Here is a 57,671-nt window from a genome sequence, read left to right on the forward strand (position 1 = left end):
TTGCCCGAAAAGAATCATCTCAAAGCCAGGGAATCATAACCGACTCAGATTACGCAACTTCTTTCCGGACCGACACTCAGGTTACAAAGATTTATAGTGACGGCAATATAAATTCGAACTCAGAATCGTAAGATCAGTCTTCGTGAAGATCGAATCCACGAATGAAATGACGAAAAGAAACGAAGGTGGCAAACATTGGATAATGAGATTCTGGCGCGCCCCTATCCGTTAAGACGGAACTATAACCTGTTCGTACTACCGATTTTCTTCCTGACGATTTCCGGCCTACTTATTGCCGTCTCAAACGCTCTGTCTGTTAGTGTCGAACGTGCCTATAGTGCACAAACGGCTTCGCTCCATGCCGCGCTGTTCGCGCCGATCTTGGGGAAAGCCAGACACTCGGAGATCGGAAGTGGAGGAAAAGTCAGCGACGCTGACCAGACAAGACAGGCTATCGAAACGGAAGCGAAGGAGCTTGACTTGCTCTGCGCAGTTGCTTTTACCGAAGACGGCAAGGTACTGGCGGCAACCAACGACACATCGTGCATGGCCTCAACGATAAGTCGCATCCCCGAAATATCTGACGGACAGACAGTCTTTCTCGAAGAAGATGGGCCCCCTGTGCATTGGACCGTGCTCAGCAGGGCGCCAGGTATGACAGGGTCTATGTCGGTCTACATCGCCACTTCCGAAAAGGCATCCGCCCGCGAAAAACTTCTCGACAACGATACGATTATTTGGATCGTTATCCTTGGCGTGCCTCTAATAGGAGCACTTTGCCTCTCCACGTATTTCGTCTCACGGGCACAAAATGAAATCGACACACGCACAAACGCCCTGAATGAGGCGCGAAAGTCGCTCGCACATTTTGTTTCCGACAGCACTGAGAAGCGCGTTAGTTCCGGGCGCTCGAGCGCCGAGCGCCTGGCTGCGTCCATCCTGGTCCTCGATATCAGAGACTTCTCCAGTTTTGTCGAACAGGCGAGCGCCGAAGAAGCCGCTGCCCTTGTGTCTGAGGTTGCAAGCCACAGCTTCGCGGCCATCCTCGAACACGGCGGCGATATTGATCGCCTCGTGGGTGACGGGCTTGTCGCCTGGTTCGAAGGATCAGAAAGAAAGACAAACGCCCTCAGGGCGTCGGAGGCAATTCTGACAAGTGTCTCACGGGCGAATTTGCCCAGAGGGATCGGCATAGGACTGCACGACGGCACTGTGATAGAGGCCGTGATCGGAACCGAAATTCGCAAGGATGCAACGATCCTCGGTTCGCCCGTCAACGTTACCGCGCGACTGTGTGCTGCGGCACTACCAGGTGAAATCGTGGCCTCCAGTGAATTTTTCGAGGTGGCGGCAGGGCACGAGTTCAACGTTTCGGCTAGAGGCTCACTTCTGCTGAAGGGTATCGCCAATCCTATCGAGACGATTCGGCTTTCGCTGATGAACCGACGCGTGCTTGTCTAACCCGGCAGTGGCTCAAGTTCGGTTCCGTCATCTTCAACGCCCAGTTTTTCCCGCAGTTCAGGCGTTTCATTCGGGCCTATTTGCTCCTCGCTATTCGAGTCGCTGACGAATGTTAGGGGGAGCATCGCATGCTTGCCTTGTCAACGGCGACCGTATTGACCACCAACGTCCTCAGACGCTCGCAATCGCCTGTTCAAGCAAAGACCGCACGTGCGCCGCGACCGTCTTCAGTTGCTGGTTTTCGATAGCCTGCATCGAGGCCACGGGGTCGATGGCGCTGACCATGATGGCGCCCCCCTCCAGCGATCGTACGATCACGTTGCAAGGCAGCATCGCGCCGACCTTCGGCTCGATCTTCATCGCCTCGAGGGCCATCTTCGGGTTGCACGCACCCAGGATGAGATAGTCCGGTATATCGACGTCGAGTTTCTTATTCATGGTCGCTCGTACGTCGATTTCAGTGAGGACACCGAACCCGTTGCTCGCGAGAGCCGCCTTCGTGGCTGCGACCACCTGATCAAATGGTATTCCGTTGGTCGTCTTATCGAGAGTGTAGGTCATGTTCTTCCTCCATATAAATCGGCTCCTGCCGATTAATCCGCCGGTGTGAGGACCACACAGTAACACTTGATCAATATTCCGCACACCTAGACGGCTGTTCCCACCAAGGCGCCTATGCCTGCTGTCAGCGCCATCGCAAAGGCGCCCCAGAAGGTTACGCGTACCGTGGCCCTCAGCACATTTGCACCGCCTGCCTTGGCACCAATCGCGCCGAGCAGGGCGAGGAACATAAGCGAGGCTACAGAGACCAGCATCACCAGTTGGTTCGGTGGCGCCACCCATACCATTGCGAGTGGCATTATCGCGCCAACCGCGAACGTCAGAGCCGACGTCAGCGCGGCAACGATCGGTCGGGCGGTAGTGATTTCGGAGATGCCAAGTTCTTCGCGGGCATGCGCCTCAAGCGCATCCTTCTGCATTAGTTGCACTGCTACCTGTCGGGCCAGATCAATCTCGACGCCGCGCCTGGTGTAAAGCTGTGCGAGTTCCTCGCGCTCAAGATCGGGCTGGCCGTCAAGCTCAAGCCGTTCGCGGGCGAGATCAGCCTGTTCGGTATCCGCCTGCGAGCTGACCGAGACATATTCTCCAGCCGCCATCGACATCGCACCAGCCACGAGGCCGGCGACGCCGGCGATCAAGATCTCCGAGCTGCCCGCCGCGGAGGCTGCAACGCCGACGATTAAGCTCGCAGTGGATACGATACCGTCATTTGCACCGAGAACGGCGGCTCGCAGCCACCCGATCCGGGAAACGAGATGCGTTTCGCGATGAAGGCCCCTCATGACTTCCTCCAGATTACACCATCTAAGCGGGCTGCAAGAGGGACGGTGTTGGAGATTGTGCCGTATTTGCGGACATTCTTGTGTAAAAGTTCAAGCCGTTGGTCAGTCTCATCGGTATCGACCACGAGTTGGTACTTGACCGAAACGATAAGCGGCGGATCATCCTGTCGAACGGCGTGAAGGACCACCTCGACACCATCAATAGAGAAAGCGAGGGGAGGAATGACGCGCTCAATGCCCTTGATCATACAGGCAGCGATGGACGCGAGCAGAAGTTCGGCCGGATTGAAGGCATCGGCAGCGCCGGACAGTCCCGTGGCAAGCCTGACCTCGGCAGTCTCGGTGCGTGCCACACTCTCCCTAGGATCTATCCGTTGAGCCGAGACCTTGTATCCGAGCATCACTCGTCCTCCATGGCGCAGCCATGTTTAGGAGACCACAAGCCCCACACTATGCTTTGATCACAAACAAAAATTGATCGACATCAATCGAAAAGATCAATGATGGACGTCCGCGTTCGGCTGGTTTGCGCAATAACCGGCCTTTGTTAGTTGTAAAATTCTACAAGCAAGCGGATGCGGTCGCAGCGCCGTCCTCGCCATCCTTTAATCGCTTCATGCGGCGTTTCAATTCAGTCGACAAATTTGTCCGGTGATAGGGCGACATTTTGCGCCACGCCTTGATTTCATCCGCCGTCCGGCCGCAGCCCAAGCACCATTTATTGCGCGGATCGAAGCGGCACAGATCGGTGCAAGGCGACTTATTATTCATCATGAACCTTATTTGAGATAAGCGCGAATGACATCGATCAGTTCGGCCGCGCCTTCTTCACGCTCTTTCTGACTCAGACTTTCGGCGGCCAAGTGCATGCGGATATGATCTTCGATGACTTCGCCCATTAGACCGTTGATGGCACCACGCGCACCCGCGATCGTTTGCATGACTTCGACGCAACCCTTTTCCTCCTCAAGCATCCGCTCGACACCTTCCATCTGCCCGCGAATACGACGTACGCGGTTGATCAGCTTTTGCTTTTCGCGGATGGTATGGCTCATAGGAATGCTCCTTCGGTATAGACGTTTTTGTCAAGCCGCGCGGGTTTCGACCTCCACCGTCACATGCGACAGATCGTGAATGGCCGCAAGCTTTGCGCGGTAGTAGGACGGCGCATGCGGATCATTGACGACGATAGAAACGATGGCTCCGTGGTGGCCGGGCCCGAGTTGCCAGATGTGGAGATCGACGATTTCCGCGCCTTCCTTGACGAGGATTTCCTGTATTTCCTCGGGGAGGTCTTCGCCTTCAGGAACGTAGTCGAGCAGGACGCCGCCCGTATCTCGGATTAATCCCCAGGACCAGCGAGCGATCACAATAGCGCCGACGATACCAATAGCTGGATCAAGCCAGAGCCAGTCATAGAGGCTTCCGAGAACCAGCGCGCCGATCGCCAGAACGGAGGTCAGCGCATCAGCCAGTACGTGGATGTAGGCGGCGCGAAGGTTCTGATCCTGGCCTGCATTGTGCCCGTGTCCGTGAGCATGGCCATGATCGTTTCCGTGATGGTGATCATCCTTGAGGAGCCATGCGCAGACAAGGTTTACGATCAATCCGACCACCGCCACGATGATGGCTTCCCTGAAATTGATCGCTACAGGCGACTGGAAGCGCAGAAAACTTTCCCAGCCGATAAGCACCGCGATTAGCGCCAGGATCACGGCGCTGGCGAATCCTGCAAGGTCGCCGAGCTTGCCAGTGCCGAATGAGAAGCGGCGGTTGCTGGCGTGCTTGCGAGCATAGAGATAGGCCAATGCCGCGATGAGCATGGCCGCAGCGTGCGTGGACATATGCCAGCCATCTGCCGTCAAAGCCATAGACCCGAACATGTTTCCGGCGACGATCTCCACCACCATCATGGTGGCGGTGATACCAATCACTAGCCACGTGCGGCGTTCGTTCCGCAGGTGGTTGTCGCCAAGGAAGAAATGTTCATGGGCGGCGTTGAGCGCACGACCATGGCTGTGATCGTGCGGATGGGGATGGTCGTGCGCATGCCCTTGAGATGAACTCATAGCCTAAACTCCATTTCATATATTATAGGGGGGTATACTATTTGTAAGACGAATACAAACGTTCTGAAATCGGCGGAGTGTTTGTTCTTACAAAGTAGATGACGTCATCAATGACTGCATGGGCGGAATCCAGACACCGCCGATTCGGCGTTGGGAAGACGCTTGACGCCAACACGCAATTTAGAGAACCGCCGGCAAAAATCCGGAAACCGCGACCGATAGCATCCAGCGCGCGAGTCCGCACTTAAACCATTGATCGCCACACTGCCGCCTTGGGCCGTTAGATTTAAACGCCTTGAAGGGATACGAACCATCGCCCCTATTATCACCAGAGCCTACCGACCATCTCGTCCAAACACTTGGACAAGTCTCGCACCAAATCGGAAGGAGTGCGGGCCTATTGTGGCCGGCCGCCAATTAATCAAAGGAATCCTACACCTGTGCGACGATCTCTGTCTTCAGAATCGTCTCGACCGCCGCATAAAGATCAACCGCGGCACCAGGCGCGCGAATGGTCACGATCAGCGAATAGCGCGCCTTCTCGTTGTATCGGTCCAGATACGGCTTTTCCTTCCACCAACCGCCAACTGGATAAATACCGATGGCGTCACGCTCGGCAAGATCAGCCGCCGTTCCCCGCCAGAAATCCGAATGCAGCGATCCGCTGTCGCGGAATGTACCCAATAACCAGCTTTCGCCGACGTTGACGGGTGTACCTTCTTCCTCGTTTCGGGCAGCCTGGTTGATGCGGGCACGGAACTCGTCGACGGATTCCGTGGCTGTTTTCATCTGGAAGCGCAATCCGTGAGAAGCGTATCTGTGACGCCTAGTCCAGCCTCGCTCGCCGGGGTTCGGCTCGATGAAATAGGACAGCGTGACCCGGACCTCGACAGGCTCAGCGCCCAAGGCCAGCAGATTGTCCTTCGGCCAAGGAAGCAGATGAAGCTTCATATCTCTCATTTTGACTGATCCGCTCCCTTCTCGCTGGAAGGGTCGAATGTCGTCCTCGATCATCAAAGTCAGATCGTTATTGGCGGAAAGCAGCGCTCTGCCGAGATTTGGCACGCCGTAACCGTAGCGGCGCAAAATCGATTGCAATTGCGTTTTGTTGCCGTGGCAGGCCGTGACGCGGGCGGCCATCGCAGGTGTCCATTCGGCAGAATGAACCAATAAAGCACGGACAGTCTCGGGCCAGAGCCCCGGCCGGCTGACCATGATCTCTGCCGCGAGCTTGGCAGCTTGCGCGGTTGCGGAACTGGTGTCGCCAATCGTAGAGAAGTAGCGGTTTTCGGGCCGGAAGTGCGTCGTCAGAATGCGCAGGTCATCAATCGGCTCACCAGGATTGACGCCGTCATGCGCCAGGTTCCCGCCCTCCATGACGATGTCCGGCTTGACCGGCCACTGACGATCCCAGGTGACGGAGGTCCTGCTCGCCGGAGACAGTTCTCCAGCGGGCGCGATCGGGGCGTAGCCGGCAAAAGGCGCATCGATAACGTCAACTTTGTTGGTGAAAGCCCCGACGGTGATTGCGTTCCAAGCTTGCGCTGGATCATCTAGCGGTTCGATATCGTTGCGAACCAGGTGATCCGCAGGGCTTAAGTCAACCCGTATGTTTCCAGCAGCTATCAGGATCAACCGCTGCGCATCCGTCTCGAAGCAGAGTTGGTCGATCGAAGCAGACCAGGATGAGGCTCGCCCCCGCGAAGGAGCCGTGCTTGTTATAGCAGTCGCTACGACCCGACTTCTGTGCGGCGCCTGAATCTCGGCTCGAGCAATCGCCTCACCGGTAATCGCGCCGTAGAGATCAGGTCGGTTTTCATCCGCGTCGCCAGGTGGCAGAATTCTAACACTTTCCAGCCGATATTGCAGTTCGACAGCGTCCTCAGAAGCAAGCGGATCAATCAGATCGTTATAAAGTGCTACTCCGGCCATTCGCGTGCCGTGACCCTGCCAAGCTGGCGTGTCGTCGGCGCCCCAAGCCGGATTGATCGTATGCCAATCATCGATCGACAACACCGGCTCGATCAAAGGATGAGTGCGGCGGACCCCGCTGTCCAAAAGGCATATAGCAACGTCACCGGCAGTCTGCGAGACCTGAACGCGACCAGCGAGATCGTCTGTCCAAGCTCTTTGTTCTGCACCTCCAAGACCTGTGAAAAACGCTGGCGTATCTTTTGCCCGGCGCAACTCAGCGATGGTATCGCTGCGAGCAACGACGCGATCCATGGTCACGGTGCTTGCCAACGCCAAGACGACTTCGCGCTCGGGGAACCGGATGGCGTGCTGGCGCAGCTCTATTTCCAAAGCGGCCGCTATGGCTTCAAACTTCTCACGCCTGCCTTCGCGCAACCAGATTTCCCACCACACCGCGAGTTGCTGGTCGGGTGGAAACAGCGCTGCGTCATCCGTGAAGAGAGAACGCGCGGATGCCAGCTGTGCGGTTTCGATCCTTGAAATTAGAGGCTCATTTCGAGGACGCCCTTTGTCGGTGTCCGTCGATCGATACTGCTCAATCTTGTTTAGGAAGTAGTTTTTTGCACGCTCGGGCACAAATACCGAGGCCTTGACGATACCGCCGTCGCCTTCCGGCTCGCGGACTGCGACAACCTCCATTTTTTGTTGTCTGTTCGCGAGCTGGTCGATTGCGGCCCCCTCGGAGGCAGGAAGATCGAACTCGAGATAGAAACCGCGCGTCTCAAAGGCTGTTACCCCGGTTTCGGCAAGCTGCTGCTCTGCCGCCGCGACAGCTCCTCCGACTGCCAACGCCAGCGCCTGGGCATGAGCCTGCCTATTGCGTTGAGGTAGCGCCGGTGGGTCAATTTTCCGGTTTGGGCGCCGGTATGGCTCTGCCGCGCCGTTATCTCTCAGCAGGAAATGCGGGCGATCGCGTGGTCCGGTTGCCATTATGGCCTGTTGCTCGCATCCATAGCTTGGGCAGCCAAGCGGCGCTCGGCAAGCGCGTCAAATATGCTTGCAGCAGTGACCGTGCCCGAATTATCCAGAATGACGGACTTGGCGGCGTCGTCAGCCACACGAGTAATATCTGCCGGCGAAAGGCCGTGTGCCGCGTTCGCGACATCTACCCACGACAGTTCGGGTGTTGCGAAGCGATCAAGCCTGTTACGAAGGATCGCTTCGATGAGTGACACATCCGGAAGCGTGTATTCGATAACGTCGTCGAAACGACGCAAAAGCGCCCGGTCCAGTAGTTCGGGATGGTTCGTCGCAGCGACGATTAAGGCCTGGCTTTCATCCTGTTCTACGAATTGAAGGAAGGAATTGAGCACACGCCGGATTTCTCCGACGTCCTGCCGGTCTCCCCTCTTCGCTCCGATCGCATCAAACTCATCAAAGAGATACACGCCGCGGGTCGCGGTCATGGCATCGAAAACCAAGCGCAACTTCGACGCGGTCTCGCCCATAAACTTTGTGATGAGGCCGTCCAAGAGAATGGTGAACAAGGGAAGATGCAGTTCTCCCGCCAAGGCGCTCGCCGTCATCGTCTTGCCGGCGCCCGGCGGACCGACGAGCAAGATCTTGCGGCGCGGCTGAAGTCCGTGGCTTTGGAGGCTCGCCTGCTGCCGCTGCTCGGCTAAAATACGATCGAGACGTTGGCGAAGGGGTTGTGCCAGAACCATGTCTGTTAGGCGGATGTCGGGGTAACGGGCACTCAGCAGACCGGCGAGTTCACCCTTCGGCTGCACAAGTACGATCGCCCCGCCCGCCCGGCGCATGCTCGGCTGGCGCGTCTTTGCTGTATCAACGAGATCTTTAACCTCCTGCGCCAGCTTACCATGCCCCTGCCGCGCCTCATGGGCGGCCAACTGGAGAGCCGTCGACAGGAAACGGTCCTCATCGCCGGCGATGTGGCTTTTCAGAAGAGTCACAATGTGGCGAGCGGTGGTCATCGTAATCTGCCGTTTCGTTCTGCTTTTGGACTATCAGCTGCAGCGCAATTTGCAACGCAATTCCCCCAAGGTTAACAACCAATCCCTTACTATACCGTTCCGCGGAACTAAGTGACGGTCTAGCGGCCCCGCCCCGAAGTTAGCATAACCTTTTTATGTCTGCCGGTCAGAACTCATAAAATCCCCCACGCCCGAAACCTTCCCCTGCCCGTCATCTCGCGAAGACCGAGCTCCTGCACGATGCGCCTCGCTCCTTGAGGCGTGACCTCAAGCGTCTTCGCCACCATCCCGGCCGAGATCAACGGCCGCGCCATGACCAACTCGACCAGCTCCGGCAGCCTGGACGACGTTCGCCGTCCCTCCAGCTTGCGCATCATCATCTGCCGCGCCAGCACCAACCGGTCATGCTCCTTGAGCCCCGTCTCGGCGGAGATTGTCAGCGCCCTTGCTATCGCCAGCAACCGCGTCTCACGGTCACGATGCCGGCGCCGCTCGACCGGAATGGCCTTGAGCCCGAGATTGATCGCTGCGTGATGACCGCCAGTGGTAACGCCGCCCTCGCGCAGGACCGAGGCGGCGAGCAAACGCCCGAGCCAAGGCGCATGCTGGAGGACAGCGATCTGGTTCCAGGCATCCAGCGCCACGATTGCCTGCAGGACCGGCGGCAAGTCCTGGGCACGCGCGAGCACGGCCCGCCACTCCTCCAGCCGCTCGTCCTCATCCCAGTCGAGGTCATAAACGAACGGATCCTTTTCCGGAGCGTTTTTGGCGCTCCCCGGCTTCTTCGCCTCTTCGATCGCGACCCCGGATCGGGCGAGTACTGCATCGATCGCTGCAAACGCATCACCCAGACCATCAATCTCGGGATCTTCCGCATCCCCTATCTCGGCCGGAGCGTCGCTCACCTCAACACTGCCATCCCGCACCCCCTCCCTGTCTCCACCCAATGATGCTCCGGCCCACGACCGGCCGCGGAGGGAGGCGAGGCCTTGATCAGAGAGGGCCCAGGCGGGGGGATGGGCGGCGATGCGACGGCGAGTTTTCAGGATGTCGCGGGCAATGGTGAGTTCATGGGTGGGAGCACGGATATCCCGGAGCGCGTCATGCAGGACGAGGTCTTCGAGATGAACGAGTTCACCGTCGACCCAGAGCGAGGCATGCGCGTCGAGGAAATGCGACCGCTCGAGAAAGCCCTCGCCGACGGGGGAGCGGGCAATGCGCTCGTCGAGACGGGCAAGAGCAACAGCGGCCTCGGAGATCGGCCGCAGCAGGCTGTGGATGGGCAATTTGGCGAGATCGTAAGACATTGAATTTATGGTAAATGATTTGTTAAGCGAAAGCTATATCCGCAATAGCGTTCTGTACTCCTCACAGCTATGCCGATGGTCTATGACCTCCGATAAGTAACCCTTATCGATGATAGATTGATCTGACGCCGCAAATCACCAAAAGTGGCCTCCGTCACGGGCCTGAAACACGCCAGAACCGCCCGTTTTTGGAGCCAAAATGCCGCCTGTGCAAAAATCCGCCATCGAACGCCGCACCGAGGAACTCGACACGATTGCAGCCGTCCTGCCGATCGAGCGCCGCGACGAGCTCGCCGAGCTGTTGAGCGATCAGGATGTCGAGACGCTGCGCCATCTCGTCAACCAGGGCATGGGCGACAATACCCTTCGGGCACTGACGTCTGATCTGGCTTATCTCCAAGCCTGGGCGCTGACGGCGACGGGAAAATCGCTGCCCTGGCCGGCGCCCGAAGCCCTCCTCCTGAAATTCGTTGCCCATCACCTGTGGGATCCGCAACGGCGCGAAACCGATCCCGATCACGGCATGCCGGCCGACATCGACGAGGCGTCACGACACGAAAGTGTTGGATCTGTCCGACTTTTGAGAACGTATGGTGATCACGCTGCGAGGATAGATGTTTCGCGCCGCAATGGCCTGAGATCAACGCCGTCTGTTGGGGTCCAGATGTAATCGCCGGTGAGACTGATGTGCTGCCAGCCGAGTGGGGTAATGTGTTTGATGATGTCAAGCGGCGTGGGAATGCCCTCGCGGTTGAGCTCGGCGAACGCCGGTTCGAGATAGAGTGTGTTCCAGTAGACGATGGCGTTGATTAGCAGGTTCAGTCCAGATGCTCGGTAGAACTGGCTCTCGAAAGTCCGGTCGCGCAATTCTCCGAGGCGATTGAAGAACAGTGCGCGGGCCAAGGTGTTCTGGGATTCGCTCTTGTTGAGGCCGGCCGTCGCGTTCCTGCGCATTTCGGGGTTCTGCCACCACTGGGGCAGAAAGATGGACCGATTGATGCGACCGAGATCGCGTAGCGCCAACGCCAGTCCGTTCTGGCGTGGGAATGCGGACAGCTTTGCCAACAGGGTCGAAGGCCGAACCTGCCCGGAACGGATCGTCGTGACCAGCCGCAGGATGTCGTTCCAGTTTGCCTTGATCCGCTCGACGTTGATGTGCTCGCCAACGAGCGGCGCCAGGTTTTCGGGAGGCGCGTCGCCCGGGAAGAGATAGAGCTTGCGATCCTTGAGACCGCGCAGCCGAGGCACAATCTGGAAACCAACGAGATGGCAAAGGGCGAAGCTCATATCGCTTACCCCGCCGGTATCGACATAGTGGGTTTCGATGGCGAGATCGCTGCCATGATAGAGCAGTCCATCGAGGACATAGATGGCTTCGCTCGCATTGGCATTCATGGCGATGATGTAGAAAGCGCCGTACTGGTCAGAGGTGAACCGGTAGAATTTGGCGCCGGGGTTGGGACCATAGCGGCCGTTGAGGTCGCCGATCGCCTCGGCGTGTCCGCCCGCCGGAAAATACTGGCCATCGGAGGATGACGTTGTTCCATCGCCCCACAAGCTTGCCAGAGGCAATTGCCTCTGGGCGTTGACGAGAATGGCGTGCGCGGCCGTGTAACCTTCCTCGCGAATATGCCAGTCGTGCGCCCAGGCGAGTTGGCGCATCGTAATGCCGGGGGAAACGTCCGCCATTCTCGTGAGACCGAGATTGATGCCGTCCGCCAGGATGGCGGTGAGGAGCGCAAGCTTGTTGTCGGCCGTCCGACCGCTGCGCAAATGGGTAAAGGCGTTCGAAAATTCCGTTCGGGCGTCAACCTCGAGCAAAAGGTCAGTGATGCGGATCGCAGGCAGACGGCTTTCCACCTTTAGCTTCAGCGACTTGGCGATATCCGGAAACATAGCCTTGTGCGGCGTGACGCTAAACCCCGCCCCGGTCAGTTCTACATCGTCGAGCTCGCCGGCTGCGGCCAGACGCGAGAGGTCAGCCAGTCCATCGTTCAGCAGCTGGCGCTGTTGGCGAAGATAAGTCTCGACATCGGTATCAACGGCGATTGGAAGCGCTCCTTCCTCACGCATCAGCTCGAATGTCGGCGTGGGAATGAGAAAGCTTTCGAAAGACTGGAAGCGTTTGGCTCCTTCCACCCAGATATCGCCCGCATCGAGCCGGCGCTTCAATTCGCTGAAAAGGCAAAGCTCATAAGCCCTGCGATCAATCTTTCCATCTTTGAGTATGAGAGGCATCCAGCCCTTCGGCGCAAAGGAGATCGGTGCCTTGTCGGGTATGGTCCTTTTGCCCGTACGATATAGACCCGCGACCACGGATAGCGCCCGCAAGAGGTTCGCCGCCACTGCGTGACCGCGGAACACGAGAGTGGAGAGAAACTGTGGCGCCAGTTTCCTGATCGTCGGATAGCGCTGGAGCATTTCGATTTTACCGTCGATAACATCCGGCGCGATCAGCGTATCAACCGCCTGGACACTGGTTGCAAAAGCTGGCCATTGGATGACCAGATCAAGCGCTTTGGCCATGTCCTCACCCTTCTCTCTGGCCTTGATGATCGCATGGCAGACTTTTGAAACGTCCTTCAACGGCGTCTGCACTTCCCGAACGGATCGGGTGACGCGAGCAGCCGCCTGGTTATTGGCTCGCCGCGTCAGGATGCCCATGAGTTTCTTGAACATGTCGATCGCGCAATCGGTGAGATGGCGGGAAAGGTGGAGCACTGTTGCAGCCAGGACAGCATGTCGGCGTTCGGTGTTAAGGTCGCGCAGATGCTGCGCGCTCATTCGCGTCCCCTCTGCAGCAAATTCGTCAAAGACCTTGGCCGGAATTCGATCCATCAACGTCGTCGGCAGGTTCAGAGACCGGAGAAAACGAATGCGCTCGGCAATTCTGTCGAGGTTGACGGCGGCTGGCGACAATGCCGGCGTTCTCGCCCAGGCAAGAATGGTCACGCTTGTCCCCTCACGCGGATCGAGAAGCTTGTCCAGATCGAGCTTTTGGCCTTCTGAGATCCCGCCGGCCAAGGCCCGATGAGCAATACGAATGCCGCGCCTGATTGCCACATGAATGATGGCTTCGAGCGCTGGCCGCGCTGGCAAAAGAATTCTCCTGCGTCGCAGTTCTTCCACGACCATATCCGCCAATACATCGGCCTGGCGCAGGGTTTGCGCGGCAGGTGTCAGCCAGCCTGTGAGTGCCCGCACGTCCGAAGGCACAAACGGACGCATCTGCATTCTGTAGAAAAGCAGGGCCAGATGCTCGCGCCGCGTCTGTGGGCGCTCGAAATAACGTTCGATCTCATGGTGATCGACGCCGATCTGCCGCGCCAGAAATCGTAAGACGCCAGCCGGCAGGACCTCGCCATCCGCAAGCGGTCGGCCAGGGTATCGTAGCGTGGCCAGAACACAGGCGAGGCCCAGTCTGTTCGCGGCCTTGTTCTGTCGCATGATCAGGTCGAGATCCGATCGATCCAGCGTATAATGTTTGGCGATCTCCCTTTCGTTATCCGGGATGATCGTCGCCTGTTGCCACCATGCCTCGCTCAGTAATGCTCTTCGCGCCATTCACTGATCTTCCCGTTTCGCCGCGGAGAGTGCAGCGAAACGGAAAATGCGTGTCCGACAAACGAACGTTTCGCGGCATCCACAGTTCTTGTCCGCAAACCTTGTCATGAAACGGCAAATCGGACAATGTCCGAATTCAACGGAAAAACGGACAAACCACGTCTCATGACCTCTATCGGCTATGCAAGGGTCTCCACCGGCGAGCAGGACACCGCCCTGCAACTCGACGCTTTGCGCAAAGCAGGTTGTGAAAGGCTGTTCGAGGATAAGGCATCCGGCGTGAAGACTGACCGCCCCGGATTGGCTGAGGCGATCCGCTACGTTCGCGACGGCGACACGCTCACAGTCTGGAAGCTCGACCGCCTCGGCCGGTCGATGAAGCACCTCATCGAGATCATCACCGAACTGGAGGCCAAAGGCGTCGGCTTCCGATCCATCACCGAAAACATCGACACCACGACATCCGGCGGTCGCCTGGTCTTCCACCTGTTCGGCGCGCTGGCACAGTTCGAGCGCGATCTGATCCGGGAACGAACACGTGCCGGTCTGCAAGCCGCAGAGGAACGCGGCCGACGCGGTGGCCGACAAGTCGTCGTAACCCCGGACAAACTTGCCAAAGCCCGCCAGCATCTGGCGGCCGGTTTGAACGTCCGGGAAGCCGCGGCCCGCGTGAAAATAGGGAAAACCGCCCTCTACGAAGCTCTCAAGGCCGAAAAAGCAACGACAACCACGGTCAAACCAACCTGAGTTCCGGATACGTTCTTAAAAGTCGGACAGATTCGCCACTTTCGTGTCGTGACGCCTCTTTGGAGGGATTAGCTCCCGCCTCCGAGAGCAACGGACTGCACCCAACCGACGAAGATGCCGACAATGCCGATCACGCCAGCGATACACGCTGCCATGAACGATCCGCCAGCACTGTGACGGCTCTGCTCGTTGTTGACGGCATCCCACCACTTGTAGAGCGAATAGAGCGCAAACATGATGGAGAGCGCACTGCCAGCGTACAGGAACGTCGAGCCAACATTGTTCAAGCCCGATTGGGCATCGTCCGGGTTCAGACGAGAACTGGCTGCGGCCGACTGCGCCTGTTTCTGGAAATCGAGCGGCGCTTTGGGGTCTGCCCCCTGTGCGAACGCCCATGTCGTCAACGCAAAGTAGGATACACTCGCAGTAGCAAGTGCCCCATAATATTTGTCCTTCACAGCCGTCATGGCCGAACTGACTCCGCTCATTCCCATCTCCTTTTCATCCCTGTTTCGGGGGCGAACAATCGATTTCGGTAATACTACAACCCACTGGCATTCACAACATATCAGATAACGTTTTCGTTGTGAAATGCAAAGCTGACATTCTTATTCCGCTGCTTGCTGGTACGAGTATTGTGCATCGTACTGCATGACCTCATCCGCCAGCACCTTTGCGAGTGAACCATTGTTCCGCTTTTTCGAACGTGCGATCTCATTCCATCGCGAAATTGCGGTTCCCTCTGGAAAGCGCCGGGCGAGGATATCGAGTGCCCGATCCAGCGGGACACGACGATAGATTTCATCACGAACGGCTCGATCCTCCGCTTTCGTGGAAAGTGCCCAAAGCATCCGCACTCCGAGAGCATTCTTGAAGATCACCCAACGCTTCTCGTCGTTTCGCAGCTTATACATCACCAGCACGTTCGCGCCCTTCGAAGGGTCCGAAGGATCAGGACCGTTCACATATGTCGTCAACGCCTTATCGATGGCTTCTGTACCGCCAAGCTCTTCAATGATCTTTCTGCGGGCTTCCTGCGAATCCGAGTTCAAAATCATGATTGTGGTGGCCTGCGACGTGAGGCCACGGAAATCGCCTAGCTCCTGACTGACCAAGCAAACTTCAAGATTCCACTTACGACCTGTACGGCAATCATGCCAGACCACCTCGTTAATGGTGTCGATAGTGCCGGTTAGATGGTATTCGTCCATCATCAGGCGCTTCGGGGTCTCGGCGATTGTCTGGAACTGCCGTGTCCAATAATCCTCATAGAGCGTCCGAATGGCCTCATCTTGTGGGAAGGTCATGGCGCGGATGTCATCTTTGTCGCCAGCGATCTTTGCCATGAACAACTGTCGCGTCATGAGGAACATCAGGGTGTTTTTCCGGCTCAACTCATCATTGAGCGAGCCGACCGTCAGAAGGTCTTGAAGATCGACGGCCATGACTCGAGCAGCGCCGGTTTCCATCGTGGTATGGCTGGCGAACATCGGATAGGCGGCTTCCAGCGCTTCCAGATAGCGTTGCAGCTTTTCGAGCATCGCATCGCCGAAGTCTTTCTTCATTTGCGGCTCTGCAATGATGGTCGCAATATCCTTGAAGCGGGGCGCTGCGTAGCGTTGCGCCCTCGAAGCCATCTCAGGCATTCCACGCCGCATAAACTCGTCCACGAGCGTCCAGTAGCGCGTTTTGTCGCTCAAAACGATACCAGCGGCAGTGGCGGCATCATTCAGAACCGGATCAAGGTTCGCCTGCCAACGGTTAGGACGTGAATCGATGCTGAGATCGCTCTTCACCTCGTAAACGCGGGAAATAATGCGCGTCATCAGCTCGGGAAGCAGATCCTCCTTCATCGGGATCGCTGTCAAAAGGAAGTTCTTCAGGTAAACCCTCTCGCGGTCGAGGGGGCTACGTGACCCAAGCGAAATGTCGAAGGGATTAACCGCCCACTCGGCCGTGTTTTTCGGCCGAACATACAAAACCTCATTCTGCCGCTCAGGCGGAAGCAGCTCCTTCAGCAAGTTCATGCAGCCGCTCGATGACACACCCACGTCTGCGATCATCATGAAAGGCAATTCACTGCCTGACCTATAGGCCATCAGATCAAAATTCATCCGGTTGAAAAGGACCGACTTACCCGAACCTGTACCGGCGCTGCCAAGCGTGAGCCATGCTGGCTGCTCAGGGGCGAAAGCCCTGTGAGGCAGAAGGGACCCATCCAAGCCCGTGAAAAGGCTATCCCCGGCTTGGAAAACCGGCGCTGTGCGGTGCAGAGGCATGATGACCGACAAGTCGGAAACCGGCGCAAGCACTCCGCGCCATCCTTTCGATGTGGCATTCATACCGGCGACAGTCTCGGCGAGCACCCGCACCGGATTTGCGGGACTGTCCGAAACCGAACAATCTCCCCAAGACTGGATATCCACCAGAAGACGCGAGGCGCGCGTGGGAAGCAGCTCTTGCCGCTCATGCGGCTCGATCCATGTCGCAGCTTCCAGATTGGCCTTCACAACGGCTTCTGTATCCGAACCTAGCGCCTGCGTTACGAGCTGAAGATTCTGGCCGAGAAGTTTTGTCGTGGAATTGAAGATGCCCAAGAGCTGCGCAGCAACCTGCCGCAGCCCGATAGAGCGCCGATCCGCGTGATTAAGCGATTCCAGATGCAGAGTGACCCGGTACGGCATTTTTTCCGACCGCAGGCGCGAAACAAGTATGTTGAACGGCCGGAGATTCTTCGGGAAGCGATGAACCTGACAAACCGAAAAGGTGCGCGGCCCCCACTTAATTTGACGCATATCTTGGGAAACGACAGGAGCTGACGAGAGAATCTGCTTTGCCAGCGGCTGCGCGAAGAAGTCTGACACATCGCTATCAAACGTTTTTTTGATCGGCGGATATTTCACAGCGCCGGGTTCGTGAGGCAACCAGTCATCTGGCGTCTCATGATAAAAGATGCCCTGCCTGATTGCCGCTATGTCCGGTCGCGATCCATCTTCCTTCGGTCGCATGATCTCGGCCATGACGCCACACCGTCTTAAGGCCGAAAGGACGCTCTGGACATAGGCCATGTGCGGGCCTTCCAGCCCTTTTAGCTCAATGAAGGGGTCCATTGCCGACCGCATCGCCGGCAGCTCGCTACGGGCCTCATCGTTGGCCTTTTTTTGCATCATCATTTCACGCTGCGGCCCTGCTACCGGCCGTGACGTGAGGGCCATTATAACCCGCTCATTGACCGCCCTTTTCAGGATAACATCGCGCGTTTCCCGCAGGATCGTATCGATCCGCAACTGTTTCAGCTCGGCATTATGTCGGGCGCGGTCAAGATGCTCATCAACCACCTTCTCGGCATTGTAGGAGCATTCATATGAAATCGACATGTTATGGCCGGGCGTCTTCATTACCTGCGCCAACTCGGCCGAAAAAATGTCGACCATACGATCCGCAAATTCGACTTCCGATGTGATCGAGCGAATCCCCTTGATCTCGATCAGAGTGATGTCGGAGCCATCATGTGCAAATATGACGGGACGCGGGGTGTCTGGATCGAAGCCGCTCAAATCACAAAACTGGTCAGCATTCCGGTTGAACATGCTCATGTGCGGTCCCTCGGGGTAAAGCGATACAGGAAGCCGCCTAAATCGGCGTCATCAGGTAAATTCTCAAAATCTGTGTTGAACGTGCTGGAAGCGAAACCTTCGGCGATCCGAACTCGATGTTCCAAAGATTCATCAATCGCACTGAGAGCATTAGGAAACTGGTTGCTTGCCGCCAGCCCGCGCACCCGGTCTATCAGTGCTGTCATAGCCTCACTGCCCTGCAACTCGGGCAGAAAGGCAATCTTGGACGGCTCTTTGTTCGTCGCCATGGTCCGTTACTCCATCGATGGCGTTGGCCTCTGGCCAAACGACTGGCGAACCGAATTCTGCTGTCCGAAATCGACCTGGCTACGGTTGGCGCGCTGTAGTTTCTCCTGTGCGTCTTCAATCTGGTTTGCCGCCTGCAGAACCTCTTTTGGAGGCGAGGCGAGGCGCGATCTAACAGCCGCCAGATGCCCTCCCGCGTGCGGTCCACACCGTTCAAGACGTTCAGATAACCCTTTGACAACTTGCGGGCCGGTCTCGTTCTGCAACTTGGCCCATGCGGTTTTCATTGCCTCGCCATAAGCGCCAGCATCGCCCATTGCCCGCATTCGGGCTTCCATGGGTCGAGACGGATCGGAGGCTGCGGCAGCAGCAGCAGACGCCTTATTTCCAAGCTGGATGATCTCATCCATCTGTTTCGTAAGGGCCGTATTGGCCTCACCAGCGGCACGGCGGGCTTCAACCATCGCCTCACCCGGAGCAAGTGCGCGACGGGAATTGGGTCCATGCTCTCGGAGCCGAATTTCATTGTCGATGATGCCATTCACCGCCAGATTACTCTTCATCCGGAGGGACGGCGAAAGCTCTTCCATGCGGCTATAGGCTTTAAGCGTGCGCTCCATCACATCTTTCGCGGCAGCGCGTTCCTCCAAGCCTTTGATTTTCAGGACCGTAGGCTCTGGCACCTTCCGATAAGGCTGGCCGTGCTGATCTACGATCCTCTGCGAGAGTGCTTGCCGCTCGATGAGCGTGAAATTGCGTTCGACCTTTTCGAGCGCTCGCGCATGAGCGGCGGCATAACCCGGCTGCACGATATCTTCCAGCGCTTCCTCTGCCGTCAGCTTGCCGCTCGAAACGGCATTTGCAGCGTTGACGAAGGCTGTCTTCATGCCACCGTCTTCCACCCACTGATCGGCGACGTTCGCAAGACGATGAATGCGGTCTGTGGGAGCAAAAATGTTTTTATCGACCCATATGCGATCAAGATCGACAGTCAGATGATCCGTCAGTCGGCGAAGAGAGCCATCAGAAGCTTGAATCGATAGATCGGCCGGGAGCCTGTGCGCGGCCGGATATGCCTTACTGGCGCGTTTGTCTTGCACCTTTGCGCCGGTCGCAACGAATTTCGAATTCTCTGGTATGATACCAGCAGCCCTTGCGTTCTCGATCAGCACCAGTGCGGCATAGGTCTGCTGCAATCGGCCCTCTGCATGGCGCTCAAGCGCTCCAATTGGAAAACTATCGCCCGTCCGAACCACATCCTGATAAAGCTCGCGGAACATCTCGACTGAATCGGGCTTGGCGTCGTGAATTACCCGGCGTTCCCGCGAAGGTTCGAGGCTTTTGCTGGCCGCATAGGTCTGCTGTAGCTCGATGCTATGGCCGATCTGGATCGGGTTTTCCCAACTGCCCGGAACGGGTTCTGGATTTTTCATGGCATCTCCTTCGACGGTAGATTGGGGTCGGGCCTCGCCGCTCGCCGCGTACCTCAGTTGCTGCTCGATGCTGTGGCCGATCTGGATCGGATTTTCCCAACTGCCGGGCACATTCTGCCGCGCATCTTCCATCGCAGCCTTCCGTTCAACCATGCGAGCGAAAAGCTCCGCATTGCTCTGAGCGGCCTGCTCGACATATCCGTTACCGTCATCGTGAAGTGCCATCAGCCGCTGCCAAGCCGCATCAACTCTACGCTCGATGTCAGCGCGAGCACTCTCCCGCCATCCCTGATCTTCCCCATCAGCATTGTACATGTACGAGCCTGTCTCAGCGTCGTAAGACGGTTCAGGACGCTCGATGTCGGTAGACGACTGATAAAGGGAATCGATTTCTTCCAGAATGCCGTTGACCACGGCTACATTCTGTTCGCCAAAAGCCTCAACGGCCCGCTCATACGCGCGAACCTCACTTTCCTCGTCAAATCCATCGTCAAGGAAACCGTATTCCGTGGGATATCGCTTCGCATGATCGAGCACATAGCGATTGCCGGATCTCGCCTCCGCCTTCGCGGCGACAACGGCGTCGTGAAGCTTAATGACCGCTTCATCCCTCGTGGTTGCGTTGAGCGCCGGTTCTGTGACATGCGACCTTGCCGATGCTAGTTCGGCAAGAACATGCTTTCCTCGTTCGACCTCTTCCCGGTTTTCTGGCTCTAACGCCATGGGCAGACCTCCAAAACGCACAAGTTACCGATAGCCGGAAAGGCTATCCCCACATGCTGGAAAGCGCGTAGGTGACGACAGCAGAAATCCCAAGCAGGGCACCAAAGACAAAGGCAATCACTTGGCCGTACACGGTTTGCTCACCGTGGCCGGTGAAACCGTCATTTTCGCTCTGAACCATCAGCCAGATATTGACGCCGGTTTTCAGGCAAATGACCAAGCTCAGAAGGGCAAAGATCACGGGGATCAAGTTTCCGGCTGATGCCAGAAACTCATAAAACGATTGCCCCATGGTCTCTAGGTTCTGGTTATTTGGGTTCATCTCGGCCCTCCCACGGGTTTATCGCACCCCTTGCGGGATCACCACTGGCGCCAAGAAGACGACGCCCAAGCCCATCCCGGCCGGAGCCGACATCGTAGGGGGGCGGCTGAAATTGCTGGCTGCGGCTTGTGAAAGGTTCTGGCCAAGCGGCTGCAATGCGGCGAGAGCTGCCTGTCCATAGTTCACAGGCTCCCGGCCAGATACGATGACACCATCGCTAACCGCAACGGTCCTGTTATTCTGGACGAGCTGCTGGCCGACCTGACCGACGCCTTGCAGGATAGAAGACAGAAACAGCCCGCTGTATCGCTGCAACGTGTGTTTATCTACGTCTGCTGCAATTCCGGTGCGGGCCTGCGTTTCCGACACGGCAATTGCCGTCACCGGAAATTGAGCACCTGTGTTGGTGACGATCTGATTGAAGGAGATCGCCGCCTGATTGTCGGAGTAGCTGATCTGGCCCACGAGGCGCATGCCCGTCAACGGCCCATTACGCGTGCCTCTAGCCGGGTCGTAGATCACGTCATCGAGCGACACGATAATCGGAGCGCCCGGATCGTCGGAATTGAAAGCCCGATCCAGACGCGCGAAAATAACATCGCCAGTGCGGGCCAGCATCACCATTTTGGGCTGCGGCTTTGCTACTGGCCCTGCCTGTTTCTCTTCCTTGACTTCCGGTGCTTTGTATTTTTGCGTTGCCATCTGAACGCGGGGCGCATTCCCCCCATTCCCGTTGCCACCACGAGCAAGCGCATCGATCTGTGCCTGAATGGCTGCTCTAGCGGCCTGATCCGATACGGGCTGCTGCACCGGAACCTGCGTCACATAGACGGTTCTTTCCGTGGTCTCCTTGATGACGCGCTCTTCCGGCTCGGCCTTCTTCTCTGGCGGAACAACAGGTTCTTCGCCCTTGTCAGCCGGGCCTACCCCGGTAATCACGGTAGGAGCTTGATAATCCCTTCCGCCTTGGCGAGCTTGCTGCGCGTCCTCATTGTTGACGGTAGCGCGCCTGTTGGCCTCGTTTGTATCAACCGGCGTCATTTGATCGTTTCGCGGCACATTTTGGCCATTCGGAAGATTGCTGGCTGTGCCAGCGCCACGGTCAGGTGCCGTTTGCCCCGAAAGCATGAAGGCCCCGGCTCCGATAGCAACGACCAATGCCCCTGCTGCGCCAATAACGAGCTTATTCATGGTCAACCCCTCTTAGTATCGAACCGTTGCGGGGCGCTCCACGCCCGATCTGTCGGAGAAAAGCACGCGATAAGGTAGCCCATTGAACCTATAGGCCGTCTCCCCATCCGGTGTGGGGACCTTTTGCGCGAACTGCGGAGTGAGCATTTCAACATGACCGACGACGACCAGATCACCGTTAGGCGTGGTATAGCCACGTAGATCAGGCGCACCCTCCAAGGCTACTGACCTTGCCCCGGCCGGTATCCTACCGATGATATAGGTTGCCAAGTCGCTCTGCGGCACCGGCCTTCTGGCGACATTCCTGCCGCTCGGCGCATTCCGCCCCTTCAGAGAAACCGGCCTCACTTTTTCAGCGAGCGGAGACCGCCCCTCGATCACGACAGTCAAAGGCATGTCGATACTCACCTTCTGACCGCCCTGCGGCCGGAAGCCGGATTGCGTCAACAACACGATGGGATATGGCCACTTATCAAGCGCCACGTTGATGTTGCCAAACACCTCGAAATAGCAGGGAGTAAGGTTGATCGTGGTAGGCCGCTCACCGGCTTCGCTCGCCTGAGCGCCTGTAGCGTTTCCGCATCCTGCCCCATCCTGCGCCAGCATCTGCGGGTTATACGTTACGTTCGCCACCGGCCACGGATAGCCATCGCTGTCAACGAAGGTGACAGGAGTCGTAAGACCAAAGGCCATCCGCACCGTGGGAGGCGTCTGCATTGGTGTCTTTGCGGCGTTCACAACCCGAGGCAATGCGCTCGGGTATGGATCGGTCGAGTAAGTCGGCCGGACAGCAGCACTCTGAGAACCTAGCGTGGCGTCCCTGATGCGGCCGACCTCGTTGGGCTTGAGGATCATGCCTTCGGTCCGATCCACCATCCCTTGCCTGATTTTGTCCAACTCTTCCCGCGTGAGTTCGCGGGCTGGAAGGTTCGGTTGCTGCGAATAGGTCTGCGTACCTGGCTGCTGCTGATACTGGCCGGGGTCCTGCCGAGGTATCCCTTGCTCACCAACCGGCGCATTGATGTCCTGCTGTTGCTGTTCTTGCGCGACAGCCGCGCCTCCCATCATGACGGAGAGTAGCAGCGCTACCGGAACCCCTTTGGTCTTCATCTTCATGCCCTGCTCCATCAAGACTCGTTCTTGTTGAAATTCTGTGTGGCGCTGATGCTGTCTATCCCGATCCCGTTCGGGTTGGCCTCGGAGGGCCGAAGCGCAACAATCAGCATCGTCAGCAATATGTCCGACCGCCTCGTGTCCACGTTTGACTGCTGAAATTGAACGATAGGGACTTCCACTCGCCAAAAACGGCGTCCCTGCAAAAAGCCGACCTCTTTGATGTTCGGAACGCCGGATCGGTAAGCTGTTTGCGTAACGAAGTTCTCTCTAAAGGCGATAGGGGAGCCGGTACGGTTCACTTCCTGAACATAGGAGTTTTGGCCAGAAGGCGTGAAATACTGCCTCAGAGCCGAACCGATGATCGTCGCCTGATTATAGTAGTCGTATGAATTGACCGCGACTGCGGCATCAGAAGCGAAATCAATAAGCCTCGCTTGACTGATCGCAGCTTCTTTCAGGACCGTCGCGTTGCACGAGCTGCCGGTGCCCTGCTCACGCCAGACAAATTGCGTGACAGGTTTCATCAGATAGGTGTCGGCCGTCATCGCGAAGCTCGCAACGACACCAAGGCCAAAGAGACCGCCAAGACCTATAATCGCAAAGCGGTAGATCTCGACACCTTTCATGGACGCCCCCCTTCTTCGACTGGCTGCGTCGAGACAAGGCGACCAATCGCAATACCCTTTGGATTAAGAGGGGATTTGTGAGTACGAACGATCGTTGCATAGAAATCACGGTTTTCCGACCGACGATCCTGCGAGTTCCGGTAGATCAGCGTCATTGGGACGACGATTTCCCACTCATAGCGAGACGTACCGTCCGGCTGTCGAGTTGGCCCTTGCCTCGATATCACTGCGGGACCGCGTTGGGTTGCGGTAGCGTTCTGATATTTCGCGACGACATCCTTGATGATGCCCCACTCGCTGACCGAAAGACGATAATTGTTGCGGCCTTCAAGCGTCATATAAAGCGACGTGCTGCTGTTGATCTGGTCGCGCCAAGAAGTCCAATCGTAGGTTTGGATCATGCGGATCGCGTTTACCGCAAAGTCGCGAGCGGTCGCGTCTGCCACCATCGGCTCATCAAGGCCGATAGGCGCACACACTGACTGAGCATCAGTCGTGCCCAAGAAGGCAGTTGCCGGGAATTTTACGAACCGCGCATAAAGAATTTGCGCCAGATGAACATAGATCAGAACAACGGCAACTGCCAAAAGCAGCGTGAAAACGCGCATGTTCCGCAAGATCGCGGCCATCGCTGCATTGTCTTCTAAAATAGCCTCTTTCGACTTCACCGCGCCGTATTCCCCTGCAAAATCGGCACCGGGCAACCAAAAACCCCGCCATCGGCGACGTAAGGTTCAGTCACCGCATTTGCCTGTAAAACATATCCGAATAACAGCACTGCGAGCGTCCCCACGATCAGCGCCGTCCATAAGATCGTAAGCTGTTGCTGCTTGGCGATAATCTGTTCACGCGCGATAGAAGGCGCGACCGGATCGGGAAGAGTAGCCAAAGCGAACTTTGGCACCCTTACCTCACTGAATTTCTTCTTCTTATCGAAAAGCCCCATTGGCGACCCTCATTCCTTCAGGAGAGCATCGACAACCGGCATCATGGAATTGTCCCACCCCTTGAGAACGGCGACTTTGCCAGAAGCTTTCGGCACCACGAAAAGCGGTACTGCTGGAGCACGATCAGGCAGATTTGCCGCCAGCGTCAGCCAAACCTCGAAGTTCTGGTTGACCTCTTTGTCGAGGTTGGCATCCGGCGACATGTCGAGACCTTGCGTCTGCTGTGCCATCAGATTGTGAAGCGCCTTGACCTTATCCTGTTGTTTCAGGACACCCCGAATGCCCGGCAACGCATCAAGCTGTGTGGCCTGATCGCCGAGCACGCTCACCGGCACAAAACGGATCGGGTACTTGCCTGACAACGCCTTATGAGCTGCTTGGCAATACGGGCACCGAGGATCGAAGAACATGACAATGGTGTTCTTCTCGCTCGCCTGCTGACCGGCAGGCGTGTCGGAAATGCTCGCCAGTGAGGCTAGGCCGGTCAGCAATTGGTTTGCTACATTCAGGTCGGCAATTTCATACCCGGAATCGACCCCTTGCCGGGTAATGGGTTGCGCCGATGCGATGGCGTTCGGCTGAGCCTGCTGCGTCTGCTGAGTTTGCTGCACCGGTTGCTGCTGTACCGGCTGCTGCTGGTATTGGACCTGCGGAGGCTGGTAAGGCTGCTGCAACGGGAATTGTTGCGCCTGATACTGAGGTTGCTGTGGATACTGACCCGGCTGCGGATAGAAGCCCGGCTGCTGCCCCGGAAACTGCGGATACTGGCCCTGCGATTGCTGCGGATATTGGCCCGGCTGAGGCTGGTAGCCGTTCATCATGGGCGGTGCGCTCTGCGGCGCAAACTGCTTCGGTAAAACAAAGACCCCCAAGCAGGCTACGCCAACGAATGCCGTAGCCCAAATTCCCTGAATGATAATCTTCTGCGTTCCCGAAACGCTTTCCTTCGATGACGTGGTCTCAGCCATGACAATCCCGTTGTTAGAACCCGATAAACCGGTTTTCGCCATCGAGCGAAAGCCATCTACAAATCAACCGTCGCCACCTTAAACGACAACGATTTTAGAATCAATTTTTCTATCAAACATTTCCGGGCAGTTGTAAATGTGTCTCGCTTCACGAGACCTCGCGCCGCTGTCCTACTGGCTGACGACGCGCCAAGCGCCCTCGATCATCCGCAGACTCAAGGCCCGAGTATCCTTCGCGCCCGTTTTGACGCGCTCTAGGGTCACATCGGCAAGATAGGTTGCGTCATCCTGAGACCGGATATTGTCGATTGAAACGATCTTCACAGCCTGAGGCGGGATAACATGCCACTCGGCGGCGGCGGCACCATACGCTTGTACGGCCTCCTGATACTGCTGTGCCATGCGGCTCATCACAGCTCCTTCAATTTCCGCGTGACTCGGCCCCTTATCTCCGCAGCCAGCAAGCAGTCCGCAAATAATCAAAATAGCTATTCGTTTCATTTGCATGTCCTCTCCTGTCCAATGATTCCACCCCAAATAAAAAAGGCACCGGCCTATATGGCAGGTGCCTTCCGTCTCTCGCAAGTTGCAGAATTATTTTATGCGGCGTTCCGAGAGTCATTCGCCAGTCGGGCGGCTCTCATCTCTTCCAGAAGCGCCTTTTGCGTCTCGTGAAGAGCACGGGTTTCCTCCAGCAGATCGACCAGAGTAAGCCTTGCGCATTCGCCTTGGATCAGGAGGTTCGTCAACGTACCTTCTGCCGTTGCATTTCCTTCTACAAGCGTCAGGCCATTAAAGAGGCTTGCATTATAGAGGTCGCGAACATCCGCAGCACGCATCTGGGGCTTTGGTTTTTTTCCGAAGAATTCCAACACCTTAACCTCCTGCAAAAAATTCGACATTAATTTCCGTTTCTAAATATATGTCAAATCCCCAATCATATCAAGGATTTTAGGTCGCTCACGAGTTAAAGTCCTCACTCAGCAGCAGCCAAAAGCGCCCCTGTATTCAAAGTCGCCGCTCGAATGGAATTGTTGCGAAGAGCTGTACGCCTTGCCACACGCAAAGGCTGGTCAATCAAGACACCAAACGCCGCCATTGCCAGCTCGCTATCCGTTGCCGACAACCCTGCGCTGGAAATGCTATCCGCGTAGCGCGCCTTCAGCGCATCCTCCAATTGGTCGATCTCGCGGTTTACCGAGATAGCGCCGCTGCTGCTGTCTAGCGCGGCGAGGCTTTCGACAATTGCAGCATCGAGCTGCCCCTGCGAAACGATGCCGCTTTCCAGCATATTTTTCAGGGTTTCAGCCACAACCTCGATAGGCGTATCAGCCTTTGGCTTGCTCCTTCTAAACCGCTCATCGCGGATCACACTTGAAAGCGTCGTAAGAATATCACGGAGCAGAACCGCAATGCCGTCACGATCCTTATGGTCGAGATATCGCCTCGTCGGATCAGCCTGCGTAAATGACCACTCTTTGATGCCTTCCGCGCTCAGCTCCTCAAGCATCTTCTCTTGGCGATCACGCTTGCGAATTGCTTCTATCGATTCAGGATCACGAGATTTTACCGGCACAAAATGGTTTAGCCGCCATTCTGTGACTTCAGGGACCCCACCGGTATAGAAAGCGGTATAGCGGATCGTCCGGCTCTCACCACGTCGAATCCGACCTTCCCGCGTCTGCGTGCCTACGATCAAATGGAATTGGCCGTCTTGCTGCCCTGCGATGTCGGCATATTTGATCACGTCCTCTTCTTCGTAACTGACCTCATCACTCAAACGGGTGGTCTTGAAGGCAGCGCGCTGATCAACCTTCATCCCTCTCGAAACAGGGGTCATCACTTTGGATCCCCACCCCCGGATCAGCTTAAATGTGTTGCTGTCTTCGCCCCCGACGAAACGGCCAATATGCCTCAACGTGGTATTCTGAAGCGTCTCTTGGGCTTCCTGCGGGGAGGCTTTTTCGAGAGAGTCGGGCGTCTGCATACCGAACGTGCATGAAACCCCAAAAGAGCGGGCTTGCGCAGCGGCGACAGAAAATCCCTCGACAACATAATATCCGTACTCATCGAAAATGAGCGGATAGGGCATGTTCGATTTGCTAGGTGATGCGTCCACAATACTGCGGCGGTCGCCCTCAAGCGGCTTATGGAGCAGGTTGCCGAGAACCTGTTTCACAGCCGCAACCGTGATCTTTCCAAGAGCCGCTGTGCTTGGTGGAGCTTTTTCGAGCGAGGGGATCATTACAAACACTATGCGACGGTTCAGGAAAACGTCGCTCATGTTGATTTCACCGACCTGCGCGTTAAACACATGCCCGAAGGAATAGGTCAGCATCGCAGCGGGTTCCGACAGGCTCATCGTCATGTAACCCCACTGTCGGTACACCTCGGCACGAGAAGTTTCGTTCGCTTGGTTCTGATCGCCGCCGCCCGTGCCTCCCGCGAGCTTTCGATAGCTTTCTATCATTTCTCGGGAGAGCGCTTCGACCTCGTTTTCGCCAGACAGGAGCGCCATCGCAATCTTCGTATCGTTGGCGTCGATCATGGGAGGCGGCTCTTTCGGCATGACCTGGCTATAGCCCGGCAGATCGAGAAGAACCTGCTCCAAGCTCTGGCAAGCCTGCTTCAACCGAAGAAAATCTTCATGCTTGCCTTCATCCGGCAGGCTGACTACGCGGCCGTGCTTGTCCCTGAAGCGGCCAAACCATACGAGGTTTTCAACGTTATTAAGCTGGAAAAACTCTGTCAGCAGTCGCGGATTGTAGTCAACATATCCCCGCTCTTGAAGGAAAGTCAGAGGCCGGGGAAGCGCCTTGTTGAGCTGCATAGCTCGCTGCGCGAACACGCTGTTCGATCCTTCTGCTGGCGGAATGAATGTTTCCATCAGCGTGCTTTTCTGGTCAGATGACCCCATCGAAAAGGGGTTGAAAGTGTTGGTCAACTTGACTTCGGAATGGCCGTAAAAATCCTTCGCGCCCATCATGAAGTTGAGGGTGAGAAAGTCCTCATCCCTACCGAAAAGGCGGGTGATTTTCTTCAGTGAGTTGAGGGTATCGGCCGATGCCTTACCGTCAACCATAATCGCACCGCTGTTCAGGCAAAGGGCATTGAACACAAGTCCAAATATCTCTTCGGACTTACCGGAACCGGTGCCGCCAAGAACCATTCTGTGGGTCTGGATGTCTTTCGCGGCAGACCACACCTCCTGACCAGAGTACGCCCCCCGGCCTACTCCGTGGTAAATGACGCCAGCGCCAACGTCGCCTGTAGACTTGTCTTTGAAGCCCTTTTTGCCGAGGTCCATCGGAACCCGGTAAGGGGCATCCCACAACTTACGGGCATAGCTCCCCTGTGACAGAGCGAGGAATACCGCGCCAATCGCCAGAAGTTCCGGCCAGAATGGTGCCCAAGACAAGAGCAGAGCTATGACAGCCAAGCCAAAATAGGGCTTGAGAACGTCAGCGGGATCGTTGTGGCAATCCTTCACCCATTCGGTGAGGCTTTTCCTCCTTTCGCGCCGGGAGGATAAGCGAACAACGTCTGTATGCTCGACGCCTTCAAACTCTCTCGTGCGCTTCGCCATTCAACTACTTCCCTGTGCCACCAAGGCGACGGGGCGGATTGCTCCCTCCGTTGCCAAGGCCCCCGCGAGGCTGGTTCCGCATCCGGGCAATCTGACTGCCAGTTCCGGCCAACGACCCACGCCCGCCGATGGCAATCTGCGATGCTGCCGCAGCAGCAGGATTTCCAAGCATCCCTTCGCCGCGCTGCGCTTGCGATCCGAGGAACCGGCTCATACCTGCCTCGACGCCATCCATCACGGCATCCCCAACGCCGTCGATCAGGCCGCAGCAGATGGAAACCAGCGCTACCGCCGCCGAGGCGTAGATCATGAACCCGCCGATTGCCAACGCGATATTGCCCAACTGCCCCCCGGCGCTGACCGGTCCAGCATAAGCCATGGCCGCATATGCGTTTCGTGTGAGGATGTTGAGGAAATCCAGCCCCACGCGCATGAGCATCATGCAGAAGATAAGTCCGATGATGATGAGAGCCGGGCGCACCAGCAATGCCAGCAGCACCATCAACGCTCGCGCGATGCTCGTCCCCTGCAAACCACCTTGCCGGTTTGGGTAGAACATTTGCATCAGCCAGAACGGCGCTGTGATGATCGTCTGTACCGCCAAGATCAACCACGAGAGTGCGGCGAGAAAGAAGTAGATCAGCGGCATGTACGGCACGACCACAGCCAGCAGAAAGCCGATGGCGACCAATAGCCAGCCGAGGGGACCCACCATTTCAAGCAGCTTTCCTCCGATATACGCCAGTGGGTTCACCATCCCCACCGCCGATTCCGACGCAATTTCACCAGCTTTGGCAGCAGCGACGAGAGCGCCGCCGGCACCGAGCATCGCACCGCCCGTCGTTTGCAGTTGCGGGATAGGATCGGCCCAACCTTCTCCGTTCAGAGAGTTGCCTTCATTGTTCTGGCCCATCATGCCGAGCACCCAATCGGTCAGACGGCCCCAACCCATACCCGCACCGCGAATAGCCGCGATATCAGACGAGTTCGTCCCCAATCCGCTATCTCGGTTTGCGTTGTTCAAGAATGTGCCCGACATCTGATCGAGGTTGGCCATGTCCGACGAATACTGCTTGAAGAAGACTTCCAGTTCATTTGAACACGTTGATTTCCAGAAGGCCCACGAGCTGGAGACCACGCAGCCCCAAGCTGCCGCCAGATCGCGCGAGGCAGGAGTAGCAGAAACGGATATCCCCTTGCGGATGCCGTCGCGGGCAGAGGTCGCATTCACGAGAATACGCTGGTAGAGGACCGCATAGAACCAGCCGTTTCGATTAGAAGCAGACATTGCCTGCGCAGTTGTCTGGCGCAGCTCCGGTTCAGATTGCTGAAACTGAGTGTTGATGGCTTGCTTAGCCGCCGCCACAACCGTCGAGATAGACTGCCCAATAGCGTCCACTTCTGCCGGGCCGCGCTTCCGCATGCCATCTGCAGGGTACAGTATGTCAGTCAACCTCTGCGCTTCGGTATCGAGCGACGAGAGGATTGCATCGGCACCGGCCTTACCTGTTCGGGCAGCATATTTGCTGATTGTGCTGGCGATCTGGTTCTGGATGGCCATGTTGGAAGGATCAGCGTTCGCGTTCGCCTGAGCGTTCGGCACCGATTTTTCAATGGAATAGGTAGCCGTAACGCCGCCGCAAAGCCCAATGCTGTCATTCAGCGAAGCAGGAGCTTTGAAGTAGATGCTCCGTTGCGCAAATCCTTCTTGGGTGTCTCGTACCTCTGCCCCCGAAACAGGAGTAATCTGGCCGTTCGTCGTTGCCATACTGGCAAGACTTTTATTCAGCGAACGTTTGCAAAGCTCGCCGCCCACCCGCGCCTGCAACGCTTGGGTTATAGCAGTCCGCAGATCAGATTCGGTGCCATCCCCCCCGTCACTCCACCAGCCGCTCTCATTCAGGTTCGTGAACGTCTTGTTGACGGCATTGGCACTTGCCATTTTATCGCCAGCGATGCGCCACATCGAGTCCCCGAGGCCAGACGACCATACGGCCACCTGCATCGTGCCTATTTGCAACGCGCTGTATCCGTTGAAGGCCGGGAAGCAGAGGATCGCGCCCAAACCGGCTAAAACAAGCGTCCAGCTTGGGTTCATTGAACGACCACCGGCCTCGCCATCATTTGCCGTATCTTTAAGGGCCGCGAATATGAGGTAGGTGGCAACGACAGCGATGACAGCCAGCATCGCCCAATTCAATGTTGTGACGAGCTGCGCCAGAATATCGTTGGTGTTATCGCAGCTACCGCCAGACGGAGCCGCTTGACCACCCGGCACCCATAGGTAATCGAACGTGCAGCCAAGAATTCGCCGAAGGAATACGAGGCCCGCACTATAATCTTCGGGAGTGAAAAGCTCTGTAATATCCGGCCGCTCAGCCATTGTGTCCCCCTAAGACGTTAAATACTCATACGTGGTGTGGCCGCATTTCTAGGCTCAGCCGGGCGCGCTCGTGTCTTGCTATCAAGGTCAGACCTACTTGCCTGCACCACGGCCCTCATATTCGACATGAAGGTAGCAAGCTCGTCGCCAGTAGGCGTCAAACTTGGGGAACCGACGCTTGAAAGCGATCCCCCCATCTGTTCCATTGATTGCGTAGCCGCCACGTGGGCCTCAAATGCCCGCGCAAATATCTCTGCTGGTTCGGTCAGGTACGCCGCATACTGCGGAGAGATAAGGCCCTTTTCTTCCAGCGCCGAGACAATCCTTCTGGTGGATTGCGCGAATTTATGGGAGCGAACCTTTTCCAAGATAAAGTCTTTATCGCCAACATTGTGTATCTGGTGACCGATCTCGTGAATCAGGGCACCGGGCCGCGTCGGCACAATGTGAATTGCGTGAAGCTGAATATCTTCGTTGGCTCGATAAAGCGTTGCCGATCCACGGTCCAAGCCACCGGCCCGGCCCATATCAGGGGCAAAGAAAAACTTCACGGTTTCATCGCCGAAAAGGCGATCTCTCGGCATTCCAAAGGCTTTCGCCGCTGCCGACAGCGCTTGAGTAATACGTGCCTTGGCGTCAGTGGCAAGATCGAGCGACAATCCCTGTTGGACGGTAAAGGTGTTCGGGCCGAGATCGGGCGCACCCTTCGGCTGGAATTTCGCTCCATCATAGGCACGATAACTAATCCGTTCGCCCGCAGCCTCCACGAGCCGCCCGCGCAGCGATGAGGCAAGATCAACCTCCGCAAGACCGGTGGCATTGATAACCGAAACCTCGCGCGCAATGGCTTCCACCATTGCCTTGATTGACGTGTCGGCCGCGATCTGCGCCTCGCGCCCACCCGCATCCCATTCCATCAGGCTATCGAGCTTCTCTTGCCATCCATGCCGACCGGTAGAGACAGCTAGCAGAACCGTTCCCCATGTCTCGGCCGCGCGTAAAGGACCAACCTTGGCTACTAAGCGGTCATAAACCCCGAACGCGTCCCCCTCAAATGGCAGTTGCTTGGCGGCAGCGGCTCTTGCACCCATCACCGCATATGCATGCTGGATTGAACGGTTTATATGCTGCAAGAGGGGAACCGGCGCGTCGGCCGCAAAAGCGTTCAGCACCGCATCTGTGACCTCGCGGGAGGATCGAGCGGGAGGCGCAATGTTCGTTGGCGCCCGTGCTGTAACGCTCAGTGCCCCCATAATGCGCCCCTTGTCAAAGAATGCTTCCAGCCGGGTCACGACATCATTTAGCGAGCGCACATCGTTCATATGCTCATAGATCGCTGGGCGGCCATCGTTACCGCTCTGGATCATCGCCCATCTGCCTTCGTATGCCTTCTCAACAGCCGCAGGGCTAGGCTTATGCGCTAGCTCCAATCGGAGAAGATAGCGGCCCCCGCTCTGCCTCAAGGAAAGCGAGATGCCGGGGCCGAAATCGAACCACTTTTTCGCGTTCTGGTCCATCTCTCCTCACCTTTCATCGAAGCTGAACGGGTTGATCCCAAATCCTATGTCGCTAACGCGCCCGACCAATTCCTGCTCGTTTATGACGCCTGCCGGGGCAAACTTCGTTCCATCGTGCTTGACGAGGCAACATTTATCGAACTTCAGCTTCTCGCCGTTCTTGTCCTGTGCCTGCAACAAGGCACACGCCTCCATCTGAATCTCACCGGCCTTTTCTTTGCCGAAGGCCAGAGTGACCCGATAACCTGGCTGCACTGCCCCCTTCGGTTTCGGGGCTATAACGAAAAGCCAGAGTCCCGAATCCGGCCCATCACCTTTGAACCAAAGGACGCTGCGGCCGGGAGGAATAGCGTCACAGCCAATTCGCGCAATATACTCGCCGATTGGCATGCCGCCCGGCTCACCATCGATGAACGCCTCTTTTTCCGCTGCATATGCAGCATTCTTGAGGGTGATGTTCAGTGAGGTAGATTCCTCAACTGACAGCCTTTTCACCTGCGGCGAAGCCTCTTGCTTCGGCGTGGCGGCAACAGAAGGCTGCTCGAACGACGTTTCGCGCTCCGATCGCTCGAATTCCCCGATCTCATCCTCATCCGAGAACCCGACCTGATCTTTCGCCTGCTTCTCGATCATTGCAGCGCTCGGAGCATCGTCGTCATCTTCCACACTCGAATACGCATCAACCGTCATAGTCGCTCTCCGCATGTTTCGATCCGCTCGATGCAAGTCGCTCGTCAGCCAGCCTCTCCACGGCTTCCTGAATCTGCTTGGCGGCATAGAGCATCTTCGGCATTCGGCTGATCCGACCTAACGCCTCATTGATCGCCGCCTTCATCCTGTCTGGATTGAGCTGCACATCAGATTTGCGTCGAGCCTCTTCGTGCTTCGCCGCCGTTGCCAGCTCTGAAACGTAGATGTCCCGTGCAGCCGAGGGGCGCGAGGGATCATCTACCTCATAGGTAATTTCGATGTCGCCATCGCCGACCTCGAAATCCTGATCATCGAAATAGCCGTCGCTATCCGGGACAGCCACATCAACGTCTACTGTCGCTATCTCGTGGCTATCGTTGTGATCTGCGCGTTCGGCTGGCTTATTTCCTGTCAATTCGATCCCTGTGCCTCTGCTGCGAGCATTCCTGCAACGACCGCGGCCTTGCGAGCCTCTGACTCCGAATGGTAGGTGCGGAGGCGCATCGAAAGTGCCCGCAAGCGGTTAAGTTCGATCATCAGGCCACGCTCTGACTGCATCTGAAGAGCATTGGTCCATTTTTGATAGGCGGGACCACCGCCATAGTTGTCTATCAAGGCATCCATGGCCTGAAGGACGCTCCCCGCCCCATCTCCGTCCCCGCTGGCCTTATTCGACATCGCCGCGACCGCAGCCAACGAAACTAGCGCAGGCGAGCGCCAAGCCTCTGCCTCGCGCGCACGCAGCATCGAGAATTCACCTCCAACAGTGCCTGTCTCATTACCCGTGGGCTTCTCCACCGCAAAACCAGCGAGCTGCTGGATTACTTTTCGCTTATCCTCTTCCGAGGCATTTACATCGAGCAACAACGAGGCGTCCGTCGAGCGCGGATCTCGCCGGTCAGCCGCCTGCTGCGCGACACTCGGAACAGATCCCGGCGATACGTCGATCTGCTTGTAAACACGCGAGGTTGAGCTACCGGTGCCATCAATAGCGCCCGTCACCTTCTGCAAAAACGCCACTTGGGCGCATGCATTGGGTCCTTGCCCTGTCTCATACGAGTAGTTTTCCTTGATCGCGACCAAACGCTCGCGCCGCATCTGCTCAGTTACGGTATTTGCGTAAGCCTCTTGGCTCTTCTTGGTGGCCTGCTGCAACCTTTGCCCTTCGCCGGAAGTTTGCCGGTTGAGCACCTTGAGCGCTGCGAGGACCTGTTCCAGCGTCTCGGAGCCAGCTTTGGCGACATCATTTTCCAAAATCTGCGTTTCTTGGATCAGATGCTTTTCGACTTGCTCGTGGGTGGCAATCCATCCAGTGCTAATCGCACACCATGCCGCAGCGGCCGAATTAGCGCCAAGCAGCATGCTACCGCCGAGAACAACTGAACCGAGAACAAAACGCTTATGCTTTTTCATCGGACAGCTCCTATTGAAGACCGGCGCGGCGCTGGCCAGCGCCTACAGAGACAACGCCCTCGTTGCCGTTGAACACAGCTCGGTTAACCCGAGACAGGGCATAGGAAGACAGCGCCAGTTCCGTTCTCGCATTGTCTTTGACCTGAAAAGCCATCAGAGCGATGTTTGCGGCTTCAATCCGAACAGCGTCGAGCAGCGTGGCTCTCAGCGGCTTGTCGGCGCTGGCCTGCGCCCACTTCACCCCACCATCGTCACCTGTCCAATGCTTCATCAGCTCGGCCAGCTTTTCTCTCGGGCCACCCGGCTCATTTTCGGCAGCGATGGACGACAAAACGTTCACCACGACCGAACGACGAACATCGTTCCTGTTCTTTTCGAAGGTCTGCAAATCGCCTGCCACACCGCCACCGGCTTGCTTCTCAATCGGGGGTCCGGCAACGAAATTGATATACTCTGCCGCCGCCGAGCTGTTGCCGCTGAATATAGCTTCGGCATCAAAGTTCGAGCCGCTTTGCGCCAATGACGCCCAATCCTTCGGGGACCCATATTGGCCCGGCTTGAAATAGGTGCCATTACGATAGGACGCGGCTTTCCCGGCCATTGCCATGTTTGCAGCATAGAAAGACTGGCTCTTTGTCTGCAAACCGCAACTGTCATAGCCCGTGACGCCATAGCGCTCTTTCGCATCGGCAATTTGATACGCCTGCCTCTGCGCAACATTTGCGCTTGCTGCCGCTTCAGCAGATTTCTTTACCACGGTAGAGGTTTGCTGACCCGATCCCGATTCCTGTTTCGTCAGGACCTTCAGCGCTGCCAACAGAAGCTGGCGTTGGCGCATCTCTTCCGTGATGAGCAACGTCTTCGATTTCACGATCTGCGTCGTCACAGCAGTATCGAGCTGTAGCGTCCGCTGGATTACATGCGCCTCAACAGCACATGTCACGGCAAACGCAGGGGACGAAATCCCCGCCATCGTAATCGCAGCGAGATAAAACGCCGCCTTTTTCTTCGAAATAACGGTCATTGCATATCGCCTCCCATACCCGACACCGCCACGCCCATCATTGTCGAACGGGACGCTGAAAGCGCCGCGCCGCGCATACGGGCATTCATCAATTCCAGACGATCCCCTACAACTTCAGCATTAGGCTTGATCGTCGGCAGTGGGGCGAGGACATCAATGTAGTCCGCAGCCGTCACGACTTCAGCGCCGCCATAATTTCTATTCACGAGAAACGGCGCTGCATTCGAATCCCCGGCGTTGCGCTCGCTTCGAACGGTCGATTGGCAGTATGTCGGGCCGAGGGCCGCACGCTCCTGATCGGTGCAGTAATGTCCGATCCTCTTAAGAAGCGAGTTCTTGATTGTCGCGGCCGCGTTTCCGCCGCTGCTCAGGTATTTCTGATCAGATGACCGGAAAGCGGTCAGCATCTTCTTTTCGGAATTATCGACACCTGAGAGACCCGACCTTGCATCCACAACAGCGCAGGATGTCTCACCTTGACCAGTTTCATACGAATATCGGTTTTTGATGTCGGCCATACGGAGCGCCTGCTCTTGCGCAAGTTCCGCATTCACCGCCGCCTCTTCCGATTTCTTGATCACGTGCTGTGTTTGGGATGCTGAGCTGGAGACTTGCCGGTCAACCGTTTTCAGGCCAGCCATGAAGCGCTCGAAACTAGTCGCCCATTCCATGATCGTTGCATTGGCAGCGCCCGGCATCGTCGTGCCAGCGAAAGCGATGCCAATCACCAGTGCGGTTGCTGCTTTTCGCATCGGATATCCCCTTTACTGCTGGAAGAGATTTCCGAACGGGTTGCTCGTGTTTCCGGTATTGCCGGTGGGCTGCGTTCCATTACCCACCGTGTTGTTTCCAGCCTGCACGGCAGGCGGGGTCATGATCGGCTGGTCGATGCCGTTGCCGGTGCTCATTGACGCCAGCGTGAAGTCATACTTTCCGATGCCAGGAATACTCGGAAGCTTCAGCTCTGTTACGCTATTCCCTGAACCGCCAAGCAGCTCATTCATCTGTCCTCCCATGACGGAATCGAACTGGTACATATTGTTGTTGATCTTCCCCACCACCTTCTGCAGTTGGTCATTGAGCACTTGGCAAACTTGCTGCTGAGCTTTCTGGATCAAACCATTGATCAACTGATCCGCCGCCCCGCCCAAGAAATCGAAGCTTGTGGGGATCAGGTTCGAGAGATCGAGGGAATCGAGCAGGTTTGAGCCAAGGCAGCTATTGGCCCCGTTAAAAAACTCGGAGCTATCCACTTTCGCTGCATCGAGAAGCGCTATCTGTCTCTGAACCGCTGCATCGGCCGCTTGAGTGATCCCGCATCCACCCGCACCTTGAGCGGAAGCCGGTGAGGCCGCAAAAATCGCCGCCGAAACTGCCAACCCTGCAAACGTCGCCTTCGTTGTGGCACGCATGTCCGTCTCTCTCCTGTTAGCCTCTTTCCCACGCGGCAAGAGCCGCCAAAGCAATTCTCAAATTTCTGACGGACAAAACCGCCGCGAGATGATCGGCACCATATGCCGCCGTCTTCTCGAAACCTTGGCCGGTGCGATCCTCGACCGCGAGCGGCTTGTACAGGTCAACGAGGACGGCACCTTTCAGCGGATTTACCGCCAGTTGAGTTCCGCTATCGGGGTTTGCGTTCTCTGGCACTCGCTCGACCTCTGAATTTCACTGTGAAATCAAAAAAAGATTTACTGCATAATGCGGCAATATCCAACCCCCCGCAGGCCGCATTGAGAGCAATCCCGCAGAGTTGAATAAGAACGGCCTGTCGGCAGGAAAAACGCTAAATACGGAACCTTTGGACGATTTTGATAAACCGCTCTTCGATTTTCGGAGCATCAAGGGGGATATTTTTCTCGGAGCAGAACTTTCGGAAGGCATTCGCCACAATATCTGCATCAGGGGTGACGCCTGTCGAATGCTCCCTAACCAGATCACGCCAATGGCTGAAATAAATCGATCCGCTTGCTGGAAATGCTACGGCTCCAATGGCCCGCCCACCTTCTCTGCGCGGCTCTGTTGTCTTCGATCTTTTATTTAAAAAATAAGATTCTGATTTCTGCCTAGTATTTTGTGTACCCCTTGCAGCGGAAACCGGGCGGTCAGACCGGTCCTTTTTTTGCATTCGCTCAAGTCGAGCGCGGCACCAGTTCACGACCTTGATCAAGCAAGCCTGAGCGGGCCGTATAATCGACGTTACACCCAACGTCTTCCCGCTCTCAACCACGATGAAACCGCTCGATTTCAGATGAGCCAAAGCCTGCTCGACTGATGATCGGCTGCACCCCGCCTTTTTAGCTATTGTCGCAATGGAAGCGTCACATCGCCCGCGCGCGAGGGCGCTAAGCTCGCAGATCGTGTGCAATACCGCTCGAAAACTGGCACGAGGAAGCTTCGCATAGATCTCGGCTACGTTTGCCCCGCTCTTTTCGAGCTTCGCTGAGAACCAACCCGCACTGATGTTACGAGTTCTCGCCTGCGCACGCCGTTCCTCCAAGGTAAGCCTCGAATGGATGGCCAAGGGTGTGCCCCATTTTACCGGTCGCGCTCTCCGGCCCGCCGAGAGTTCCGCCCGACGCTCATTCACCGCGCCGTAGACAGACTCCACAAACTCATCATCCAGTAGCCCGCGAGCGTGCGCACCGATGACAGCCTTGATGCAACTATCCAACGCCGAATGTGACCATGTATTTTTGACGTTAGATAGGATTGTTCGTTCGCTGAGTTGGCACGTCGCCAACGCTGAAGCACTCATCTTTCTCTCTTTCCGGTTAGCCGGAAACGCCGAGAAAAAAAGACAAAAAGACTTGCATTTCGCCCTGAAGGAATCTACCTTCTAGGGAGAACGGCGCTCGGCAAAAGCGTTCTTTTCTATCTTAGTTTTCGACCCCGGACGGGAGACCGTCTGGGGTTCGGCATTTCTGGGGTTAGCTTTCTAGTCCTTGACTGATTCCCTTTCCAAAATTTTTCACAATGAAACCCGACAGAAAAAGTATGTCAAACTTTTTAACGCCGGGTAACTCATTCTACACGGCTGCAACTGCTGGTGACGTGGCTCTCTCTGAGCGCACCGACATAGTAGCCTCCGTTTTTGCTCCCAAATGCTGACTGATCAGCTCACGGGAGAGATTCGCCACAACCTCATTGTACACGACCAGCGCGCCTTTGATGCCGATCATCCCATCAAGGGACTTATCGCTCGCCGCAGCGCATAGAATCGCGGCTACGTCCGACGCCGATGCGATCTCCTTCGCCACTGTCGAGTTGCGCACCACGGCCGTGCCAAGCTTGTTGCTCCAATCTGCGCAAAGCGCATCCTTGGATTTGTCGCAAACATCGTTCTTGGCTTTTACGATTACGCCGAAGGTCTTCCCACCGAAGGCAGCCAGCGCGCCTTTTTCGCTGAGTGACGCGGCGCACCTGGCTATCTCCTTTTGGTCCCAATAGACCCGGAAACCACTGGCCGCGTCAGACGCGCCCTCTCGAATTCGGATCGATGCGCCGGGAGTGAAAAGCTTTTGCGTCGAGTCCCCGAAAGGATCGGTGCCGACAAAAAGACCGGTATTGATCGCCCCTTGCTGCCGTACAGCTTTGACGATTTGCTCATGCATCTCTTGCAGCCGAGGCCGGATCAGATCGCGAACATGATCAATCGTAACCTTGCAGCCACCGTGGACCATCCTTGTGAGCATGTCACAGGCGATGTATTCCGCCCGCGCCTCGTCGTCTGCCTCGCTGATAATCCCCGTCATTCCTAAAAGGAGGCCGGAAACGGAAGCCACGTCAGCTTTCATGAAGCCGACACGGCTTGCCACGCTCGATGTCAATTGCTCGAGCACTTTCTTGTGCCCATCGCGCTTGAGCAAAAAGCAGTGCCGGATCGCGCCGCTTTCGTCCGTATACATTGCCTTTTCGCCCATTCGCTTCCCCGCGAGAGCCGAAACGGCGGCAAAAAGGTTGCCTTCAACAGCATATCGCGTCCGACTGACGCTCCCGCCCTGCACATTCTGGAACAGGGCCATCATCACGCTGTCTTCGGGACTGCCATCTCCCAAGAACGGCTTCCAGTGAAGACGTTCATAACCATTTCCGAAATCGGGGGATTTTCCCTTCGCTTCGGCTTCTTCCAGCGCCTGAGCGAGAGGTTGAGACCACATGGGCGCAATGGACCGGGCGAGGCCAATCCCGTCATCGTCCAGACGCGCACTCTTGAACGCCCATATCTTCGTGACGCCCTTAGCCTCAACTGTCGCTTGGTGTTCTTCGCGTAGGATCGCATAGACAGATGCCATCGGCATATCGATCAGGTGCTCCTCGCCGGGTACTGCGATCCGCACGCTCCACTCGCCAAGATTCAGGGGCTTCTCCTCGTTGAAGCGTACATCGGTGATCACGGCCGGGACACCGATCTCTCTATCGGTGTGATCTGTCCCGTCGATATAATCGACGGCGGCATTGAACAGCGTCGAATCTCGCAGCCTTGAGACCAGCTTGGGGTAAACCGTGACGATAGCGCCGGGTGCGAGTGTTGGTGCTATGTCGAGCAGGAAATCAAGCTTGTGCCCGGCATCGAGCACCATTTTCTCAAGCCCCTTGATTTCCTTTTCAGCATCGCGTGTCCATTGATTATCCCAAAACCCTTGGGCGACCTCCAATGGGTGTTCTGTCGCTCCAAGGCTGCGCAATTCGTCAGAGCGGTTCATCACACGGTCGAAAATCGGATCAGAGAAACGAATTTCCTGACCACTCGGCGCGAGGCTTTCCAGCCGCTCAACAACCGACATCTCGCGGCCAAGGGTTTGATCGATCATCCATCCCTTGCCCCGCGCTACCGCGTCCTCAACAGCCAGCACATCGATTGGCTTGATTGTCTCCTTGTAAGTCAGCTTGTTGAGCGCAAGGGGACGTTCGGACATGCGTGCTGATGCCGCGTTGCCACTTATCAGCGATGCCACTTCTTTCACCTGCGCCCGCCAGTCATATTCTCGCAGCCGCAGAGGATTTTCGCCGAGGGCGTCCAGCAAGGCCACGCGCATCTGAAAAGCGGTGTCCAGCTCGCCCATGATCGTGCGCTGCATGCCGGAAGGCAGCGCGATCATACGGCCCATCAGCTTCTCAGAATATTTCGTCTCGATATCGGATTCCGGGTCGATATCGAGCGTGACGGCAATATCCGGGTTATTCTTGAGATATTCGCGGCTGACAAATTGCCCCACCTCGTTGAGAAGGTCGAGCGTATCCTTAATGTTGGACTCGTTTTCACGGGTGGCCGTAGAAGCCGCTGTAAGCGAACGGTTCTTTCGGTTGAACAACTGCGCCAGACGATCCGAGCTGGCCAGCCCTTGCAGGGGCACCGTATAGAGCGGAGGATGAATTTGCCCGACACGATTGATGCGGCCGTCCATCTGGCGCTCCTGCGTCACATCGCCCTGCATCTGCGCCTTGATCATCTCCCGCTGCCGCACGTCGAAACCATTTGCGGGTGACGCCTGCGCCGACAGGCCCACAGCGGCCGACTGGTTCAGGATCAGAACATCCACACGACCGTTATTGAAGTCCGAAACAACATCGTGCTTAAGCGGCTTGGGCCGGGCGCTAATGACAAATCCGCCCCCATCTTCCGCTGGTCGCGACATAAAGGAACGGCCCGTGATTTCTCCCAATGATAACCCGTGCTTTTCGAGTGCCACGGCTAAGTCGTCGATCACGGTCATCGACAATAGGGAAAAGTCGGCCGCATCCACCCGCGCATTGAAATCAGCCAGCCAATCTTCGTATTCGTGAAGGCGAATTTCTGTGACCGCCCCGAATCCATTGCTTTCCTTAACGGTCAGCAACCGGTCAGCTACACGCTTGATCACATGCCCGAGGTGGGGCTTCTCAGGGAGGACATAGGCTGACCCCTTCATGATGCCCGCATTGTCGGCATCATCGAGGCCATCATTATCCCAATGGCTCGCGATCAGATCGCGCATCAACGTGTCGCCAGTATTGGCGACCGCCACCAGAGGCTTCCTGCCTTCGGCGATTGACTTCAGCACGAGGTCTTCCAAGAAAACCCCATTGATAGCCAGCGTCAGGTAGTTCGACAAATGATGGAACCGGGAGGCTGGTGATTGATAATGCACGCCGACCGAGCCTAGAGCACGGTCCCGTTCCGCACCCTCTGGCATCTGTTCGATGTCCTTTTTCAGCTCCTTTTGCCGATGCTGAGACCAATCTTTGACCTCGCGGCCGAGGGCCAGCAACTCGGACATCTTGTGCGCGAAAAGATCGACCTTTTCGAGTACCTGAGCAAAGCGAACCGGATCGACATCTTGCAGAGAAACAGTTTCGCGAGCGACTTCAGTGTTGTCGAGTTCACGCGCAATAAGCCCTCCCGACCGCGCCATCTCGTAAGAAAGCGCTTCCTGCAAAGCCAGCGGCTCTTTTTCGATCAGCTCCACCAGTCTGTCGGGCGGAATCCCGACATCCGGTAGCGCAGAGCCGTAGACGCGCAAATTCCGCGCACCCTTCAACGCCGTCCCTGACGCATATGCAACGGAACCACCTGCCGCTTTGACGCCCTCAACCAGTGCTGTCATCGAGAGACCGACGTTCGACCCCTCACCGGCTGCTCGATGAGCCTCGTCCATGATCAACAATGGTGGCTTGTCCTGCTTGCCAAGCCACTCCATGATCGCCGCAAGTTTCGCTTCCCTGCCCTGCGCGCCGAGCTGCGAATATGACGACAAGATCATGTTCATCGACGGATCAATCGTCTTTTCACGTTTGGCAGACGATGGCGATGCCCGGAAAACGAAACCCTCTCCACGTCGCCGCTCCCCCTGAAAATCGGGGTCAAGGATCGATGCATCCTTACTGCTGTTGACGATGTAGGGTTTGATAAACTGCGGCAGCTCATTGGCTGGCTTCCGCATTACCGTGGCCAGATCGCGCGCTACAAAATCCGTGAATAACGAGGCATTATCGGTGAAGAACAACACCGGCCGATCCTCTTTGAAGGCCGCACGGGCGAGCGCCGCGAGCTGACGGCCTTTCCCAACGCCCATCAGATCTCCGACAATAATGGATTCTGCCCGCAGCGCTTTATGAAGCGCAAGCCCTACACCATCGACCTGTCCAGCATGCAGCAAGCCTCCCAACTCGCTGACCTCAACGCCAAGGCTGTCTGCAACAAAATTATCTACCGGCCCGCGAACGCGCTCCAGCTCCGTGAGGGCAAGTGCGACCGGTTCTGCCAGCGCTTTTTGAATCTTGAGAACAGGGCCACCAACAAGGGAGGCGGACTCATACGTGACTTGGAACGGATCATTCTCAACAACCAAGTCATCGACCAGCACATCAGGCGAAACCACGAACTCGGCCTCGTCCTCCGACATCTCAAGTTCGTCTTCACTGACCGCCTCGAACACCGGTTCCTCGACACCTGGACCGACCGGGGGAACTGCCGGGACCAGAGCCGCCGGCACATCACCGTTGGGCGTCTCATCTGTCGTGATATCAGCGTCGTCAAAGTCGGGAGCTACGAACGTTCTAGCAACCCGGGTGTCTGGCGCCGAGCGCCGAGCCATAATCTCGTCCATGGCCAAACGTGCAGCATCGCCCCACGCGAATAGCTGATCAGTGGTATGGAGATATGGCAGCTCATCGGGGATTTTTTTCGCTCTCTCAGCGGAGAGCGGGTTTTCAAGCCGGGGGCCAAGGGCATAGACGATCACAGGGAACTCAGCGCCGGATTTCCGATAGAGCCTTCCGTCGAGCATGGCAGCGCCAGCAACCTCGAAGGTCGCATGGAGATAGTTGTTGAAGAAGCGTGTCGCTCCCTCAAGCTTGCCTTCGCCCATCATCTCACCCGGTAGAACTAGGAACGAGCGACCACTGTCCGCTCGCACCTGGTTCAACGCGTCATAGACGATCCGATGGTCAAGGCGTGAGATGGAGAGCGTGCGGCCCTCTCTATCAGCCACATTCTGTGCCTTGATCGCCTCAAAGGGTGGGTTTGCCAGAACGGCGTCAAACGCCATTCCTCCAAATCCACCTTCAGCGTTCACTTCGAAAGCTCGCGGCCTGATATTTACAAACGGTGCGCCCGCATCCTTCAGCACTCTTGTGCCACGTTCTGCGCGTGCCTTGTCCAGCTCAAAGCCTTCTATACGTGCTCCGGCCGCCGCAGCGCCGAGCGCCAGCGTTCCGTTTCCGGCCGTTGGCTCAAGCACCAATTCTCCCTCGCGGATGCGCAATATATCCTGTGCGACAGCCGAGATCGTAAGAGGCGTTGAATATTGCTGCAAACGCAGCCGTTGCGCATTTCGTTCGCCATGAGCGGCAGACCTATCAGTCAGCTCTCTGGCGACTTCACGGAAAGCCCCACCGCTGCGCACGAGGTTTGCAGCTTGGACCGCCAATGCGGCTTCAATTTCCTCCTGAAAGGCGAAAACGCTAAGGAAAGGAGACGCGTCATCGACAACTATATCCTTGTGCAACCGGGCTATCGATCCCCGGTCAAAGCTATCACCTTGCACGATAGCCAGTGCTACACCGGCCGCGCACCCTGCCAGCTCAGTTGTTCGAATCGCGCGTAGGAACCGATCACGATGCTCGCCTTTTTCACGACCGTTGCTGAAGCGGTCGTACTCGTAGTGGGCCTCATTCGCTTTGTTGACTGCTACTCGGCCCCCGATGGTTTCAAATACCTTTGAACCGGCGAGGTTAAGGCCGATCTGGCGCGGAGTGACCATATCACCCATGCCGGTGCCGCTCATGCACTCGTGAAAACGCTTGGACAAGAGCGCGCGGTCGGCAACATCGACGTTGAAATCATCGTCCCAAAGCCGCCTGATCGGAAGGCCGCAAGCAACCCACAAGTCGCTTGGATCGAGATCGCCGGGCGGTCTTACGACGAAAATCGTGGCTTCGCCCCTCGTAACCGTATTGAGAACGGGCACATTGCAATACTTCAGACCGCCCCGCACGCCGGTTGCCCGCACATCATCGGTCGTCGCAATCAAAAGATCGCCTGCATTGCCGTGCATGCGAGAAGCACGCGGTATATACGCGGCTCCGATGCCATCGACAGAAAGAATGGGGAGTGGAACGGAAGGCATACCTTAGCCCCGGCCCTAGAAGTCGCGACCCGGCGAGGCAAAACGCGCGGGCGGGCGACTTTGAAGCGAAGAGGAAGGCTTTTCTCCTCCAGCCGACAGCAACCTTTCATGCGCTCTAATCGCTTCCTTCGCAGGCGTCGGCGTGACCTCTGGCGCGGACTTTGGCAGTGCAGAATAGCTCGTAACTGCATACGCGGCCGGACGCTCTAAAGCCCCGCCGTCTGCACCGCGAATGGCTATTGCTATCGCCCCGGCGAAGGAACCCGAATGAAACAACTCTGGCCGCTTCAGCAGATTATCCATCGACTTCCGTACGATTGGCACCGTAAAGCCCGGTGTAAGGGCAACCGATGCCTCTCCGGACTTCACCACATCATAAATCCGTTGAACCGCTGCGCTGTCCTCGGGAGCGGCTTCGGACATCCGGTCGATGACGATCTGCGCCGAAACGCCAGTCGCCGCCGCAATTGCTGCCGCTGCCGCCGCTGAGTTGCTATCGAGCTGGCTACGTTTCAGCGTGTCACCAAAACCGTTCGACAATTGGAACTGCACGCCATTCCCGAGGTCAGCCTCAAAGCTTGCGCTCCGCATGTAGAACGCCTTGCTCTGCGCCTCGCCTTCTTCATTTTTCTCTGAAATCGTCACGATCACGGTTCGAGCCATAACGCCAGAACCAACCGGCGACCGAACGTCGAAAGCCTCTTTGACAGCGCGTTGAGCCTCATCCTTTGAGGAAGGTGACAGCAACACCGCCTTGTCTGGCTGGTAAACCTGTAGCCGCATCGAGCCATCGGAAAATTTCGAGAGTGACACCGTACCCGACATTGCTGCCTGAAACTCGGGATCGCTAACAAAGCCATATGCTGCTTGCGCGTAATACTGGCGATCACTGAAATCGAGCCGGGTATTGTTGAGCAAGATTACTCCGCCCGGCTTCACGCCTTGATCGTTTGTCCTATCGGCGAACTCGGATAGCTCTCTTCGATTGGCAAAGCGATCTTCCCATAGACGCACCCGCTCACGATCATCAACATCATTGCGGCCCTTCATCATGTTCGCCGCTCGCGCTGGTGACATGAGTTGGACGGTCAGCTCTTCGCCATTTTGAAGTTGAGTGCCCTTAACGGACGTTACACCGTCTTTTGAGGTGTATTCGCTCACACTGAGAGCGACGTTGCCGAGGGTGGCAGGCAATTTTGGACCAGCAAATTTCTTAGCACGTTCGGCCATGCTCTTCTCCAACCAACTAAATCACCGTCTGACAGACTCGCCAGCACTCACTGCGAAATAACAGACAGCAATCAAATTGATTGTCAAGCCGGACTCAAAAACACTGTCGAATCACCGACGAGGACGGACACGCCGAAACCCTACAGAGCAGCTAGTTTCCATGCATTGTCGAGGCCAATTGACAATGCATCTCTGTCGGAAAAAATCTCTCGTGTCGAATGGGCGACCACCTGACCGTAAGCTAAGGCAGTGGCCTTTCGCGCTTCTTCCGTCGCAAAGATCGTGGCTTTTGAAAAACGCACGTCGAACCAGCCACCTCGTTTTAAGTCCACGGAAAATAACGGTCTTTCGGTCGGCAGCATCCCGATTATTTTCCCGACATGTTCTGAGTGCCCCAAGACAATCGGCATTATGAAGCCGTCTTCCAGCCACAAGCCCGATGCAAAATCTGGAAATTCGGGTGCAGCCATCGCTTCACCAAGAAGCGCAGCGGCATCCGATCCGATCTTAGAGGCCGCGCGCTCGATGACGGCTTCATACAGCTCACGTTGCACATCGAACGGGTTGGGACATTTTGCTAATCGGGTAGCCACAACATCCGCAAACGCACCTTCGACAACGAATCGCGTTAGCTGCGAGACTGTGAACTCAGTACGTTGATCTGGTGCGCTCAAACCTTGTACCTACCTTGGAACAGTTTCATGATCACTTGCCGCTCGATCATGTCACGAGGCGTATAACCTTTACGGGACGCATAGGCCGCGAGCGCGATGTAGACGACCCAAAAAATGACGAATGGCCAAAGGAGGGGTAGCTTTGTGAACTGCCACACCATCCCCGTCGCGATCCCCGAGGGGATAAGCAGCATCACTGAACCATGAAGCCCTAAAACCCCATTGATCGGCTCGCCCGTCCAGCGCCACCCATCACCGGAAAAACTTACCCGCTCTTCATCAGCCATTCCGATCTCCTATGAACTGGTTGCATGAATAGGGCCAGCAGCGGATTTGCCCGACATCCAAATGTGTGAAGCGGGAATACACCCCTACACCGCCGCCTTTAAAAGTCATCGCCGCGATAGCCAGTGATCGAGGCGGATATCCCGGCACTTTCAGGTCAGCGGCAAGCCCACCCATATGAAGAGAGTTTCTAGCCGCAGTTTCTATGGCCGCATTATGCCGGGGCGTGCGATAACCGCTTGTGAGGATAAAAGGCAGCATCGAACCATGGATCATCGCCATCGTTGACTGAACCGACGACACGAAGTCGAACAGCGACGGCTCGATCCAGAGCGCCTTATCGTCATCCTTCACATCTCGCCAGAACCACGATAATTCCGCGACCGCGCGACGGTCCAGCTCGCCGTTGAACCGGTATCTAGCCGCGATGCTCTCACCCGTTGCCTCACGGTAGAGCTGTAGTGACCCAAAACCAGAAGTGCGAGGATCTGTTTCGGGCGCAGCCTTCTCGACTTCTTTTGTGAATGCCCGATCCTCGGCATCATCAGCCGACGGCGCGAACGGTATCCTGTCCTTCTTATCGACCGCACCCTCTTCGGCCGCAAAGGCTGTCGCCCCCACGGCCCACGCGCTCGAAAACGCCCCTACGAGGAATGAGCGACGATCCAGCATCTGTCAAAGTATCCGCTCTGAGCTGCTATAGCCGTAGCGCTTGAGCGCCAGTATTGCAGCCTCTTCCGAGATATTGCCGGATTTAAACTGTTCCGCGACAGTCGTCTTCATCGGCTTGCCTGATCCGCCGCGCGACATGAGGTCGTAGAGAAAGGCACGAGAGCCGAGAAAACCAACTTTCGTAAGTTCCTGCCGCGCGTCGTCATTGAGTACCACCCACTCCCGCAGGCAGACACGACCTCCTTTGGTATCTCTCACCAGTACCTGGCTGACGATCATATGAGTTGTCGCCACCGCCATCTCGAATGCTTGGCTCTGCATTTCACGCGGAAATTTGCCAACAATACGCTGGATCGCCAAAGCCGCAGTGTTTGAGTGAACCGTGGTATAGACCGCGTGCCCCGTGTTCGCCGCCTCTTGGGCTGCGGCCATTGTCTGATAGTCGCGCTGCTCGCCAACCACGATCAGTCGCGGCACGCGGCGCATCGCTTCTTCAATCCCCATTTCAAAACTGCTGAAATGCGTCGGGATTTCTGATTGCGCTATTACGCAGCGGTGAGACTGAATTGAATCAAACGTGAACTCAATAGGCTGCTCAAGCGTAACGATGTTGCCTTCAATGGGCGTTTCTTCTTCCATCACTCGCCGAAGAAGCCCTGCAAACGTTGTCGTCTTCCCCGATCCGGTCGGGCCAGACAAAATTACAGACCCCATCTCAGGCGTCGATTCCGCGATAATGTCTTCCTCAAGCTGGATGTCTCGAACGGTGGGCGGATGTTCGGGAATATAGCGCAGCACCATTTGCCCCCCGAGCGAGGCCCCGAAAGCGCAAGCGGTCACGTTCGCTCGAAAACGGTAGACTTTAGGCTCGCCATGCTCATCGCGATCCCCGAAATCACGAGCGTCGATCCGCTTATTGAATGACCGCGCCCCGGCAAGCCGCGTCTCGACATCACCACCCGAGCCGCTGATGTGTTTTGCAGCCCGCATGAAGTCCGTAGTGTCGTATGTCCACTCGGTCAGAGCGATCAGCGAGCCGAGCTTGTTCATCAAGATTGGGGAGCCAGTCTGGAAAATGACATCCTGACAGCCATTTCGCGCAGCGTAGCAGAGGATGCGCATAACATCCTCGCCAGTCTCAGTCATGCGAAAGCTTTGCGACAGATCGCGTTTACCCGACCATAGGCCAATCACCTGCGCATACTGCTGGTCCATCATTTGCCCTTCGCGATTGGCACCGGCACGTTGCGCATCGTCACATCAGCAGACCCCACAGGGAACGCATCCACACCGGCCTTGCCTCGGAATGTCGGCGAGACGACGATCTTGATCGTCTTACTTCCGCGAAGCGCTACGCGGCCGTCACGGCTGATCTGAAGAGCCTTGCTCTTTTGAGAAGCGATAGGCATCGAAATTGCGCCTCGGGATGCCAGATCATGGTAACGGGCCATTCCCTCGTAATCACGCCGCATGCGCCGTTCAGCTTCTTCAAAATAAGACCGAGCCTCGGCAATTCCAATTGACTGGCCTTCCTTGTACCCGCTTTGCCAAGCTGTGCTGTCCTCTTTAGAATGAGGACGCAGGTCGATGCCATTCTCAGGATCGGACTGCATGAACAGGTACGTGCGCCATGAAGGAGCCTGCGCTGTCACTCGCGCAGGAGTGACGATTTCAAACCTTCCAAGCGTTAACTCAAGAATCTGAGGACCATTCTTTTCAACGCGGCTGTTCGTGAGCACGACAACTGGCGGGACAATATGATCGTTGATCATAAGTGAGGGAAAAGGATAGGTGCGGTCCAACCAGCCCGCCATCTTATTGAGGGAGGCGTTAATCCGCTGAGCCTCCTGCGCATAACCGTCTCTGATACCGGCAGTGCGAGCAGTCTTCCTGACCATCTCTTTTCGGGCGGGACCCTGCCCCCCGAGACCGGAACCGGGCGGGACTTGTGGTCCACGTCTATCAGGCGTTTGACCACGCATATAAACTGAAGGATCGACAACCACATTCGACCCTGCTCCTGTAGGTGCTTGCAGCATCTGACCGGACGCAGGATCGCGGATGACGCTCTGGCCAGCCATCCCCGGCTGGTTCAGCATAACGCCCTGTTGCTGGCCCGGATATGCGCCGGGATAACCACCGGGATAAACGCCGGGATAAACGCCGGGATAACCAACTGCCGGATAACCGGGATAACCCATAGGATACATATTAGGATAAGCAACCGGGGGCTGATATCCGCCGGGATAGGCAGTCACCTGATTGGGATACACATTCTGTCGTACCGGCAGAGTGTCCTCTTGCGCATGCGCTAGGGAAACCCCTGTCATCAATATTGCCGCCGCAAAAGCGCCGTTCATGCGAACCATCTGATAGTGCCTCCTAGAAAATCAACCAAGGCAACATTCCCCGGTGGATCGCCCAAGCCTCGCTTGGCAGTTGCAATGCTCTTTTTCTCAAACCCGATTCGAGCAAACCGCGCTATCGCTGCCGCACGTTTCTCAACCGGTAGAGATAGAAGATGAGCGGATAGCTTCTCTTCCAATATCGTCAGGGGGAGCACGATCCCGGCTTCTCCTGATGTCTCATCATCCATTTGTAAATCACCCCTGCTCTCCCCAACGACGAGCGCTTTTGAGCAGCCCCCTTACTATACTAACTTCACATTGCTTCGCAATCTTGAAATCAATGTCCTTTATTCCCGATGAGGCTTCTTTCAGGACCGTTGCATTCCCGCCAGCCCCATAAATCGTTGATGCACCGTGGCGACCGATCTCAGCAATTAGAATTGGCCCAAACTCCCGCCACGCTTCGCGACGAGCTTGCGCAATATGCATAGTGATATCGCGCTTGCCTCGCTTGGCGTAGCAAACGCCGGTTTCGAATATCTCAGCGACCCCATTTACCGAGACGTTCAACCTCGTCTCAATGATCTCGCAGGTGCGCTTTTCAACGAACATGGCCGTCTCGATATCGACCTTACGAAACTCGACCTCATCGCCTTCAGCTCCATCAGAAACCAGTGCGATCCGCCACTCCTTTGAGCCAAAATCTACAACGGCAAAACGTCCCTTTTCCTCTTTGCCCCCACGAGGTGAAATCCCTGCAAATTGATCCAGCGAGAAATCAGCCAACACCGCTTCAGCCGAACCCATTACACCCAACTTTGAGACCAACAACGCGCTACCATTCGACAAGCGGCAGTTCGAAAGAGAAGAACGTAGATATGCCGCTTCATCGCTAGATGGGGCAACACCTGACCCGACCATTAGGACTGATGAGCCAGCTATCCCCAAGCGGTCATAAGCTGCGGCGATCATTACCGCCGATGAGTGAGTATCCGAGAGGGCCTTCGGCAACTCAGATTCAACGAAGCCTGTCCGATCTGAACGGTCCCCTACCCTGACAACCGCATCACCGTAAGTGACAACTTGGGGAGGCTTATCGCGAGGACCCGAGACGCGAGTCCCCAATCCTAGACGTGTTGGAAACTGAACCAGACGTGTCCCACCGGGAACCGTCGCCATAGCCTTGACCCAAACCGAACCAATATCGACGGCGCAATTTCGAGCGGTTACTGCCATGCTAATATTTATGAATTTGGAGCAGCCGCTGTGTTTACGTCAGCAGAGGCCGAGACCCGTGGAGCCATGGTGGTAGCGTTGTTCTCCAGCGTCCGCTTTACATAGGCGTCAGTTGGCTCATTTGATGTTGTCTGGCAACCGGCGAGAGTGGCGGCGACAACAATCACAGCAATTGACTTTCCAAGCATGTTCACAACCTTCTACAAATCAAATTCAATGTCCTTTTATGCCAGCTAGAGGATGAAATGAAAAGCACCAATTCGCTTGATGCCGAGGCCATCGGGAAGCCATCACCTGATAGCACGTGATATCACTTGATGGCAGGGATATGCTGCAATACATCTGATGATATCAGTGGTCCGTAAACGTAGGGGATGTTGTTTTGCCATCATTGAGAACGGAGAAGGCATATCGAAGGGCTGCGACCCGTTGGAATGCAGAACTGGCTCGTTGTGGTTTGGAGCCGACCCCCGAGAATTATGTGGTGGTCGCCACGGCAGATGATCCTTATCTAACTGATGCGAGTTGGCGCTTCATCAGAGCGGCGATAAAGTGGTGGATTACAAGCGAGATTGGTCATGAGGAAGCTGAGCGATTTACGCGCCTTTTTCGTGAGAAAAAGCCAGCCGTAAAGCCGAAGCTAAAGCTGCCAAAAGGCGTTGGGCCACAGTTAGAACAGGATTTGATCCATGTCCTTCGAAATGGAAATCGTGGACGCTTCCAGCTTCTTGCCGCAGATATGATTGAAGCCGGTATCGCAACAGGCTTGAGACCGGTTGAATGGAAGGATGCAAGCCTTGTTGATGATGTCTTGACAGTTCCGAACGCAAAGTATCGGCCGGGCGTTTCCGGTAATGGTGAGAAAAGAGAGCTATTCCTGCTAGATGACGTGATTACGTTCGAGCAGCGTTCGGCCATTGATAGGGTTATTACTGCCTTGAATGGCGTTGAGTGGGATGACATTGGAACGCATGTTCGCCGCGCCCTACGTGGAGCAAAGGCAGAACTAAGAAAGATGAAACTGATCACTCCCAAGGAGATGAAAACGCGAATTTACGACGCCAGACACCAGTTTGCAGCTAACGCGAAAAATACATTGGATTATCAAGGTGGTGAGGTTGCGGCAGCTATGGGACACCGTAGCGCAGTAACTGCACACACATCCTACGGAAACCGTAGGAAAGGGCGTGTTGGTCTCCCGGTTAAACCGTCCGCTGTAAGCGTTGAGAATGTCGATAAAAGGTCTCTTGCTAAGTTGGCCGGTTCAATTGCTAAAGCCGTTAATCAGTCCGTGAATATTGCTCAACCGAAAGCTTCTGATAATGGCGCTTCCAACCAGACTACGAATAATGAAATGAGCACGGCGAAAGTTCGCGCAACACCCTCACAGACATCGGGGTTCAAACCATAAATCAAGCCGTCTCGTATTGCATTATTTGCTGTCTTTGATAACTTCTAGGCTCTATTTTTGTGAGGCTTAGATGACGACAAAACGCGTTAGGTCGGAACGGGATGATAATCTCAGCTACGACGCGAAGAAGGCAAAAGAGATTTTTGCACGCAAGCTTGCTGACGATGCAGGTGGAAGGCGCAGCAATTCACAGATGAAGCGCGATGCTGATTTGATATTGACCCTCCTTCGTGATGGAGAGGTCAAAGGGGCCAGAATGTCTGTTTTCACAGCTACGTTCCAAGACCTCTTCAGCATCTCTCGTGAAAGTGCGGGTGCTCGATGCCGGGCTGCGATCAAATTTTTGAAGGATGAAGGCCGGGTTCATCCCAATGAAGACAAACATCCGGTATATTCTCTCAGCGAGTAGAATGAGGTGTGATGTGCGCGACCTGGCTGAAGTTTCGATGATTGATCATTTTCCGCGTGGCGGCATGGATCGCCGGGGCGCAGCCAACGCCAACGATGGCGCTGTTCATCGTGCGCCTAAGCGCGCCAGCTTCCCTGCCGACCGCCTTACGGTGCCCGCTAAGGGGGTTTTGATCCGTATTCCAGTTTCAATCGATATGTTCGATGACTGTGCTATTCGTGACAAGCATCTACCACAACCGGACCTTGAAGTTTCTATTGCTGTTGACGAGCAGGGCGCGTTCCTTACGGCGCGTCTGAATGGGGCGTCTTTCAGGCGAACAATGAGGCGTGTTCGCGATGATCAACGTGATCATAAGCCGCTTGGTAGACTGTTTATTGTCGGGAGAATTGTCACGCCGGGTGTCATCACCGATCCCGGTTTGCAATACGAGTACATTTGATCTGGTAAGGCTGTGATCCGATTTGGATCGCTCCCGTCACCTACGGCGCAATTTGGGAGCGCGGTTCCCGCTCGCGATCTGCTTCATGAGCGGTTCGGTAAGGTGATTATTTCTCAATTAGCGTCAAGGTTTCATAATCGATGAGCAGCCGAGTGTTTCCATCGGCGGCAATCTTGGCGTTGTCCATCATGAAGATCAGCATTTCGCCGACAGACAAGCGGTGATTTTTCTTGAAGTTTTTCATGCGGTCAGACTGGTCGCGTGGCAGACGCATGGAGGAATTATCTATCGTCGGCCTCACGTCATCGTCTGAATCGAAACGGGCGTAGTCAACGAGGACCCTGTTTGATCCATCTTCGTTGATGCCGGTGATGTTCATCAGGAACACGTAAAGGTCGCCTGTTGGAAGCCGGTGGAGTTTTTTAAAAGTCTCAACTCGTGCCGCCTCTTCTCGGGGAAGGCGCAACGTATGCATGTCAATGATGGGGCGTTCGGCTATCGCCTCGCCCGATCCAGCTTTCGATGCTCTTCGCGGAGCCATTATCTCCCCTTCCCCAACCTATGTCGCCGCATCTGGAGCGGACGCTTAATGTTACAATCAATACCGTGCAATGGAAAGTGATATCCTGCGAATGATTAAGATATGGGATGTCGAAATCTACGACGCATTTCATTAAATCAGATCATTGCGCGCTGTGCATCTATATAATGCTACCAACCGTTAGCACGCGCATGATAGCGATGTAAGGCGATATGAGGTGATAGCACGTGATATCATGCGGTGTACGCCGTGGTAATATGGCGGTCTTGATATCAGTTCACGATTCGATTACTCTGTCCTTGAGCGATAATAGGGAGCGTACACCCATGCCTGACGTTTCAGAAATGGCTTATAAGCCAACGAGCCTGCCCGTCGCTGCATGGGAAGCCTTGCCCTTCGCATTTTCAATGGATGTCGCAGAATCGCTGGCTCACCCTGCAATAAAAAGCCTCTTTAGGCTATGGGGTTCTTCAGACGGTGAAGTCGCTCGGGGCGGCTATACATTCACAGTAGATTCGGGTGATCTTTCTGTATCAACGGAATTCCTTAACGGAGACGGCGATTGGTGCTCTCTTTCCTTGTCCGGTGATGGTCTTGTGCTTGTAATTGGTAACAACGGCGAGCGGTTGAGGCTTACTGTCCCGGCAGATCAGTTGGATCGGGTCGAGTTATTCGAGGAATGGTTCCCGCACATCCAGCTTCAGTGAACCACAACAAGTAGCGAGCTGGTCTAACAATGAAAATCTTCCGACGCCGCAAGGTGGCTCAGACTACCGATGCTGATGATACGCCCCCGGTTGCAGATAAGAGGGGCTTTTTGCGTTGGCCCGGCAGGGTGATCCCCCGCCCTATTAAAGATTCTCACCGCAACGCGTTGAAGATGACGGTCTCGGCCTTCAGCGCTGATCGACCTGATTGTCCTGACTGCAAGCGTGAAGGCCGTAGCGGCGTTCTTGTGCCGATTTCGGGACGGCCCAACGCTAGACGATGCTCCGATCCAGATTGCGGACTGGAGATTACATTACGTGAGCTTGCGGACATCAATGGGCCTGTCGTCCATTATGCTCCCGAGGCTCGTAGAGCCTATTTTATTAGATCGGCGACCATTCTGTTTGTGATTGCTTGCGCGGTTTTGTCAGCCGCAGTGCTTTATAGCGGCTGGGTCGGATCGGGCCTAATGATGTTTGCGGCCTTTCTGCTTTCGATGCCGCTTTTCATGGGCTGCTTCGCTATGCGCTACCGCGCTTGGCAGGTCGCTGAGAACCGATTTTATGAGGAAAAAGCTCCACTTGGGGAGTTCATACAAGCAGAATTAGCAAATATATTTAAAAAACAATCCTAAATGGAACAATAATAAGGTGGGGGTAGAGAAATAATAAAATGCGAAAGGATAACGCTGTACACGAGGGCACCAGCCATTTTATTTAATTGTGACAATCTGACAAATCACTAAGCTTTGATTGTCACGGCATACCTACAGGAGTCTATCCCGACAATGAGAAATGAAGTTCTGCCGCGTGGGGAGGTGTACCAATGACGCGGAAGACGCAGAAGCGCGGTAGCCATCGTCCCACTGAGAGGCGATTGCGAACGCGTTTACGAGCAGTCATCGAGAAGCAGCGTGAGTACATCGGTGAGTTGTCGGAGCTTATGCGTCAGGAGCAGTCATTGATTGCCGAGCTGGACCATACCCCGCCTCGTGCAGATGAACTCCAAAATTTCGATACCGCCGCCCGGCGCAAAGCGCACGACACGCTCACTCAGTACATCGTCAAGCTCACTCAGCTCCGAGATTACACCAAAGATTTTCTCACCGTGATCGATGAACTGGATGACCTCGACAGCCGCCCTCGCCTTCTGCCCGTGAGAGATGTCGATACCGCGACTACCAGCGATCACATCACCAGCTTGCTTGATGGCTCCCAGTTTCAGATCCTGACGCGCAGTCTCGTCGGCTATGAGATTACGGCCGACGATTATCGCAGGCTGTTTGGCCTGCCAGATGAATATTTGCTTTGGACCAAGAAGGTCCAAGACACGCGGCGTGGCGTCGTCCTGAAACATCGGGTGTGGGATAAGAGGCGCGTTAGCAAAGGCCACGACGATGATGAAGGCTGAAAACGGCCACAGAGCTTCGTAGGGAGGCGTTTCGCCCCTCTGACGTTAGTTTCCCCATTGAACCTCGCATTTCGCTCTGTACGGGCAAATGCGGGGTTTGTTTTTTCCTGGCTGTTGGTAGTTTCGCAGCCTTGATAGATCGCTCCCGTCACCTACGGCGCAATGTGGGAGCGCGGTTCCCGCTCGCGATCAGGCTGCGTGCATTAGAACGCAAGTAAACGCAAATGCGTTCATGCACGTGCAAGCAAAAGAACGCGCAAGAACGCAACAGCAAGCGAAAGAACGAGACCGCACGCGAACGCTTGCAAAAGCTGTTTACAGAACGTTAAAGATTGATAATGTATATGAAAGATACCGAACGCATTTGAATGAGTTTGCGTGCGTGCTCACGCTACAATCCAAAAGGAGCGCTTATATGCCCGTTATTGCAGCATTTAATTCGAAAGGTGGATCAACCAAAAGCACGGCCCTGCTCGTGCTGGCGGATTCGTTGGCACGACAGAATGCCTCAGTGACGGTTATCGATACTGACCCTCAGCGATCGATCGCTAACTGGCGTGAGCAGGCGACGACATCGACCATTGAAGTCATTGAGCAGACATCGAGCACCGGCATTCACAAAGCTATCAAAGATGCCTCAGCCAAGAGCGCGTTTGTGTTCGTTGATATGGCGGGTTTCACGTCCGATATGAGAACCCCTGTCGTGAGCAGGGCCGATCTCATGATTATCCCGATGCAGCCTAGTCCAGAAGACGCACGAAAAGCCGCAGACTCCTTCGCATTGATTACGAGCGACGAAGAGACGCTAGGTCGGACGGTCGATAAGCGAATTCTCTGGTCGAGGACCGTACCGAATATGATTTCGCGCGTGGAGCGCAAAATCATGGCTGAAATTCAAGGGAACGATGTGCCTTCCTTCACAACCCACCTCCACGAGCGGTCTGCTTACAAGGCCATGATGCTGGAAGGCGTTCCACTCGCAGAGCTAAATCGC

The 57,671-nt window shown here is 56.0% G+C and carries 53 protein-coding genes and 1 pseudogene (1 of these 54 running past the window's edge); 11 read left to right on the forward strand and 43 right to left on the reverse strand.

The features are described from left to right. The first annotated feature begins 195 nt into the window (after nt 1-195). The gene (locus EXZ48_RS26900; protein ID WP_130519695.1) at nt 196-1,461 is read left to right on the forward strand and encodes an adenylate/guanylate cyclase domain-containing protein; all 1,266 of its coding nucleotides are present in this window, start codon (nt 196-198) and stop codon (nt 1,459-1,461) included. A gap of 171 nt (nt 1,462-1,632) precedes the next feature. Here the strand turns inward: EXZ48_RS26900 and EXZ48_RS26905 are convergent, their stop codons facing one another. The 9 genes from EXZ48_RS26905 to EXZ48_RS26945 all read right to left on the reverse strand — a co-directional run bounded on the left by EXZ48_RS26905 (nt 1,633) and on the right by EXZ48_RS26945 (nt 10,097). Next, complete coding sequence (locus tag EXZ48_RS26905; protein ID WP_130519697.1) at nt 1,633-2,022, reverse strand: DUF302 domain-containing protein; 390 nt, start codon at nt 2,020-2,022, stop codon at nt 1,633-1,635. An 86-nt stretch (nt 2,023-2,108) separates the two neighbouring features. Continuing rightward, nucleotides 2,109-2,804, reverse strand: coding sequence for a VIT family protein (locus EXZ48_RS26910; protein ID WP_130519699.1), 696 nt, complete (start codon nt 2,802-2,804; stop codon nt 2,109-2,111). Next, the gene (locus EXZ48_RS26915; RefSeq protein ID WP_130519701.1) at nt 2,801-3,205 is read right to left on the reverse strand and encodes an OsmC family protein; all 405 of its coding nucleotides are present in this window, start codon (nt 3,203-3,205) and stop codon (nt 2,801-2,803) included. Before EXZ48_RS26915 ends, EXZ48_RS26910 begins: the two co-directional genes overlap by 4 nt. Before the next feature lie 160 nt (nt 3,206-3,365). After that, complete coding sequence (locus EXZ48_RS26920) at nt 3,366-3,578, reverse strand: DUF1289 domain-containing protein (protein WP_165909439.1); 213 nt, start codon at nt 3,576-3,578, stop codon at nt 3,366-3,368. A 5-nt stretch (nt 3,579-3,583) separates the two neighbouring features. Further along, the gene (locus tag EXZ48_RS26925) at nt 3,584-3,859 is read right to left on the reverse strand and encodes a metal/formaldehyde-sensitive transcriptional repressor (protein WP_052820499.1); all 276 of its coding nucleotides are present in this window, start codon (nt 3,857-3,859) and stop codon (nt 3,584-3,586) included. A 30-nt stretch (nt 3,860-3,889) separates the two neighbouring features. Further along, a complete protein-coding gene (gene dmeF, locus EXZ48_RS26930; RefSeq protein WP_130519703.1) occupies nt 3,890-4,873 on the reverse strand; it encodes a CDF family Co(II)/Ni(II) efflux transporter DmeF in 984 nt (327 codons plus the stop codon). A 432-nt stretch (nt 4,874-5,305) separates the two neighbouring features. Next, nucleotides 5,306-7,777 (reverse strand): S8 family peptidase, encoded by a 2,472-nt coding sequence (locus EXZ48_RS26935; RefSeq protein WP_130519705.1) that lies wholly within the window; start codon nt 7,775-7,777, stop codon nt 5,306-5,308. After that, nucleotides 7,777-8,781, reverse strand: a complete 1,005-nt coding sequence (locus EXZ48_RS26940; RefSeq protein ID WP_097143403.1) for an AAA family ATPase — start codon at nt 8,779-8,781, stop codon at nt 7,777-7,779. The genes EXZ48_RS26935 and EXZ48_RS26940 overlap by 1 nt, the downstream gene beginning before the upstream one ends. A 173-nt stretch (nt 8,782-8,954) precedes the next feature. Next, on the reverse strand, nt 8,955-10,097 hold the full coding sequence (locus EXZ48_RS26945; RefSeq protein ID WP_165909441.1) for an RHE_PE00001 family protein: 1,143 nt from the start codon (nt 10,095-10,097) through the stop codon (nt 8,955-8,957). A 190-nt stretch (nt 10,098-10,287) separates the two neighbouring features. Between EXZ48_RS26945 and EXZ48_RS26950 the strand changes: the two are divergent. Beyond that, nucleotides 10,288-10,692 (forward strand): annotated as a pseudogene (locus EXZ48_RS26950) (integrase); the annotation flags it as partial. Here EXZ48_RS26950 and EXZ48_RS26955 read toward each other — a convergent pair. Next, nucleotides 10,686-13,652: a Tn3 family transposase gene (locus EXZ48_RS26955; RefSeq protein WP_130519709.1), complete on the reverse strand. Its 2,967-nt coding sequence runs from the start codon at nt 13,650-13,652 to the stop codon at nt 10,686-10,688. The pseudogene EXZ48_RS26950 and the gene EXZ48_RS26955 sit on opposite strands and share 7 nt — an antisense overlap. A gap of 165 nt (nt 13,653-13,817) precedes the next feature. Here EXZ48_RS26955 and EXZ48_RS26960 point away from each other — a divergent pair, with 165 nt between their 5' ends. Continuing rightward, nucleotides 13,818-14,399: a recombinase family protein gene (locus EXZ48_RS26960; protein WP_109614887.1), complete on the forward strand. Its 582-nt coding sequence runs from the start codon at nt 13,818-13,820 to the stop codon at nt 14,397-14,399. A gap of 68 nt (nt 14,400-14,467) precedes the next feature. On the opposite strand, the gene EXZ48_RS26965 is transcribed toward EXZ48_RS26960, so the two are convergent. The 22 genes from EXZ48_RS26965 to EXZ48_RS27070 form a co-directional block, all read right to left on the reverse strand. Further along, nucleotides 14,468-14,887 (reverse strand): hypothetical protein, encoded by a 420-nt coding sequence (locus tag EXZ48_RS26965; RefSeq protein ID WP_130519711.1) that lies wholly within the window; start codon nt 14,885-14,887, stop codon nt 14,468-14,470. Nucleotides 14,888-15,007: 120 nt separating this feature from the next. Next, a complete protein-coding gene (locus tag EXZ48_RS26970) occupies nt 15,008-17,995 on the reverse strand; it encodes a hypothetical protein (RefSeq protein ID WP_130519713.1) in 2,988 nt (995 codons plus the stop codon). Further along, the gene (locus EXZ48_RS26975) at nt 17,992-18,264 is read right to left on the reverse strand and encodes a hypothetical protein (RefSeq protein WP_130519715.1); all 273 of its coding nucleotides are present in this window, start codon (nt 18,262-18,264) and stop codon (nt 17,992-17,994) included. Before EXZ48_RS26975 ends, EXZ48_RS26970 begins: the two co-directional genes overlap by 4 nt. A 6-nt stretch (nt 18,265-18,270) precedes the next feature. After that, nucleotides 18,271-20,418: a hypothetical protein gene (locus tag EXZ48_RS26980; protein WP_130519718.1), complete on the reverse strand. Its 2,148-nt coding sequence runs from the start codon at nt 20,416-20,418 to the stop codon at nt 18,271-18,273. 43 nt (nt 20,419-20,461) lie between these two features. Further along, nucleotides 20,462-20,740: a hypothetical protein gene (locus EXZ48_RS26985; protein WP_130519720.1), complete on the reverse strand. Its 279-nt coding sequence runs from the start codon at nt 20,738-20,740 to the stop codon at nt 20,462-20,464. An 18-nt stretch (nt 20,741-20,758) separates the two neighbouring features. Continuing rightward, nucleotides 20,759-21,931, reverse strand: a complete 1,173-nt coding sequence (locus tag EXZ48_RS26990) for a DotG/IcmE/VirB10 family protein (protein WP_130519722.1) — start codon at nt 21,929-21,931, stop codon at nt 20,759-20,761. A gap of 12 nt (nt 21,932-21,943) precedes the next feature. Continuing rightward, nucleotides 21,944-23,047 carry a DotH/IcmK family type IV secretion protein gene (locus EXZ48_RS26995; protein WP_164057010.1) on the reverse strand — a complete coding sequence of 368 codons (1,104 nt, stop codon included), beginning with the start codon at nt 23,045-23,047 and terminating at the stop codon, nt 21,944-21,946. A gap of 11 nt (nt 23,048-23,058) precedes the next feature. Next, nucleotides 23,059-23,673 (reverse strand): DotI/IcmL family type IV secretion protein, encoded by a 615-nt coding sequence (locus tag EXZ48_RS27000; RefSeq protein ID WP_130519725.1) that lies wholly within the window; start codon nt 23,671-23,673, stop codon nt 23,059-23,061. Next, entirely contained in the window at nt 23,670-24,377 is a 708-nt protein-coding gene (locus EXZ48_RS27005) for a DotI/IcmL/TraM family protein (protein WP_164057009.1), read from the reverse strand. Before EXZ48_RS27005 ends, EXZ48_RS27000 begins: the two co-directional genes overlap by 4 nt. Continuing rightward, nucleotides 24,338-24,619 (reverse strand): hypothetical protein, encoded by a 282-nt coding sequence (locus EXZ48_RS27010; protein ID WP_130519729.1) that lies wholly within the window; start codon nt 24,617-24,619, stop codon nt 24,338-24,340. Before EXZ48_RS27010 ends, EXZ48_RS27005 begins: the two co-directional genes overlap by 40 nt. A 9-nt stretch (nt 24,620-24,628) precedes the next feature. After that, entirely contained in the window at nt 24,629-25,588 is a 960-nt protein-coding gene (locus tag EXZ48_RS35280) for a hypothetical protein (RefSeq protein ID WP_207900515.1), read from the reverse strand. A 171-nt stretch (nt 25,589-25,759) separates the two neighbouring features. After that, complete coding sequence (locus tag EXZ48_RS27020) at nt 25,760-26,095, reverse strand: hypothetical protein (RefSeq protein WP_130519731.1); 336 nt, start codon at nt 26,093-26,095, stop codon at nt 25,760-25,762. A gap of 92 nt (nt 26,096-26,187) precedes the next feature. Further along, nucleotides 26,188-26,463, reverse strand: coding sequence for a hypothetical protein (locus tag EXZ48_RS27025; protein WP_130519733.1), 276 nt, complete (start codon nt 26,461-26,463; stop codon nt 26,188-26,190). A 101-nt stretch (nt 26,464-26,564) separates the two neighbouring features. Then, nucleotides 26,565-29,174 (reverse strand): hypothetical protein, encoded by a 2,610-nt coding sequence (locus EXZ48_RS27030; protein ID WP_130519735.1) that lies wholly within the window; start codon nt 29,172-29,174, stop codon nt 26,565-26,567. Nucleotides 29,175-29,178: 4 nt separating this feature from the next. After that, a complete protein-coding gene (locus EXZ48_RS27035; protein WP_130519737.1) occupies nt 29,179-31,557 on the reverse strand; it encodes a DotA/TraY family protein in 2,379 nt (792 codons plus the stop codon). Between the two features lie 17 nt (nt 31,558-31,574). Further along, nucleotides 31,575-33,074: a hypothetical protein gene (locus EXZ48_RS27040; protein WP_130519739.1), complete on the reverse strand. Its 1,500-nt coding sequence runs from the start codon at nt 33,072-33,074 to the stop codon at nt 31,575-31,577. A 6-nt stretch (nt 33,075-33,080) separates the two neighbouring features. Then, nucleotides 33,081-33,764 carry a hypothetical protein gene (locus EXZ48_RS27045; protein ID WP_130519741.1) on the reverse strand — a complete coding sequence of 228 codons (684 nt, stop codon included), beginning with the start codon at nt 33,762-33,764 and terminating at the stop codon, nt 33,081-33,083. Continuing rightward, entirely contained in the window at nt 33,754-34,179 is a 426-nt protein-coding gene (locus EXZ48_RS27050; protein ID WP_130519743.1) for a hypothetical protein, read from the reverse strand. The genes EXZ48_RS27045 and EXZ48_RS27050 overlap by 11 nt, the downstream gene beginning before the upstream one ends. Beyond that, entirely contained in the window at nt 34,176-35,177 is a 1,002-nt protein-coding gene (locus tag EXZ48_RS27055) for a hypothetical protein (protein WP_130519745.1), read from the reverse strand. The genes EXZ48_RS27050 and EXZ48_RS27055 overlap by 4 nt, the downstream gene beginning before the upstream one ends. Before the next feature lie 10 nt (nt 35,178-35,187). After that, nucleotides 35,188-36,201: a hypothetical protein gene (locus tag EXZ48_RS27060; RefSeq protein WP_130519748.1), complete on the reverse strand. Its 1,014-nt coding sequence runs from the start codon at nt 36,199-36,201 to the stop codon at nt 35,188-35,190. Then, complete coding sequence (locus tag EXZ48_RS27065; RefSeq protein WP_130519750.1) at nt 36,198-36,953, reverse strand: hypothetical protein; 756 nt, start codon at nt 36,951-36,953, stop codon at nt 36,198-36,200. The genes EXZ48_RS27060 and EXZ48_RS27065 overlap by 4 nt, the downstream gene beginning before the upstream one ends. 12 nt (nt 36,954-36,965) lie before the next feature. Continuing rightward, entirely contained in the window at nt 36,966-37,613 is a 648-nt protein-coding gene (locus tag EXZ48_RS27070; RefSeq protein ID WP_130519752.1) for a hypothetical protein, read from the reverse strand. On the opposite strand from EXZ48_RS27070, the gene EXZ48_RS27075 reads away from it, so the two are divergent. Further along, complete coding sequence (locus tag EXZ48_RS27075) at nt 37,612-37,866, forward strand: hypothetical protein (RefSeq protein ID WP_130519754.1); 255 nt, start codon at nt 37,612-37,614, stop codon at nt 37,864-37,866. The genes EXZ48_RS27070 and EXZ48_RS27075 overlap by 2 nt on opposite strands. A gap of 121 nt (nt 37,867-37,987) precedes the next feature. Here the strand turns inward: EXZ48_RS27075 and EXZ48_RS27080 are convergent, their stop codons facing one another. The 10 genes from EXZ48_RS27080 to EXZ48_RS27125 all read right to left on the reverse strand — a co-directional run bounded on the left by EXZ48_RS27080 (nt 37,988) and on the right by EXZ48_RS27125 (nt 51,327). Then, complete coding sequence (locus tag EXZ48_RS27080; RefSeq protein WP_130519756.1) at nt 37,988-38,959, reverse strand: helix-turn-helix domain-containing protein; 972 nt, start codon at nt 38,957-38,959, stop codon at nt 37,988-37,990. 271 nt (nt 38,960-39,230) lie between these two features. Continuing rightward, nucleotides 39,231-45,239, reverse strand: coding sequence for a strawberry notch-like NTP hydrolase domain-containing protein (locus EXZ48_RS27085; RefSeq protein ID WP_165909440.1), 6,009 nt, complete (start codon nt 45,237-45,239; stop codon nt 39,231-39,233). Nucleotides 45,240-45,326: 87 nt separating this feature from the next. Further along, nucleotides 45,327-46,541 carry a hypothetical protein gene (locus EXZ48_RS27090; protein WP_130519760.1) on the reverse strand — a complete coding sequence of 405 codons (1,215 nt, stop codon included), beginning with the start codon at nt 46,539-46,541 and terminating at the stop codon, nt 45,327-45,329. Between the two features lie 140 nt (nt 46,542-46,681). Continuing rightward, nucleotides 46,682-47,215, reverse strand: a complete 534-nt coding sequence (locus EXZ48_RS27095; RefSeq protein ID WP_130519762.1) for a hypothetical protein — start codon at nt 47,213-47,215, stop codon at nt 46,682-46,684. Continuing rightward, a complete protein-coding gene (locus EXZ48_RS27100; RefSeq protein WP_130519764.1) occupies nt 47,212-47,502 on the reverse strand; it encodes a hypothetical protein in 291 nt (96 codons plus the stop codon). The genes EXZ48_RS27095 and EXZ48_RS27100 overlap by 4 nt, the downstream gene beginning before the upstream one ends. Further along, nucleotides 47,495-48,172, reverse strand: a complete 678-nt coding sequence (locus tag EXZ48_RS27105) for a DUF882 domain-containing protein (RefSeq protein WP_130519766.1) — start codon at nt 48,170-48,172, stop codon at nt 47,495-47,497. The genes EXZ48_RS27100 and EXZ48_RS27105 overlap by 8 nt, the downstream gene beginning before the upstream one ends. Nucleotides 48,173-48,175: 3 nt before the next feature. Continuing rightward, complete coding sequence (locus EXZ48_RS27110; protein WP_130519768.1) at nt 48,176-49,390, reverse strand: type IV pilus twitching motility protein PilT; 1,215 nt, start codon at nt 49,388-49,390, stop codon at nt 48,176-48,178. Further along, on the reverse strand, nt 49,387-50,541 hold the full coding sequence (locus EXZ48_RS27115; RefSeq protein WP_130519770.1) for a type IV secretory system conjugative DNA transfer family protein: 1,155 nt from the start codon (nt 50,539-50,541) through the stop codon (nt 49,387-49,389). The genes EXZ48_RS27110 and EXZ48_RS27115 overlap by 4 nt, the downstream gene beginning before the upstream one ends. Beyond that, entirely contained in the window at nt 50,529-50,768 is a 240-nt protein-coding gene (locus EXZ48_RS27120; RefSeq protein ID WP_130519772.1) for a hypothetical protein, read from the reverse strand. The genes EXZ48_RS27115 and EXZ48_RS27120 overlap by 13 nt, the downstream gene beginning before the upstream one ends. Nucleotides 50,769-50,775: 7 nt before the next feature. Next, nucleotides 50,776-51,327 carry a hypothetical protein gene (locus EXZ48_RS27125; protein ID WP_130519774.1) on the reverse strand — a complete coding sequence of 184 codons (552 nt, stop codon included), beginning with the start codon at nt 51,325-51,327 and terminating at the stop codon, nt 50,776-50,778. Nucleotides 51,328-52,237: 910 nt separating this feature from the next. Here EXZ48_RS27125 and EXZ48_RS27130 point away from each other — a divergent pair. The 3 genes from EXZ48_RS27130 to EXZ48_RS27140 all read left to right on the forward strand — a co-directional run bounded on the left by EXZ48_RS27130 (nt 52,238) and on the right by EXZ48_RS27140 (nt 54,018). Continuing rightward, nucleotides 52,238-53,167 (forward strand): hypothetical protein, encoded by a 930-nt coding sequence (locus EXZ48_RS27130; RefSeq protein WP_130519776.1) that lies wholly within the window; start codon nt 52,238-52,240, stop codon nt 53,165-53,167. A 70-nt stretch (nt 53,168-53,237) separates the two neighbouring features. Then, entirely contained in the window at nt 53,238-53,576 is a 339-nt protein-coding gene (locus EXZ48_RS27135; protein WP_130519778.1) for a hypothetical protein, read from the forward strand. A gap of 13 nt (nt 53,577-53,589) precedes the next feature. Beyond that, entirely contained in the window at nt 53,590-54,018 is a 429-nt protein-coding gene (locus EXZ48_RS27140) for a hypothetical protein (protein WP_130519780.1), read from the forward strand. 106 nt (nt 54,019-54,124) lie between these two features. On the opposite strand, the gene EXZ48_RS27145 is transcribed toward EXZ48_RS27140, so the two are convergent. Next, nucleotides 54,125-54,559: a hypothetical protein gene (locus tag EXZ48_RS27145; RefSeq protein ID WP_130519783.1), complete on the reverse strand. Its 435-nt coding sequence runs from the start codon at nt 54,557-54,559 to the stop codon at nt 54,125-54,127. A gap of 326 nt (nt 54,560-54,885) precedes the next feature. On the opposite strand from EXZ48_RS27145, the gene EXZ48_RS27150 reads away from it, so the two are divergent. The 4 genes from EXZ48_RS27150 to EXZ48_RS27165 all read left to right on the forward strand — a co-directional run. Then, entirely contained in the window at nt 54,886-55,266 is a 381-nt protein-coding gene (locus tag EXZ48_RS27150) for a hypothetical protein (RefSeq protein ID WP_130519785.1), read from the forward strand. Nucleotides 55,267-55,295: 29 nt separating this feature from the next. After that, nucleotides 55,296-55,901, forward strand: a complete 606-nt coding sequence (locus tag EXZ48_RS27155) for a hypothetical protein (protein WP_130519787.1) — start codon at nt 55,296-55,298, stop codon at nt 55,899-55,901. 191 nt (nt 55,902-56,092) lie between these two features. Beyond that, on the forward strand, nt 56,093-56,677 hold the full coding sequence (locus EXZ48_RS27160) for a MucR family transcriptional regulator (RefSeq protein WP_130519790.1): 585 nt from the start codon (nt 56,093-56,095) through the stop codon (nt 56,675-56,677). A 415-nt stretch (nt 56,678-57,092) separates the two neighbouring features. Then, nucleotides 57,093-57,671: the 5' portion of an AAA family ATPase gene (locus tag EXZ48_RS27165; RefSeq protein WP_164056987.1), read on the forward strand. It continues 99 nt past the right edge of the window; 579 of the gene's 678 nt are visible here — the first part of the coding sequence; the start codon lies at nt 57,093-57,095; the stop codon falls past the right edge of the window.

Origin of the sequence: Shinella sp. JR1-6, from assembly GCF_004284735.1 — a bacterium.
In the GTDB taxonomy this organism is placed as follows: Bacteria; Pseudomonadota; Alphaproteobacteria; order Rhizobiales; family Rhizobiaceae; genus Shinella.

What these genes read in the sequence shown, in the direction of transcription:
- EXZ48_RS26905 (WP_130519697.1), bottom strand. Translation starts at nt 2,022, where the DNA reads ATGACCTACACTCTCGATAAGACGACCAACGGAATACCATTTGATCAG.
- EXZ48_RS26910 (WP_130519699.1), bottom strand. Translation starts at nt 2,804, where the DNA reads ATGAGGGGCCTTCATCGCGAAACGCATCTCGTTTCCCGGATCGGGTGG.
- EXZ48_RS26915 (WP_130519701.1), bottom strand. Translation starts at nt 3,205, where the DNA reads ATGCTCGGATACAAGGTCTCGGCTCAACGGATAGATCCTAGGGAGAGT.
- EXZ48_RS26920 (WP_165909439.1), bottom strand. Translation starts at nt 3,578, where the DNA reads ATGATGAATAATAAGTCGCCTTGCACCGATCTGTGCCGCTTCGATCCG.
- EXZ48_RS26925 (WP_052820499.1), bottom strand. Translation starts at nt 3,859, where the DNA reads ATGAGCCATACCATCCGCGAAAAGCAAAAGCTGATCAACCGCGTACGT.
- dmeF (WP_130519703.1), bottom strand. Translation starts at nt 4,873, where the DNA reads ATGAGTTCATCTCAAGGGCATGCGCACGACCATCCCCATCCGCACGAT.
- EXZ48_RS26935 (WP_130519705.1), bottom strand. Translation starts at nt 7,777, where the DNA reads ATGGCAACCGGACCACGCGATCGCCCGCATTTCCTGCTGAGAGATAAC.
- EXZ48_RS26940 (WP_097143403.1), bottom strand. Translation starts at nt 8,781, where the DNA reads ATGACCACCGCTCGCCACATTGTGACTCTTCTGAAAAGCCACATCGCC.
- EXZ48_RS26955 (WP_130519709.1), bottom strand. Translation starts at nt 13,652, where the DNA reads ATGGCGCGAAGAGCATTACTGAGCGAGGCATGGTGGCAACAGGCGACG.
- EXZ48_RS26960 (WP_109614887.1), top strand. Translation starts at nt 13,818, where the DNA reads ATGACCTCTATCGGCTATGCAAGGGTCTCCACCGGCGAGCAGGACACC.
- EXZ48_RS26965 (WP_130519711.1), bottom strand. Translation starts at nt 14,887, where the DNA reads ATGAGCGGAGTCAGTTCGGCCATGACGGCTGTGAAGGACAAATATTAT.
- EXZ48_RS26970 (WP_130519713.1), bottom strand. Translation starts at nt 17,995, where the DNA reads ATGAGCATGTTCAACCGGAATGCTGACCAGTTTTGTGATTTGAGCGGC.
- EXZ48_RS26975 (WP_130519715.1), bottom strand. Translation starts at nt 18,264, where the DNA reads ATGGCGACGAACAAAGAGCCGTCCAAGATTGCCTTTCTGCCCGAGTTG.
- EXZ48_RS26980 (WP_130519718.1), bottom strand. Translation starts at nt 20,418, where the DNA reads ATGGCGTTAGAGCCAGAAAACCGGGAAGAGGTCGAACGAGGAAAGCAT.
- EXZ48_RS26985 (WP_130519720.1), bottom strand. Translation starts at nt 20,740, where the DNA reads ATGAACCCAAATAACCAGAACCTAGAGACCATGGGGCAATCGTTTTAT.
- EXZ48_RS26990 (WP_130519722.1), bottom strand. Translation starts at nt 21,931, where the DNA reads ATGAATAAGCTCGTTATTGGCGCAGCAGGGGCATTGGTCGTTGCTATC.
- EXZ48_RS26995 (WP_164057010.1), bottom strand. Translation starts at nt 23,047, where the DNA reads ATGAAGATGAAGACCAAAGGGGTTCCGGTAGCGCTGCTACTCTCCGTC.
- EXZ48_RS27000 (WP_130519725.1), bottom strand. Translation starts at nt 23,673, where the DNA reads ATGAAAGGTGTCGAGATCTACCGCTTTGCGATTATAGGTCTTGGCGGT.
- EXZ48_RS27010 (WP_130519729.1), bottom strand. Translation starts at nt 24,619, where the DNA reads ATGGGGCTTTTCGATAAGAAGAAGAAATTCAGTGAGGTAAGGGTGCCA.
- EXZ48_RS35280 (WP_207900515.1), bottom strand. Translation starts at nt 25,588, where the DNA reads ATGGCTGAGACCACGTCATCGAAGGAAAGCGTTTCGGGAACGCAGAAG.
- EXZ48_RS27020 (WP_130519731.1), bottom strand. Translation starts at nt 26,095, where the DNA reads ATGCAAATGAAACGAATAGCTATTTTGATTATTTGCGGACTGCTTGCT.
- EXZ48_RS27030 (WP_130519735.1), bottom strand. Translation starts at nt 29,174, where the DNA reads ATGGCGAAGCGCACGAGAGAGTTTGAAGGCGTCGAGCATACAGACGTT.
- EXZ48_RS27035 (WP_130519737.1), bottom strand. Translation starts at nt 31,557, where the DNA reads ATGGCTGAGCGGCCGGATATTACAGAGCTTTTCACTCCCGAAGATTAT.
- EXZ48_RS27040 (WP_130519739.1), bottom strand. Translation starts at nt 33,074, where the DNA reads ATGGACCAGAACGCGAAAAAGTGGTTCGATTTCGGCCCCGGCATCTCG.
- EXZ48_RS27045 (WP_130519741.1), bottom strand. Translation starts at nt 33,764, where the DNA reads ATGACGGTTGATGCGTATTCGAGTGTGGAAGATGACGACGATGCTCCG.
- EXZ48_RS27055 (WP_130519745.1), bottom strand. Translation starts at nt 35,177, where the DNA reads ATGAAAAAGCATAAGCGTTTTGTTCTCGGTTCAGTTGTTCTCGGCGGT.
- EXZ48_RS27060 (WP_130519748.1), bottom strand. Translation starts at nt 36,201, where the DNA reads ATGACCGTTATTTCGAAGAAAAAGGCGGCGTTTTATCTCGCTGCGATT.
- EXZ48_RS27065 (WP_130519750.1), bottom strand. Translation starts at nt 36,953, where the DNA reads ATGCGAAAAGCAGCAACCGCACTGGTGATTGGCATCGCTTTCGCTGGC.
- EXZ48_RS27075 (WP_130519754.1), top strand. Translation starts at nt 37,612, where the DNA reads ATGTCCGTCTCTCTCCTGTTAGCCTCTTTCCCACGCGGCAAGAGCCGC.
- EXZ48_RS27070 (WP_130519752.1), bottom strand. Translation starts at nt 37,613, where the DNA reads ATGCGTGCCACAACGAAGGCGACGTTTGCAGGGTTGGCAGTTTCGGCG.
- EXZ48_RS27080 (WP_130519756.1), bottom strand. Translation starts at nt 38,959, where the DNA reads ATGAGTGCTTCAGCGTTGGCGACGTGCCAACTCAGCGAACGAACAATC.
- EXZ48_RS27085 (WP_165909440.1), bottom strand. Translation starts at nt 45,239, where the DNA reads ATGCACGGCAATGCAGGCGATCTTTTGATTGCGACGACCGATGATGTG.
- EXZ48_RS27090 (WP_130519760.1), bottom strand. Translation starts at nt 46,541, where the DNA reads ATGGCCGAACGTGCTAAGAAATTTGCTGGTCCAAAATTGCCTGCCACC.
- EXZ48_RS27100 (WP_130519764.1), bottom strand. Translation starts at nt 47,502, where the DNA reads ATGGCTGATGAAGAGCGGGTAAGTTTTTCCGGTGATGGGTGGCGCTGG.
- EXZ48_RS27105 (WP_130519766.1), bottom strand. Translation starts at nt 48,172, where the DNA reads ATGCTGGATCGTCGCTCATTCCTCGTAGGGGCGTTTTCGAGCGCGTGG.
- EXZ48_RS27110 (WP_130519768.1), bottom strand. Translation starts at nt 49,390, where the DNA reads ATGATGGACCAGCAGTATGCGCAGGTGATTGGCCTATGGTCGGGTAAA.
- EXZ48_RS27115 (WP_130519770.1), bottom strand. Translation starts at nt 50,541, where the DNA reads ATGGTTCGCATGAACGGCGCTTTTGCGGCGGCAATATTGATGACAGGG.
- EXZ48_RS27120 (WP_130519772.1), bottom strand. Translation starts at nt 50,768, where the DNA reads ATGGATGATGAGACATCAGGAGAAGCCGGGATCGTGCTCCCCCTGACG.
- EXZ48_RS27125 (WP_130519774.1), bottom strand. Translation starts at nt 51,327, where the DNA reads ATGGGTTCGGCTGAAGCGGTGTTGGCTGATTTCTCGCTGGATCAATTT.
- EXZ48_RS27135 (WP_130519778.1), top strand. Translation starts at nt 53,238, where the DNA reads ATGACGACAAAACGCGTTAGGTCGGAACGGGATGATAATCTCAGCTAC.
- EXZ48_RS27145 (WP_130519783.1), bottom strand. Translation starts at nt 54,559, where the DNA reads ATGGCTCCGCGAAGAGCATCGAAAGCTGGATCGGGCGAGGCGATAGCC.
- EXZ48_RS27150 (WP_130519785.1), top strand. Translation starts at nt 54,886, where the DNA reads ATGCCTGACGTTTCAGAAATGGCTTATAAGCCAACGAGCCTGCCCGTC.
- EXZ48_RS27155 (WP_130519787.1), top strand. Translation starts at nt 55,296, where the DNA reads ATGAAAATCTTCCGACGCCGCAAGGTGGCTCAGACTACCGATGCTGAT.
- EXZ48_RS27160 (WP_130519790.1), top strand. Translation starts at nt 56,093, where the DNA reads ATGACGCGGAAGACGCAGAAGCGCGGTAGCCATCGTCCCACTGAGAGG.